General features: G+C 70.9%; 53 protein-coding genes (2 of these 53 only partly in view). 17 read left to right on the top strand and 36 right to left on the bottom strand.

The annotated features are described in order from the left end of the window. Positions 1-731 carry the 3' portion of an MFS transporter gene (locus ACJJV7_RS06550; protein ID WP_405373296.1) on the top strand. The gene continues 721 nt to the left of window position 1, outside the view, so only the last 731 of its 1452 coding nucleotides appear in the window; its start codon lies beyond the left edge, outside the window; its stop codon occupies positions 729-731. 19 nt (positions 732-750) lie between these two features. On the opposite strand, the gene ACJJV7_RS06545 is transcribed toward ACJJV7_RS06550, so the two are convergent. After that, entirely contained in the window at positions 751-1536 is a 786-nt protein-coding gene (locus ACJJV7_RS06545) for an SDR family oxidoreductase (protein WP_405373294.1), read from the bottom strand. A gap of 156 nt (positions 1537-1692) precedes the next feature. Between ACJJV7_RS06545 and ACJJV7_RS06540 the strand changes: the two genes are divergently transcribed. Both ACJJV7_RS06540 and ACJJV7_RS06535 read left to right on the top strand, forming a co-directional pair. Continuing rightward, positions 1693-3015 (top strand): bifunctional o-acetylhomoserine/o-acetylserine sulfhydrylase, encoded by a 1323-nt coding sequence (locus ACJJV7_RS06540; RefSeq protein WP_405373292.1) that lies wholly within the window; start codon positions 1693-1695, stop codon positions 3013-3015. Positions 3016-3121: 106 nt separating this feature from the next. Then, a complete protein-coding gene (locus tag ACJJV7_RS06535; RefSeq protein WP_405373290.1) occupies positions 3122-4324 on the top strand; it encodes a homoserine O-acetyltransferase in 1203 nt (400 codons plus the stop codon). 78 nt (positions 4325-4402) lie between these two features. On the opposite strand, the gene ACJJV7_RS06530 is transcribed toward ACJJV7_RS06535, so the two are convergent. From ACJJV7_RS06530 to ACJJV7_RS06505, 6 genes are all read right to left on the bottom strand, one after another. Then, complete coding sequence (locus tag ACJJV7_RS06530; RefSeq protein ID WP_405373288.1) at positions 4403-5854, bottom strand: phytoene desaturase family protein; 1452 nt, start codon at positions 5852-5854, stop codon at positions 4403-4405. Then, positions 5851-6333, bottom strand: coding sequence for an SRPBCC family protein (locus tag ACJJV7_RS06525; protein ID WP_405373286.1), 483 nt, complete (start codon positions 6331-6333; stop codon positions 5851-5853). The genes ACJJV7_RS06530 and ACJJV7_RS06525 overlap by 4 nt, the downstream gene beginning before the upstream one ends. 62 nt (positions 6334-6395) lie before the next feature. Further along, positions 6396-7631 (bottom strand): MFS transporter, encoded by a 1236-nt coding sequence (locus tag ACJJV7_RS06520; RefSeq protein WP_405373284.1) that lies wholly within the window; start codon positions 7629-7631, stop codon positions 6396-6398. Further along, positions 7628-7969, bottom strand: coding sequence for an MTH1187 family thiamine-binding protein (locus tag ACJJV7_RS06515; RefSeq protein ID WP_405373283.1), 342 nt, complete (start codon positions 7967-7969; stop codon positions 7628-7630). The genes ACJJV7_RS06520 and ACJJV7_RS06515 overlap by 4 nt, the downstream gene beginning before the upstream one ends. Positions 7970-7988: 19 nt before the next feature. Continuing rightward, a complete protein-coding gene (locus tag ACJJV7_RS06510; RefSeq protein WP_405373281.1) occupies positions 7989-9200 on the bottom strand; it encodes a hypothetical protein in 1212 nt (403 codons plus the stop codon). Positions 9201-9222: 22 nt separating this feature from the next. Beyond that, complete coding sequence (locus ACJJV7_RS06505; RefSeq protein WP_405373279.1) at positions 9223-10032, bottom strand: NAD(P)H-hydrate dehydratase; 810 nt, start codon at positions 10030-10032, stop codon at positions 9223-9225. Positions 10033-10072: 40 nt separating this feature from the next. Here ACJJV7_RS06505 and ACJJV7_RS06500 point away from each other — a divergent pair, with 40 nt between their 5' ends. Further along, positions 10073-11146 carry an NADH:flavin oxidoreductase/NADH oxidase gene (locus ACJJV7_RS06500; protein ID WP_405373277.1) on the top strand — a complete coding sequence of 358 codons (1074 nt, stop codon included), beginning with the start codon at positions 10073-10075 and terminating at the stop codon, positions 11144-11146. Between the two features lie 65 nt (positions 11147-11211). Here ACJJV7_RS06500 and ACJJV7_RS06495 read toward each other — a convergent pair whose 3' ends face one another. The 3 genes from ACJJV7_RS06495 to ACJJV7_RS06485 form a co-directional block, all read right to left on the bottom strand. After that, complete coding sequence (locus tag ACJJV7_RS06495) at positions 11212-12267, bottom strand: hemolysin family protein (RefSeq protein WP_405373275.1); 1056 nt, start codon at positions 12265-12267, stop codon at positions 11212-11214. Further along, entirely contained in the window at positions 12264-13592 is a 1329-nt protein-coding gene (locus ACJJV7_RS06490) for a hemolysin family protein (protein ID WP_405373273.1), read from the bottom strand. The genes ACJJV7_RS06495 and ACJJV7_RS06490 overlap by 4 nt, the downstream gene beginning before the upstream one ends. A 110-nt stretch (positions 13593-13702) precedes the next feature. Beyond that, on the bottom strand, positions 13703-15157 hold the full coding sequence (locus ACJJV7_RS06485; protein WP_405373271.1) for a GuaB1 family IMP dehydrogenase-related protein: 1455 nt from the start codon (positions 15155-15157) through the stop codon (positions 13703-13705). A gap of 189 nt (positions 15158-15346) precedes the next feature. Between ACJJV7_RS06485 and ACJJV7_RS06480 the strand changes: the two genes are divergently transcribed. After that, positions 15347-19063, top strand: coding sequence for a multifunctional oxoglutarate decarboxylase/oxoglutarate dehydrogenase thiamine pyrophosphate-binding subunit/dihydrolipoyllysine-residue succinyltransferase subunit (locus ACJJV7_RS06480; RefSeq protein ID WP_405373270.1), 3717 nt, complete (start codon positions 15347-15349; stop codon positions 19061-19063). Positions 19064-19133: 70 nt separating this feature from the next. Here the strand turns inward: ACJJV7_RS06480 and ACJJV7_RS06475 are convergent, their stop codons facing one another. From ACJJV7_RS06475 to ACJJV7_RS06455, 5 genes are read right to left on the bottom strand one after another with little or no spacing between them, the layout of a single operon-like run. Further along, a complete protein-coding gene (locus ACJJV7_RS06475) occupies positions 19134-19379 on the bottom strand; it encodes a zf-HC2 domain-containing protein (RefSeq protein WP_405373268.1) in 246 nt (81 codons plus the stop codon). Continuing rightward, positions 19376-20029: a sigma-70 family RNA polymerase sigma factor gene (locus ACJJV7_RS06470; protein ID WP_405373267.1), complete on the bottom strand. Its 654-nt coding sequence runs from the start codon at positions 20027-20029 to the stop codon at positions 19376-19378. The genes ACJJV7_RS06475 and ACJJV7_RS06470 overlap by 4 nt, the downstream gene beginning before the upstream one ends. A gap of 52 nt (positions 20030-20081) precedes the next feature. After that, positions 20082-20963 carry a sensor histidine kinase gene (locus ACJJV7_RS06465; protein ID WP_405373265.1) on the bottom strand — a complete coding sequence of 294 codons (882 nt, stop codon included), beginning with the start codon at positions 20961-20963 and terminating at the stop codon, positions 20082-20084. Next, positions 20960-21679 carry a response regulator transcription factor gene (locus ACJJV7_RS06460; RefSeq protein WP_405373263.1) on the bottom strand — a complete coding sequence of 240 codons (720 nt, stop codon included), beginning with the start codon at positions 21677-21679 and terminating at the stop codon, positions 20960-20962. The genes ACJJV7_RS06465 and ACJJV7_RS06460 overlap by 4 nt, the downstream gene beginning before the upstream one ends. A gap of 16 nt (positions 21680-21695) precedes the next feature. After that, the gene (locus ACJJV7_RS06455) at positions 21696-22265 is read right to left on the bottom strand and encodes a hypothetical protein (RefSeq protein ID WP_405373262.1); all 570 of its coding nucleotides are present in this window, start codon (positions 22263-22265) and stop codon (positions 21696-21698) included. 144 nt (positions 22266-22409) lie between these two features. On the opposite strand from ACJJV7_RS06455, the gene aroA reads away from it, so the two are divergent. Genes aroA through bcp form a run of 3 tightly spaced genes read left to right on the top strand, consistent with a single transcriptional unit; the run spans position 22410 to position 25251 of the window. After that, the gene (gene aroA / locus ACJJV7_RS06450) at positions 22410-23726 is read left to right on the top strand and encodes a 3-phosphoshikimate 1-carboxyvinyltransferase (RefSeq protein WP_405373260.1); all 1317 of its coding nucleotides are present in this window, start codon (positions 22410-22412) and stop codon (positions 23724-23726) included. Continuing rightward, positions 23723-24757, top strand: coding sequence for a ribosome small subunit-dependent GTPase A (gene rsgA, locus ACJJV7_RS06445; RefSeq protein WP_405373259.1), 1035 nt, complete (start codon positions 23723-23725; stop codon positions 24755-24757). Before aroA ends, rsgA begins: the two co-directional genes overlap by 4 nt. A 29-nt stretch (positions 24758-24786) precedes the next feature. Beyond that, the gene (gene bcp, locus ACJJV7_RS06440) at positions 24787-25251 is read left to right on the top strand and encodes a thioredoxin-dependent thiol peroxidase (RefSeq protein ID WP_405373257.1); all 465 of its coding nucleotides are present in this window, start codon (positions 24787-24789) and stop codon (positions 25249-25251) included. 6 nt (positions 25252-25257) lie between these two features. Here the strand turns inward: bcp and ACJJV7_RS06435 are convergent, their stop codons facing one another. Then, positions 25258-25656: a histidine kinase gene (locus tag ACJJV7_RS06435; RefSeq protein WP_405373255.1), complete on the bottom strand. Its 399-nt coding sequence runs from the start codon at positions 25654-25656 to the stop codon at positions 25258-25260. Positions 25657-25853: 197 nt separating this feature from the next. Between ACJJV7_RS06435 and ACJJV7_RS06430 the strand changes: the two genes are divergently transcribed. Then, positions 25854-26102 (top strand): WhiB family transcriptional regulator, encoded by a 249-nt coding sequence (locus tag ACJJV7_RS06430; RefSeq protein ID WP_248172050.1) that lies wholly within the window; start codon positions 25854-25856, stop codon positions 26100-26102. Positions 26103-26120: 18 nt separating this feature from the next. Here ACJJV7_RS06430 and ACJJV7_RS06425 read toward each other — a convergent pair whose 3' ends face one another. Genes ACJJV7_RS06425 through ACJJV7_RS06415 form a run of 3 tightly spaced genes read right to left on the bottom strand, consistent with a single transcriptional unit; the run spans position 26121 to position 29504 of the window. After that, complete coding sequence (locus tag ACJJV7_RS06425) at positions 26121-27614, bottom strand: sensor histidine kinase (protein WP_405373253.1); 1494 nt, start codon at positions 27612-27614, stop codon at positions 26121-26123. A 22-nt stretch (positions 27615-27636) separates the two neighbouring features. Further along, positions 27637-28878, bottom strand: coding sequence for a CpaE family protein (locus ACJJV7_RS06420; protein ID WP_405373251.1), 1242 nt, complete (start codon positions 28876-28878; stop codon positions 27637-27639). Then, positions 28875-29504, bottom strand: a complete 630-nt coding sequence (locus ACJJV7_RS06415) for an SAF domain-containing protein (protein WP_405373249.1) — start codon at positions 29502-29504, stop codon at positions 28875-28877. The genes ACJJV7_RS06420 and ACJJV7_RS06415 overlap by 4 nt, the downstream gene beginning before the upstream one ends. Before the next feature lie 97 nt (positions 29505-29601). Between ACJJV7_RS06415 and ACJJV7_RS06410 the strand changes: the two genes are divergently transcribed. The 3 genes from ACJJV7_RS06410 (at position 29602) to ACJJV7_RS06400 (ending at position 31657) form a co-directional block, all read left to right on the top strand. After that, positions 29602-29874, top strand: coding sequence for a helix-turn-helix domain-containing protein (locus ACJJV7_RS06410; protein WP_405373247.1), 273 nt, complete (start codon positions 29602-29604; stop codon positions 29872-29874). Between the two features lie 65 nt (positions 29875-29939). Next, entirely contained in the window at positions 29940-31274 is a 1335-nt protein-coding gene (locus ACJJV7_RS06405) for a D-alanyl-D-alanine carboxypeptidase family protein (protein ID WP_405373246.1), read from the top strand. A gap of 38 nt (positions 31275-31312) precedes the next feature. Continuing rightward, positions 31313-31657, top strand: a complete 345-nt coding sequence (locus tag ACJJV7_RS06400; RefSeq protein ID WP_405373244.1) for a LysR family transcriptional regulator — start codon at positions 31313-31315, stop codon at positions 31655-31657. A gap of 25 nt (positions 31658-31682) precedes the next feature. On the opposite strand, the gene ACJJV7_RS06395 is transcribed toward ACJJV7_RS06400, so the two are convergent. Then, positions 31683-32276 (bottom strand): hypothetical protein, encoded by a 594-nt coding sequence (locus tag ACJJV7_RS06395; protein ID WP_405373242.1) that lies wholly within the window; start codon positions 32274-32276, stop codon positions 31683-31685. A 142-nt stretch (positions 32277-32418) separates the two neighbouring features. Between ACJJV7_RS06395 and ACJJV7_RS06390 the strand changes: the two genes are divergently transcribed. Further along, entirely contained in the window at positions 32419-32856 is a 438-nt protein-coding gene (locus ACJJV7_RS06390) for an Rv3235 family protein (protein ID WP_405373241.1), read from the top strand. 12 nt (positions 32857-32868) lie between these two features. Here the strand turns inward: ACJJV7_RS06390 and ACJJV7_RS06385 are convergent, their stop codons facing one another. Both ACJJV7_RS06385 and secA read right to left on the bottom strand, forming a co-directional pair. Further along, entirely contained in the window at positions 32869-34092 is a 1224-nt protein-coding gene (locus ACJJV7_RS06385) for a pyridoxal phosphate-dependent aminotransferase (protein WP_405373240.1), read from the bottom strand. Between the two features lie 74 nt (positions 34093-34166). Beyond that, positions 34167-36971 (bottom strand): preprotein translocase subunit SecA, encoded by a 2805-nt coding sequence (secA, locus tag ACJJV7_RS06380; RefSeq protein ID WP_405373238.1) that lies wholly within the window; start codon positions 36969-36971, stop codon positions 34167-34169. Positions 36972-37187: 216 nt separating this feature from the next. On the opposite strand from secA, the gene ACJJV7_RS06375 reads away from it, so the two are divergent. Both ACJJV7_RS06375 and ACJJV7_RS06370 read left to right on the top strand, forming a co-directional pair. Then, positions 37188-38513 (top strand): hypothetical protein, encoded by a 1326-nt coding sequence (locus tag ACJJV7_RS06375; RefSeq protein ID WP_405373237.1) that lies wholly within the window; start codon positions 37188-37190, stop codon positions 38511-38513. Beyond that, positions 38513-39337: a serine hydrolase domain-containing protein gene (locus ACJJV7_RS06370; protein ID WP_405373235.1), complete on the top strand. Its 825-nt coding sequence runs from the start codon at positions 38513-38515 to the stop codon at positions 39335-39337. The genes ACJJV7_RS06375 and ACJJV7_RS06370 overlap by 1 nt, the downstream gene beginning before the upstream one ends. Before the next feature lie 64 nt (positions 39338-39401). Here ACJJV7_RS06370 and hpf read toward each other — a convergent pair whose 3' ends face one another. From hpf to ACJJV7_RS06310, 12 genes are all read right to left on the bottom strand, one after another. Next, on the bottom strand, positions 39402-40064 hold the full coding sequence (hpf, locus tag ACJJV7_RS06365; RefSeq protein ID WP_405373233.1) for a ribosome hibernation-promoting factor, HPF/YfiA family: 663 nt from the start codon (positions 40062-40064) through the stop codon (positions 39402-39404). Between the two features lie 98 nt (positions 40065-40162). After that, complete coding sequence (locus tag ACJJV7_RS06360) at positions 40163-40810, bottom strand: ComF family protein (protein ID WP_405373231.1); 648 nt, start codon at positions 40808-40810, stop codon at positions 40163-40165. Between the two features lie 89 nt (positions 40811-40899). Next, positions 40900-42576, bottom strand: coding sequence for an LpqB family beta-propeller domain-containing protein (locus ACJJV7_RS06355; protein WP_405373230.1), 1677 nt, complete (start codon positions 42574-42576; stop codon positions 40900-40902). Next, a complete protein-coding gene (gene mtrB / locus ACJJV7_RS06350; RefSeq protein WP_405373228.1) occupies positions 42573-44276 on the bottom strand; it encodes an MtrAB system histidine kinase MtrB in 1704 nt (567 codons plus the stop codon). Before mtrB ends, ACJJV7_RS06355 begins: the two co-directional genes overlap by 4 nt. A 22-nt stretch (positions 44277-44298) precedes the next feature. Further along, a complete protein-coding gene (gene mtrA / locus ACJJV7_RS06345; RefSeq protein ID WP_405373226.1) occupies positions 44299-44979 on the bottom strand; it encodes an MtrAB system response regulator MtrA in 681 nt (226 codons plus the stop codon). A 136-nt stretch (positions 44980-45115) separates the two neighbouring features. Further along, positions 45116-47455, bottom strand: coding sequence for a catalase/peroxidase HPI (gene katG / locus ACJJV7_RS06340; protein WP_405373224.1), 2340 nt, complete (start codon positions 47453-47455; stop codon positions 45116-45118). Positions 47456-47509: 54 nt separating this feature from the next. Then, positions 47510-47944, bottom strand: a complete 435-nt coding sequence (locus tag ACJJV7_RS06335; protein ID WP_405373222.1) for a Fur family transcriptional regulator — start codon at positions 47942-47944, stop codon at positions 47510-47512. A 58-nt stretch (positions 47945-48002) separates the two neighbouring features. Beyond that, complete coding sequence (gene ahcY, locus ACJJV7_RS06330) at positions 48003-49460, bottom strand: adenosylhomocysteinase (RefSeq protein WP_405373221.1); 1458 nt, start codon at positions 49458-49460, stop codon at positions 48003-48005. 22 nt (positions 49461-49482) lie between these two features. Continuing rightward, positions 49483-49689 (bottom strand): DUF3499 family protein, encoded by a 207-nt coding sequence (locus ACJJV7_RS06325; protein WP_405373219.1) that lies wholly within the window; start codon positions 49687-49689, stop codon positions 49483-49485. A gap of 72 nt (positions 49690-49761) precedes the next feature. Continuing rightward, complete coding sequence (locus ACJJV7_RS06320) at positions 49762-50358, bottom strand: energy-coupling factor transporter transmembrane component T family protein (protein ID WP_405373217.1); 597 nt, start codon at positions 50356-50358, stop codon at positions 49762-49764. Next, positions 50352-51038: an energy-coupling factor ABC transporter ATP-binding protein gene (locus tag ACJJV7_RS06315; protein ID WP_405373215.1), complete on the bottom strand. Its 687-nt coding sequence runs from the start codon at positions 51036-51038 to the stop codon at positions 50352-50354. The genes ACJJV7_RS06320 and ACJJV7_RS06315 overlap by 7 nt, the downstream gene beginning before the upstream one ends. Continuing rightward, a complete protein-coding gene (locus ACJJV7_RS06310) occupies positions 51035-51667 on the bottom strand; it encodes a biotin transporter BioY (protein WP_405373213.1) in 633 nt (210 codons plus the stop codon). Before ACJJV7_RS06310 ends, ACJJV7_RS06315 begins: the two co-directional genes overlap by 4 nt. 52 nt (positions 51668-51719) lie before the next feature. Here ACJJV7_RS06310 and ACJJV7_RS06305 point away from each other — a divergent pair, with 52 nt between their 5' ends. Together ACJJV7_RS06305 and ACJJV7_RS06300 are read left to right on the top strand one after the other, a co-directional pair. Beyond that, on the top strand, positions 51720-52337 hold the full coding sequence (locus ACJJV7_RS06305) for a TetR family transcriptional regulator (protein ID WP_405373211.1): 618 nt from the start codon (positions 51720-51722) through the stop codon (positions 52335-52337). A gap of 46 nt (positions 52338-52383) precedes the next feature. Continuing rightward, on the top strand, positions 52384-52806 hold the full coding sequence (locus ACJJV7_RS06300) for a metallopeptidase family protein (protein ID WP_405373209.1): 423 nt from the start codon (positions 52384-52386) through the stop codon (positions 52804-52806). A gap of 13 nt (positions 52807-52819) precedes the next feature. Here the strand turns inward: ACJJV7_RS06300 and ACJJV7_RS06295 are convergent, their stop codons facing one another. Together ACJJV7_RS06295 and ACJJV7_RS06290 are read right to left on the bottom strand one after the other, a co-directional pair. Next, positions 52820-54205 (bottom strand): DUF5719 family protein, encoded by a 1386-nt coding sequence (locus ACJJV7_RS06295; RefSeq protein WP_405373207.1) that lies wholly within the window; start codon positions 54203-54205, stop codon positions 52820-52822. Then, a protein-coding gene (locus tag ACJJV7_RS06290) for a glycosyltransferase family 2 protein (protein ID WP_405373205.1) crosses the window boundary here: on the bottom strand, positions 54202-56944 show its 3' portion. The gene runs 119 nt beyond the window's last position; 2743 of the gene's 2862 nt are visible here — the last part of the coding sequence; its start codon lies off the right edge, out of view; the stop codon is at positions 54202-54204. The genes ACJJV7_RS06295 and ACJJV7_RS06290 overlap by 4 nt, the downstream gene beginning before the upstream one ends.

Below are 56944 nucleotides of genomic sequence, written 5' to 3'. Positions count from 1 at the left end.
GGTGGGGCGTCGCCGGGCTTCTCGTGATCGGCATCCTGCTGCTGGTGGGCTTCGTCCGGTACGAGCTCGGGCACACGAACCCGATCATCGACATGCGCGTGCTCGCGCAGCCCACGATGTGGCCGGTGCAGGCGACCGCCTTCCTCATCGGCATCAGCCTGCTCGGCGGGCAGATCCCCCTGTCGACCTATGCCGGCACCGACCCGGCGCTGGGCTACGGCCTCGGACTGGATGCCGAGCAGCGGTCGTATGTGACCGGGATCTACCTGGTGTCGCTCATCGTGGGAGCGGTGATCTTCTCGGTCACCTCGCGGCGCATCAGTCCTCGCCTCACCCTCATCGGGGCCGCCCTGCTCGTCGGGATCGGGTACCTGCTCTTCCTGCCGTTCCACCTCGAGCTGTGGCAGGTGCTCCTGAACCTCTCGATCGCCGGGATCGGTTGCGGGGCGCTCGTCGGCGCGATGCCGGCCGCGGCCGCTGCGGCCGCTCCCCTCGGGCACACGGGCGAGGCCTCGGGGATGACCAACACGACCAAGACGATCGGCGGGGCGTTCTCGTCGGCGATCTTCGGCGTCGTGCTCGCCGGCGGCGCCGGGGCGGTCGCCGGGCAGACGGCCGCGTCGCTCGGGGGCTACCTGACCGTATGGTCGATCTGCGCTGCCGGCGGGTTCATCGCGGCTGCACTGCTCCTGGTCGTCCCGAAGGTCGCCTTCGCCGACACGGAGGCGTGAGAGGGTCGCTCCCGCGCGCTCACTCGAGGTCGGAGCGGACGCGCAGCGGCCCGCGTGCCAGCAGGTGCTGCGCCGACTGGGCGACGGGGCGCATCGTCACCAGATCGAGATTGACGTGCGCGGGCGCCATCAGGGCGTAGGCGACGACGTCGGCCACGTCACCGGCCGTCAGTGGGTTGTCGATGCCGTCGTAGACCTTCTCGGCCGCCGAGCGATCGCCGCCGAGGCGATTGAGCGAGAACTCCTCGGTGAACACCATTCCGGGCGCCACCTCGACGACGCGGATCGGCTCCCCGTTGAGCTCCAGTCGGAGCGCGTGCACGAGCATCGATTCGCCGGCCTTCGCCGCGTTGTAGCCCGCACCGCCCGGATAGGCCGTCTGCGCGGCGGTCGACGTGACGATGACGGTGTCGGCGTGGCCATCGGCCTCCGCCGCGCGGCGCAGGAGCGGGAGGATCGCGGCGGTCACCCGCTGCGCGGACAGCACGTTGACCTCGAACATCCAGGTCCAGTCGGCGGGGTCGCCGTGCTCGACCCGATCGGTCCCCCGCGCTCCGCCGGCGATGTGGACGAGCGCGTGCACGGGGCCGGTCTCGGCCAGGTGGGCGGCGAGCGCGTCGACGTCGGCGGCGCTCGTCAGGTCCGCCGCGAACGACTCCGACCCGACCTCGGCATCGAGCGCCTCGAGGCGCGCCGCGCGGCGGGCCACCCCGACGACGTCCCAGCCTCGCGCGCGGAGGGCGCGCACGGCCGCCTCGCCGATCCCCGAGCTCGCACCGGTCACCACTGCACGTCGATTAGCCATGTCTTCACGCTATCGAGTCGGCAGGCCCCTCCGAGCCATCCTGGAGGTTACGCCGCGTGTCCCAGCCGTTGCCCCGCGAGCGGCACCCTCGTAACGTCGGAGGGAGTCCGCGGCATCCGTCGCATCACCCGACTCGACAATCTTCAGGAGTTCGTCATGTCCGCATCTGAGAACTGGCGCTTCGAGACGAAGCAGATCCACACCGGCGCCGCTCCGGACCCGGTCACGAACGCCCGGGCGACCCCGATCTACCAGACCACCTCGTACGTCTTCGACAACGCCGACCACGCGGCGAACCTCTTCGCGCTCGCCGAGTTCGGCAACATCTACACGCGCATCCAGAACCCGACGCAGGACGTGCTCGAGAAGCGCCTCGCGGGCCTCGAAGGTGGCACCGGCGCCCTCGTGCTCGCCAGCGGTCAGGCCGCCTCGACGTTCGCCGTCCTCAACATCGCTCAGGCGGGCGATCACATCGTCTCGTCGAGCTCGATCTACGGTGGCACGTACAACCTCTTCAAGTACACGCTCGCCAAGCTCGGCATCGAGACGACCTTCGTCGAGAACCAGGACGACGCCGACGAATGGCGCGCCGCTGTCCGCCCCAACACGAAGCTGTTCTTCGGCGAGACGATCGGCAACCCGCAGATCAACGTCCTCGACATCCGTGCGGTCGCCGATGTCGCCCACACCGCCGGCGTGCCGCTGATCGTCGACAACACGATCGCGACCCCGTACCTGATCCGCCCGTTCGAGCACGGCGCCGACATCGTCGTGCATTCCGTGACGAAGTTCCTCGGCGGTCACGGCACGACCATCGGCGGCGCGATCATCGACGGCGGCTCGTTCCCCTGGACCGAGCACGCAGACCGCTTCCCCGGACTCACCACGCCCGACGAGTCGTACCACGGGGCCGTCTACACCGCCGCCGTCGGCGACGGGCTGGCGTACATCATCAAGGCCCGCGTGCAGCTGCTGCGCGACCTGGGCGCCGCGATCTCGCCGCAGAGCGCGTGGAACCTCATCCAGGGCATCGAGACGCTGTCCCTGCGCATCGAGCGTCACGTGCAGAACGCGCAGGAGATCGCGGAGTGGCTTGAGAACCACGACGACGTCGCCTCGGTCAACTACTCGGGCCTGCCCACGTCGCCCTGGTACGCCGCCGCGAACCACTACGCGCCGCGGGGTGTCGGCGCGGTGCTGTCGTTCGAGCTCAAGGGCGGCGTCGCCGCCGGTCGCGAGTTCGTCAACTCGCTGAGCCTGTTCAGCCACCTCGCCAACATCGGCGACGTCCGCTCCCTCGTGATCCACCCCGCCTCGACGACGCACTCGCAGCTCACCCCCGAGCAGCAGCTCACCGCCGGCGTCACGCCCGGCCTCGTGCGCCTCTCGGTCGGGCTCGAGAACATCGCCGACCTCATCGCAGACCTCGAGGAGGCCCTCGCCGCGGCGCGGCGCTTCTCGGAGGCCGCGCGCGCCTGACCTCCCCTCTCACGAGACCGACACCCCGCCCGGGACACCGCGGCGGGGTGTCGTGCGTTCGCGTAACAGTGGCCCCGCGCGCGGGAGCGACCGGGACAATGGAGTCATGGACTGGCAGACCTCGGAAGACACGGTGCCCTCGGCGCCCGTGACCGAGGCCGATGCACGGATGCTGCTGGGCCGCCCGCCGGCCACGGGCGCCTGGCGCGACGGCGACCAGGTCGGCGCGCGCCGGTTCGCACAGTTCGGGGAGTTCTCCACCGAGGGCGGGGCGAGCCTTCCCGGCATCCGGCTGGCATTCGAGACATGGGGCGAACTCTCCCCCGCGCGCGACAACGCGGTGCTCATCCTCCACGCGCTCACCGGCGACAGCCATGTGCGCGGTGCGGCGATGCCCGGCCACGCGACCGACGGCTGGTGGAGCGACGTCGTCGGACCGGGAGCGGCCATCGACACCGACCGCTGGTTCGTGATCGCACCGAACATCCTGGGGGGATGCCAGGGCTCGACCGGCCCGGCCAGCATCGCGCCGGACGGGTACGAGTGGGGCTCGCGCTTCCCCTTCCTCACCATCCGCGACCAGGTGGCCGCGCAGGTGATGCTTGCGGACGCACTGGGCATCGACGTCTGGGCAGGCGTCATCGGCGGGTCGATGGGCGGGATGCATGCGCTCGAGTGGGCGGTCACCCACCCGGAGCGGGTCGCGCGTCTGGGCGTGCTGTGCTCGCCTCCGACGACCACTGCCGATCAGGTCGCCCTCAACTCGGTGCAGCTCGCCGCCGTCCAGATCGATCCCCGGTTCGCCGGCGGGCACTATTACGACGCCGCCGACGGCGACGGCCCGCACCGGGGCCTTGCCCTCGCCCGCCGGATGGCGCTGCTCAACTACCGCACGCCGACGGAACTGAACCAGAGGTTCCAGCGCTCGTGGCAGTCGGAGAAGAGCCCGTTCGGCGAGGGCGGCCGGTACGCCGTCGAGAGCTACCTCGACTTCCACGGCAACCGCTTCACCCGCCGCTTCGACGCGAACTCCTACCTCACCCTCGTCGAGGCGATGAACTCGCACGACGTCGGCCGAGACCGCGGCGGCGTCGAGGAGGCCCTCGCCCGAGTGACCGCCCGCACCCTCGTCCTGGGCATCGACAGCGATCGCCTGTTCCCCGTCGAGGGCCAGCACCGCATCTCCCGCGGCATCCGGAGCACCATCGACGACGAGACGGTCGTGCTTGCCAGCGATTTCGGGCACGACGGCTTCCTGATCGAGACCCCGGCCGTCGGCCGCCACCTGCGCCGGCTCCTCGAGGACTGACGCCGGCTCAGCCGCCCCGCGCGAGCCGAACGCACTCTTCGCGATGCGCCCGAGAAGTGGCGTAGAAGCGCTTCTCCGTCAGCGGGGGGAGAGATCGGGCGAGATGCTCGTCCCGAACGTGTGGCGGAGGGCACTGCGTGCCGCATGCCAGCCGGCGAGCCCGTGGACGCCCGGCCCGGGGCTCGTCGACGCGGAGCAGAGGTACACGCCGTCGAGGGGTGTCCGCCAGGGCTCGGTCGAGACCACGGGGCGTTTGAGGAGCTGCCACAGCGCAGGCGATCCCGCCGCGATGTCGCCGCCGGGGTAGTTCGGGTTCTCGGCGGCGACCTCTACGGCGTTGCGCGAGTTCACCGCGACGATGACGTCGCGGAAGCCCGGCGCGAACCTCTCGATCTGGCGAATCACCGCCTCGGCCCGATCGGCGGTGCTGCCGGCCGGGACGTGCGTGTAGGTCCAGAGCGTGTGTCCGCCGTCGGGCGTGCGCGACTCGTCGAACGCCGACGGCTGCGCGAGCAGCACGTACGGGGCGTCGGGGAGGCCGCCGCGGGAGATCAGGTTCTCGGAGGCGGCGATCTCTGCTCGGGTACCGCCGACATGCACAGTGCCCGCGGACGCGACCTCGGCATTGCGCCACGGCACCGGTCCCGACAGCGCGAAGTCGATCTTCGCGACCGCGCCGCCGTAGCGGAATCGCTCGAGTGCGCCGCGGTAGCGGGGTGACACGGTGTCGCCGGCGATGCGGAGGAAGTCCGACGGCACGACGTCGAGGAGGACCGCGCGCGCCGGCGGCAGCTCGCGGAGCGAACGGACCTCGTGCTCCAGGACGATCTCTCCCCCGTGCGCGCGGATGTCGTCTGCCATCGCATCGACGATGCGCTGGCTGCCGCCGACCGGGATCGGCCAGCCGAGCGCATGCCCGTAGGTCGACAGCGCGAGTCCGGCGCCCGCGGCGGCGAGGCTCGGCAGCGGCAGGATGGTGTGCGCGGCCACGCCCGTGAGGAGCGCTGGCGCGGCATCCTCCCGAAAGCGGGTGTTCCACGCCACGCTCCCCTGTTCGAGCGCGCGCGCTCCGAACCACGCGGCGGCCACGGGGTCGGCCGGCAGCCGCAGCAGCGGGTGTCCCGTGAAGTCGGCGACCCCCGACGCCCGGTCGACGAGCGGACGCATGAGGCGCGCGTACGCGTCGCCGTCACGGCCCAGCGTGTCGGCGGTCCGCGCGAGGTCGCGGTAGGCGATCGCCGCCTGGCCGCGGTCGAGCGGCTGAGCGAACGAGGCGTCGGGAACGACGAAGTCGACCCGGCGCGTGAGCCCGAACTCTCGAAAGAAGCGCGACTCGAAGGCGAGCGGGTGCACCGCGGAGCAGACGTCGTGCAGGTACCCCGGAACGGTCATCTCGGCCGTCCGCGCACCGCCGCCGAGCTGCGTTCCCTTCTCGTAGACCCGCACGGCGAGTCCGGCGCGTGCGAGCGTCACGGCTGCGGCGAGACCATTGGGCCCCGAGCCGACGACGATCGCATCGAGATCGCTCATTCGGCTGCGCCTTCCTCCTCGGCGCTCGTCTCATCGGTCGGCCTCGACGAACGCCCTTCGGCGAGGTAGGCGAGTCGGTGCAGGGTCTCTGCATTGCGCAGTTGGAGCGGGATGTCGAGGATCACCTGCGGGATCAGCCGTCCCGGACCCGCGACGGCCTCCTCCTGGATCCGCACCAGGGCCCCGTCCGGGTGCGGCTTGACCTGCAGGTCCACGCGAGCTTCCCCGATCGGCCAGCCACGCGCCTTCAGAACGATGTGGCGGGGCGGGTCGTACTCGAGCACCTCGGTGGTGTCGTCGATCAGGACGGGCCAGACGCCGAACGAATGGTGCAGGTGCGATCCCTTCTGCGGCCAGGAGTCGGCGACCTCCCGCATCCGAGAAGCGCCCACGACCCAGGAGGGGAAGAGCCAGCCGTCGGCCAGGACGGCGAAGACATCGTCAGGGGTGCACGCGAAGAGCCGGGTATTACGAGACATGTCGTGAGGCTACCGACCTCGCCCGCCTCCCCGGACGGGGTTGCGCGCAGGGACCAGGCGTGTCAGGCGTCGGCGTGCTCGCGGGCAGCCGCCGCCGTCTGCTTCCGCTCGATGCCGATGCTCGCCACGGCGATCGCGACGCCCCCGGCCGCGAGGACGAGCCCGACCCACACGGGAGCGACGAAGCCGAGGCCGGCCGCGATGACGGCGCCGCCGAGCGCGGCCCCGAGCGCGTTGCCCGTGTTGAGTGCGGAGTGATTGAGCGCTGCGGCGATCGACTGGTTGTCGCCCGCCACGTCCATGAGGCGCGTCTGGATCGTCGGGCTCACGGCCGAGGAGGCGAAGGCCACGAGGAACACGAACACGACGAGGGTGACGATCCACCCCGCCGTCAGGGCGAGCAGCAGCTGGGAGAGCACGAGCAGCCCCAGAAGGCCGAACAGGGCGCGGATGAGGTTGACGTCGGCGAGGTGACCGCCGACCAGGTTGCCCACCGTCATCCCGATGCCTAGGATCACGAGCACGATCGGCACCGTCCACGCGGGCGATCCGGCGACCTCGGTCACAAGCGGCGACACGTAGGAGTAGACGGCGAAGAACCCGCCGAACCCGATCGCGCCGATTCCGAGGGCGAACCAGACCTGTCCGATGCGGAAGACGCCGAGCTCGGCGCGGAGGGTGCGCGACGGCTCTCCCGCGTGCGCGGGCACCGTCATCGCGATGGCCGCGGTTGCAGCGGCGAAGATGACGACGACGAGCAGGAAGGCCCACCGCCAGCCGAGGTTCTGCCCGAGGAACGTCCCGAGCGGAACGCCGACGACGTTCGCGACGGTGAGGCCGGTGAGGACGAATGCGACACCCTTCGCCCGGTTGCCCGGCCCCATGACGTCGGCGGCCACCAGCGCGCCAATGCCGAAGTACGCGCCGTGCGGAAGACCCGCCAGCAAGCGGGACGCCGCCACCAGCTCGAAGGTCGGGAGAACGAGGGTGAGCGCGTTGAAGAGCGTGAGCGCGAGGGCCAGCACGATCATCACGCGGTGACGCGGGTACTTGGCCACCGACCCGGCGATCGTCGGGGCGCCGATCACGACGCCGAGCGCATAGAAGGTGATGAGCCAGCCCGCCTGGGCGATGGCATCCTCCGACGAGACCGCCCAGACCGAGGGCAGCAGCTCCTGCGCCATCTCGGGCAGGAGCCCCATCACGACGAACTCGGTCATCCCGATGCCGAAGCTGCCGATGGCGAGCGCGAACAGCGCACCGGAGAAGGCGCGGCGGGAGGAGGGGACGGAAGTCACTCCGGGATCGTACGCCCCCCGGCGTCCGTCTCACGAATCGATTCGATCGCGCTCTCCAGCCGATCGAGCTTGGCGTCGAGCTCACCCGTGTATCCCGGTCGGATGTCGGCCTTCAGAACGAGGGAGACCCGCGAACCGAACGGCTGGACGGCGTCGACGGCGCCCTTCACGACCGCCATCACCTCGTCCCACTCCCCCTCGACCTCGGTGAACATGCTGGAGGTGCGGTGCGGCAGGCCCGACGCACGCACGACGGCGACGGCCGCCGCGACGGCGTCGTGCACCGACCCGTCGGATCGGCCGGTGCCACTCGGGGCGACGGAGAAGGCGATGAGCATGGGAGACCTCCGGGTCGGATCAGGGATGGAGAACGCGAACGCGTCCGGGCGCCGGGAGCCGCACGAGGCGGACCACCATCCAGACGAGCAGCGCGACGAGCACGAAGTTCCGGGCGGTCAGCGCCGTGACCGCGAGCGGTTCCGGCGACAGCACGCCCATGTAGAGGATCGGGTAGACGAGCTGGGTCAGCGCAGCGGCGGCCAGCACGAGGATGCCGGGGCGCCACCATCGGCGACGGTCGACCACCAGCCCGAAGACGATGAGGGGGAACAGCCAGGTCTGGAACTGCGGCGAGCCGACCTTGTTGAACACGATGAGCACGGTGACCAGCGCCAGCCCCAGCACCGGGAACAGGCGCACGAACGTGACGCCGTGCCAGGACTTCCACGCACCGAGGGCGACCACCGCGAACGCCGCGATCGCGAGGAGCGGCGTCATGGCGGCGATGACGAGGTCGACCTGCGACCCGGTGACCTGGAAGGTCAGCAGCTCCTGGTCGTAGAACACCCAGAACCCGTCGACGTGAAGCAGCGCACCCCAGAGGTAGACCGCGCTGACGGGCGCCTCGACCTGCAGGCCTCGCCCGGTCTGCCCGGCGACGAAACCGAGCAGGTGCGTCGCTCCGCCCGCCGCGACGACCGCGAGTGCGACCATCGCGGTGACGGCCACGGCGCCACCGACGATCGCTCCCCGCCGGCGCACGGCCACGAATGCGGCGGCCAGGAGTCCCGCGGGCCAGACCTTCATCCACGTCGCCGCCGCGAGGAGGATCGAGGCCAGCCACGGTCGCCCGACGAGCCAGAGAGTCGCGATGATCGCGAGCGGGACGGTCACCCCGTCGATGCGGTACATGCCGACCGGGCCGAGACACGCGATCGCCGCGAGCCAGAACCAGGCGGCGACCACGCGACCGTGCGAGACGCTGCGTCCGATCAGAACGGCGAACGCGATCGCGTCGACGATCGTGACGAGCACGGCCCATCCGAGGGTGTAGCTGCCGAGGACGACGCCCGGGGCCTGTGCGAGCAGCATGGGCAGCAGGGCGAGCTGGGGGTACACCCACGGTTCGGTGACGCCGACGACGCCCCGCCCTTCCCACGCTGCGGCCGACCAGGGCTCGTAGACGCGGTACACGTCGCCCATGGGCTCGTTCGGAAAGACGAAGCCGAGGACGCCGACGACGAGGTGGACCACGATGAAGGCCGTCCACAGCGCCGTCCGGTTCTTCACCGTCCCATCCTAGGTTCGGCGTTCAGGCGTGCAGAGCGTCGCCGACGACGGCCGGGATGTGCCCGGCCACGTCGAGCGCCGCGATCGGACCGCCCCCGTGGGAGGCGACCGCGCGCGCCGCCGCACGGCCGTGCACCCACACCGCCGACGCCGCGACCCGCTGAAGGGCGACGAGGTCGTGCTCCTGCGCTCCGGCCACCATCGCCCCGAGGATCCCGGCGAGGACGTCTCCCGTCCCCGCAGTCGCAAGCCAGGGCGTCGGGGAGTCGATCGCGATCGTGTCGTGGCCGGGCGCGGCGATCAGGGTGCGCGCGCCCTTCCGCACGACGACGGCGCCGAGCGCCTCCGCCGTCTCGCGGACGGCGTCGGCGTCGTCCGCGAGTCCGAGCCTCTTCCGCAGCGCCGCATGCTCGCGGCCGTGCGGTGTCACCAGGAGCGGAGCGGCCGCGGCCGGGGCGAGATCGAGGGCACCGGCATCGACGACGACCGGCTCACCGCCCGCCAGGATCTCCCGCAGCGCGCCGGTCTCATCGGCCGACCGCGATTCGGCATCCGTTCCCGACCCGATCAGCCAGGCCTGCACGCGCCCCGGCGCGGTCACCGTCTCCGGCCGGCGCGCGAGCACCAGATCGGCCGCGCGGTCCGGGCCGAGGTAGCGCACCATCCCCACGCCCGTGCGCCACGCCGCCTCGACTCCCAGGACCGCGGCGCCGGGGAACCGGGTCGACCCGGTTCGGATCCCCACCACGCCCCGGGAATACTTGTCATCGGATGCCGTTGGCTCCGACAGCACGGCGGCGACGTCCGCCCTCGACCATCCGCGACCAGCCATGGCGCCACCCTACTGCGGGCGCCCTTCGTGACGGAGAACCATGAGTCTGTTGTTCACCCCCCTCGACCTCGCCGGACTCTCCGTGCGCAACCGCCTGTGGGTCTCGCCCATGTGCCAGTACTCCTCCGTCGACGGAATGCCCGCCGACTGGCACCACGTGCACCTCGCGCAGTTCGCGAGCGGCGGCGCGGGCCTGGTCATCGCGGAGGCGGCGGCCGTCGTCCCCGAGGGCCGCATCACGCCGCAGGACGCCGGCATCTGGAACGACGCGCAGCGCGACGCCTGGGCCCCGATCGTCGCCGCCGTCCACGCGCGCGGCGCGGCAGCCGGCATCCAGCTCGGTCACGCCGGCCGCAAGGCGTCGACGCGGTCACCCTTCGACACGGCCCGCGGATCCGTTGCCCTGTCAGACGGAGGGTGGCAGACGGTCGCGCCGTCGGCGGTGGCCTTCGACGGCTACGCCGAGCCCGTCGCGCTCGATGAGGCCGGCATCGACGCGGTCGTCTCCGGGTTCGGCGACGCGGCGCGCCGATCGGACGAGGCCGGCTTCGACGTCATCGAGGTGCATGCGGCCCACGGTTACCTGCTGCACCAGTTCCTCTCGCCGCTGTCCAACCGGCGCACCGACGATTACGGCGGGTCGCTCGAGAACCGGGCGCGCCTCCTGCTCCGCGCCGTCGAGGCGGTGACGGCCGCCGCCCCCGAACGGGTCATCGCGGTCCGCTTCTCGGCGACCGACTGGGCCGAGGGCGGCTGGAACGTCGAGGAGACCGCGATCGTGGCCGGCTGGGTCGCCGAGCGCGGCGCGCACATCATCGACATCTCCACCGGCGGGCTGGTGGCGCACCAGCGCATCACGACCGGTCCCGGCTACCAGGTGCCGTTCGCGGCCGAGATCCGTGAGCGCACCGGGCTGTTCGTCACCGCCGTGGGCGAGATCGTCTCGGGCCCGCAGGCCGAAGCGGTGCTGGCGGGCGGTCTCGCCGACGCCGTGATGGTCGGTCGCGAATGGCTCCGCGACCCGCACTTCGGGCTCCGCGCGGTGGGCGAGCTCGGCGACACGGATGCCGCCGCACTCTGGCCTCCGCAGTACGAGCGCGCACGCCGGCACTGACCCCCGACCGGTGACAAGCCGCCCTCCCTGCCGCATCTGCGGGAGGGAGGGCGGCTTCGTCCGTGTCAGAGGCGGCGTCGCGTGGCGTCGTGCACTTCGCCGACGAGCTCCTCGATGATGTCCTCGAGGAACAGCACCGCAGTAGTCTCTCCGGCGGCGTTCCGCACCTGAGCGAGGTGACGGCTCGAGCGCCGCATCAGCGCGAGAGCGTCCTCGAGGTCGGTGGTCTCCGTGATCGGCAGCATGTGGTGGATGCGCTTCGGCTTGATCGGGCGACCGACGTGGGCGTCGGCGTCGGTTCCCTCGGTGGCCCGCAGCACGTCCTTGAGGTGGACGTAGCCCAGCGGCATCCCCTCGTCATCGACGATGACGTAGCGCGAGAACCCGTGCCGGGCCACGGCCCGCTCGATCTCGTCGGGCGTCGTCGACTCGGGGAGGGTGATCAGCTCCGACAGCGGGACCGCGACATCCTTGGCCTTCTTGTCGGTGAACTCCACGACCGCGGCGACCGCGCCCGACGAGTCGTCGAGCAGGCCCTCGCGCCGCGACTGGTTGACGATCGTCGCGACCTCCTCGAGCGTGAACGTCGAGGCGGCCTCGTCCTTCGGCTCCACCCGGAACAGCCGCACGATGTGATTGGCGATCCAGTTGAGCGCGACGATGATCGGGTGGAAGACCCGCGACACCCACACGAGCGGCGGCGCGAGCATCAGCACGGCGCGGTCCGGCACCGAGAACGCGAGGTTCTTCGGCACCATCTCGCCGAAGACGACGTGCAGGTACGAGACCAGCAGCAGCGCGACGACGAAGGCGACGACGTCGACGACGGCGTAGGGGATCCCCCATGCCTCCAGCGGGACGGCGAGGAGGTGATGGATCGCCGGCTCGGAGACGTTCAGGATCAGCAGGGAGCAGATCGTGATGCCGAGCTGACAGGTCGCCAGCATGAGCGTCGCGTGCTCCATCGCCCAGAGCGCGGTCTTCGCGGCGCGCGACCCCTTCTCGGCGAGGGGCTCGATCTGCGAGCGGCGGGCGGAGATGACGGCGAACTCGGCGCCGACGAAGAAGGCGTTGGCGATCAGGAGGACCACCAGCCAGGCGATACCGGCCCAGTCGTTCATCGGCGATCACCCCCGTCCGTCTCGGCCCCTGCCGGGACGGGACTGGGGACGAACTTCACCCGGTCGACGCGGCGACCGTCCATGCGCTGCACGGCGATGGTGCCGTCCTCGATCTCGATCTCGTCGCCGACCGCGGGGATGCGCTCGAGCGTGGCCATGATGAATCCGCCGACGGTGTCGTAGACGTCGCCTTCGGGCACGCGGATGCCGGTGCGGTCGAGCACCTCGTCGGGGCGGAGGTCGCCGGGGAAGATGATCGAGCCGGCCGCGCGGACGACGCCGGCGCGGCTGCGGTCGTGCTCGTCGAGCACCTCGCCGACGATCTCCTCGACGAGGTCCTCGAGCGTCACGACGCCCGCCGTGCCGCCGTACTCGTCGACGACGACGGCCATCTGGTAGCCACGGGAACGGAGCTCGGACATGAGGCCGTCGAGGTGCACGGCTTCGGGCACCCGCAGCGGCTCCTCGGCGATCGCGGCCGCGGGAACGTCCGCGCGGCGCTCGCGCGGCACGGAGACGGCCTGCTTGAGGTGGACGATGCCGGTGATGTCGTCCATCGACTCGGTGAACACCGGGAAGCGGCTGTGGCCCGTACGACGTGCGAGCTGGATGACGTCCTCCACGCTGTCGTCCGCCGCGAGGGCGTGGACGCTCGGGCGCGGGGTCATCACATCGGCGGTGGTCAGGCGAGAGAAGGTCAGCGTGCGATCGAGCAGCGACGCCGTGTCCTCCTCGAGCACGCCCGCGCTCGCCGAGCGCCGCACGAGGCTCGACAGCTCCTCGGCGGTGCGCGCACCCGAGAGCTCCTCCTTCGGCTCGATGCCCATCGACCGGAGCACGCCGTTCGCACTGCCGTTGAGGACCACGATCGCCGGACGGAAGACCGTCGTGAAGACGGTCTGGAAGCCGATCACGAGCTTGGCGGTCTGGCGGGGAACGGCCAGCGCGAAGTTCTTGGGGACGAGCTCGCCGATGATCATCGAGAAGACCGTGGCGATCGTGATGGCCACGACCGTCGAGATGGGCCGGGCCGCCTCGTCGGGGATCCCCACGGCGGTGAACAGCGGGCTCATCAGATTCGAGAGCGCGGGCTCCATCGTGTAACCGGTGAGGAGCGTCGTCAGGGTGATGCCCAGCTGCGCACTCGACAGATGCGTCGAGGTGATCCGCAGGGCATTGATCGTCAGCGACAGACGGGTCTCACCCGCAGCCTGGCGGGCTTCGAGGTCGGCGCGGTCGAGATTGACCAGCGCGAACTCGCTCGCGACGAAGAGTCCGGTGCCGACCGTGAGCAGGAGCCCCACGCCCAACATGACGTAATCCATCAGACGTCACCCCCGCTCAGCGGGAAGAAGGATCGGTGGGGCGAGGGTCTACTGGGAGGGTCGTCCATTGTGCGCTCGATCTTACGGCACGCGGGGCCCTCCGCGGCAGCTCACCAGCTGACGGGAAGGGCCTTGCCTTCTTCGTACCCCGCCGCCGACTGCAGGCCGACCGTTGCGCGCTCGTGGAACTCGGGAACGGTCGATGCCCCGGCGTAGGTGAACGAGGACCGCACGCCCGACGTGATCATGTCGACGAGGTCCTCGACGCTCGGCCGGAGCGGATCGAGGTAGATGCGCGATGACGAGATCCCCTCGGCGAAGAGCTCCTTGCGGGCTCGCTCGTAGGCGTCGAGGCGCTCGAAGCGCCCTTGCACGGCCTTGGTCGACGCCATTCCCCACGACTCCTTGAAGATGCGCCCCTCGGCATCCGAGCGCAGCTGTCCGGGCGCCTCGATCGTCCCCGCGAACCACGACCCGATCATGACGGATGCCGCGCCGGCGGCGAGGGCGAGCGCGACATCCCTCGGGTAGCGCACGCCGCCGTCGGCCCAGACGTGGGCGCCCGTGGCGTGCGCGGCCTCCGCCGTCTCGAGGACGGCGGAGAACTGCGGCCGGCCGACCGCGGTCATCATGCGGGTGGTGCACATCGCACCCGGTCCGACGCCGACCTTCACGATGGTAGCGCCCGCCTCGACGAGATCGACGACGCCCTCGGCGGTGACGATGTTGCCGGCGACGATCGGCAGTTCGAGCTTCAGCGCCGAGACCGTCTTCAGGGCGCGGATCATGCTCTCCTGGTGCCCGTGGGCGGTGTCGACCACGAGGACGTCGACACCCGCGGCGGCGAGCGCGGCCGCTTTCGCGCCCACGTCGCCGTTGATCCCGACGGCCGCCGCGACGACCAGCCTGCCGTTCGCGTCGACCGATGGGCGGTAGAGCGACCCGCGCAGCGCCGTGCGCTGCGAGAGGGTGCCGACAAGGTATCCGTGGTGCAGGACGGTGGCGATCTCGGCATCCGCTGAGACCAGCAGGTCGAAGGCCGCGCGGGCGGAGTCGACGTCGTCTGCGTCGATCGACACCGCGCGCCCGCGGACGAGGTCGCCGAGCCGCGCGTCGGGAAGCGCGGTCGCGAGCCGCTCGGCCGTCACCACGCCCAGGATGTCGTCGCTGTGCACGCGAGGGCCGCCCGGTGCGACCACGATGCCGTGCCCGACCGCCGGGGGAAGGAGCGCGGCTGCATCGGCCACCGATGCCTCGGGCGGAAGGATGAGCGGGGTGTCCCACGCGACCGGCTGGTCCTTCACCCATCGGATCGCCGCATCGACGTCCTGCAGGGGCATGTCCTGCGGCAGCACGGCCAGCCCGCCGCGACGGGCGAGGGATGCCGCCAGGCGCGGCCCGGTCACGGAGTTCATGTTCGAGGCGACGAGCGGCAGGGTCGCAGTCGTGCCGTCGCGCGGGGAGAGGTCGACGTCCAGGCGGCTCGAGATGGCCGACCGTCGCGGAACGAGGAACACGTCCGAATAGGTCAGATCGACGGCGGGACGCTCTCCGGAGAATCGCATGCTCCCACGCTACCCACCGCGCCCTGCCCGTGGCGCCCGCTCCCCCGCCGCCCATCCGGCCGGGGAAGCCGCCCGCCACCCATAGTGGGCGGACAGGAGCCACCCAACCTGGGATACCCTTGATCTCTGTGCGCAACGCCGCGCGGGCAGCGCACATTCTGAACGTCAACGACGAAAGCAGGCGCATCCGTGTCCAGTCAGGCGACCGGCGTGGGAACGACGAACGATGGGGAATTCGGAGCCAATGAATGGCTCGTCGCCGAGCTGTACGACCAGTACAGCCGCGACAAGAACTCCGTCGACAAGGAATGGTGGCCGATCCTCGAGGCGTACACGCCCGAAGGCGACGCCCCCGCAGCATCCGCTCCCCCTGCCGCTGCCCCGTCCGCCCCCGCTCCCGCAGCGGATGAGCCCAGCGCGCCGGCGCCCGCCGCACCGGCTCCGCAGGCCGAGGGCACCGGCCAGCCCGTGGCGCGCACCACGGCCCGCCCTGCCGCGCCGCAGCCGATCCCGGCCGACGCACCGAAGGCCTCGCCCGCTGCGGCCGAGGCGGCCGGCGAAGACGTCGTCACCCCGCTCCGCGGACTGCCGAAGACCCTCGCCGCGAACATGGACGAGTCGCTGACCGTCCCCACCGCGACCAGCGTCCGCACCATCCCGGCGAAGCTGATGATCGACAACCGCATCGTCATCAACAACCACATGTCCCGCACCCGCGGCGGCAAGGTCAGCTTCACCCACCTGATCGGCTGGGCGCTCATCCAGGCTCTCAAGGCCTTCCCGACGCAGAACGTGTTCTACGCCGAGGTCGACGGCAAGCCGTCGGTCGTCGCCCCCGCGCACATCAACCTGGGCATCGCGATCGACCTGCCGAAGCCCGACGGCACGCGCGCGCTCATGGTCCCGTCGATCAAGCGCGCCGAATCGCTGTCGTTCGGCGAGTACCTCTCCGCCTACGAGGACCTCGTCCAGCGTGCCCGCAAGAACAAGCTCACCGCCGCCGACTTCCAGGGGACGACGGTCTCGCTGACCAACCCCGGCGGCATCGGGACCGTCCACTCCGTCCCGCGCCTCATGAAGGGCCAGGGCTGCATCATCGGCGCCGGCGCGCTGGACTACCCCGCGGAGTTCCAGGGGTCGAGCGAGAAGACCCTCGGCGAGCTCGGCATCGGCAAGACGATCACCCTCACGAGCACCTACGACCACCGTGTCATCCAGGGTGCCGGCTCGGGCGAGTTCCTGAAGATCGTGCACCAGCTGCTCATCGGTCAGTCGGGCTTCTACGAGGGCATCTTCTCCGCCCTCCGCATCCCGTACTCCCCCATCCGCTGGTCGAGCGACATCAAGGTCGACATCGCCGAGCGCGTCGACAAGACCGCTCGCGTGCAGGAGCTCATCAACTCCTTCCGCGTCCGCGGCCACATGATGGCCGACATCGATCCGCTCGAGTACGTCCAGCGCACCCACCCCGACCTCGAGATCGAGAACCACGGCCTCACCTTCTGGGACCTCGACCGCGAATTCGTCACGAACGGCTTCGGCGGCAAGCGCACCATGAAGCTCCGCGACATCCTCGGGATCCTCCGCGACTCCTACTGCCGCACCGTCGGCATCGAGTACATGCACATCCAGGACCCCGAGCAGCGCAAGTGGTTCCAGGACAACCTCGAGGTCAAGTACCAGAAGCCCGGTCACGACGAGCAGCTCCGCGTCCTCGGCAAGCTCAACGAGGCCGAGGCCTTCGAGACCTTCCTGCAGACCAAGTACGTCGGGCAGAAGCGCTTCAGCCTCGAAGGCGGCGAGTCGCTCGTCCCCCTCCTCGACCAGATCCTGCAGGGCGCGGCCACCGAGGGCCTCGACGGCGCGGCGATCGCCATGGCCCACCGCGGCCGCCTCAACGTGCTCACCAACGTCGCCGGCAAGACCTACAGCCAGATCTTCCGCGAGTTCGAAGGCTCCGTCGCGATCGGCTCGAAGAGCGGGTCCGGCGATGTGAAGTACCACCTCGGCACGAAGGGCACCTTCGTCGCCGACGGCGGCGAAGAGCTGCCGGTCTACCTGGCCGCCAACCCGTCGCACCTCGAGACCGTCGACGGCGTGCTCGAGGGCATCGTCCGCGCGAAGCAGGACCGCCTCCCCATCGGCTCGTTCTCGTGGCTGCCGATCCTCGTCCACGGCGACGCCGCCTTCGCCGGCCAGGGCGTCGTCATGGAGACGCTGCAGATGTCCCGCCTGCGCGGCTACCGCACCGGTGGCACCGTGCACGTCGTGGTCAACAACCAGCTCGGGTTCACCACGCTGCCGCTCGATGCGCGCACCTCGATCTACGCCACCGACGTCGCCAAGACGATCCAGGCGCCGATCTTCCATGTGAACGGTGACGACCCCGAGGCCGTCGTGCACGTGGCCGAGCTCGCGTTCCGGTACCGCCAGAAGTTCAACCGCGACGTGGTCATCGACCTCGTCTGCTACCGCCGACGCGGTCACAACGAGGGCGATGACCCCTCGATGACTCAGCCGCTGATGACGAACCTGATCGAGGCGAAGCGCTCGGTCCGCAAGCTCTACACCGAATCGCTCGTCGGACGAGGTGACATCACCGAGGAGGAGTACGACAAGGCGAAGCAGGACTTCCAGAACCGCCTCGAGATCGCCTTCGCCGAGACGCACGCCGCCGAGACGGGCACGTCGCCGGTCGTGTCGGCCGCCGATGCGGCCGAGGTCGAGGCTCCCGCCTCGGGCCAGCCCGAGACGACCGGCGTCAGCCGTGAGCTGATCGAGCGGATCGGCGACGCGTTCATCAACAAGCCCGAGGGCTTCACCGTGCACGCCAAGCTCCAGCAGCTGCTCGAGAAGCGCCGCGACATGAGCCGCACCGGCAAGATCGACTGGAGCTTCGGCGAGCTGCTCGCCTTCGGCTCGGTGCTCGCGGAGGGCTCGAACGTCCGCCTCGCCGGTCAGGACGTCCGCCGCGGCACCTTCGTGCAGCGCCACTCGGTGCTCCACGACCGGTCGAACGGCCAGGAGTGGCTGCCGCTGGCCAACCTCAGCGACAACCAGGGCAAGTTCTACGTCTACGACTCGCTCCTCAGCGAGTACGCGGCGATGGCCTTCGAGTACGGCTACTCGGTCGAACGCGCCGACACGCTGACCCTCTGGGAGGCGCAGTTCGGCGACTTCGCCAACGGCGCCCAGTCCGTGATCGACGAGTTCATCTCGTCGGCCGAGCAGAAGTGGGGTCAGCAGTCCGGCGTCGTCCTCCTGCTCCCCCACGGCTACGAGGGCCAGGGACCCGACCACTCGTCGGCGCGCATCGAGCGCTACCTGCAGATGTGCGCGCAGGACAACATGACGGTCGCCCGTCCCTCCACCCCCGCGTCGTACTTCCACCTGCTGCGCCGCCAGGCCTACGCGCGGCCCCGTCGCCCGCTGATCGTCTTCACCCCGAAGGCGATGCTGCGGCTGCGGAGCGCGACCAGCCCGGTGGAGGACTTCCTCGAGGGACGCTTCGAGCCGATCATCGACGATGCCCGCGAGCTCGACCGCTCCGCCGTGAAGCGCGTGCTGCTCCACGCCGGCAAGATCCACTGGGACCTCCGGGCGGAGCTCGACAAGAACCCGAACGACCAGGTCGCGCTGGTGCGGATGGAGCAGTACTACCCGGCTCCGGTCGACGAGCTCAACGCGGTCCTCGACAGCTACCCGAACGCGGAGCTGGTGTGGGTCCAGGAGGAGCCGGAGAACCAGGGCGCATGGCCCTTCATCGCCCTCGAGACGGTCAAGCACCTCCACGGGCGCACGGTCCGTCGCATCTCGCGCGCCGCAGCGGCGTCGACGGCGACCGGCTCGCCCAAGGTGCACGCCCGCGAGCAGGCCGCGATCGTCGAAGAGTCGTTCGCGCTCTGATCCGACACGCAGAAGCGGCGCGGGGCTTTCGCCTCGCGCCGCTTCTGCGTGTACCGGTCGTCCTCGCGCGCTAGTGGTGCGTCGCCTGCTCGGCGCGCAGACGCGCGAGGACCTGGTCGCGCAGCTCCTCGGGCGCCGTCTCCTTGCACGCTCGAGCGACGACGCTCGTCAGCGTGGTGGCGACGAGCGCCTCATCGCGGCACGCGGGGCAGTTCTTGAGGTGCTCGGCGATGTCGGAGTGCTGGGTTTTGCACACTTCGTTCCGGAGGTACTCCTCCAGGTCTTTGCGGGCCTTGCTGCAGCCGCAGTCGGTCATTTCGCGCTCCTTGTGGCGGGCACGTCGATGCCACGCTCTTTCGCATAGTCGGACAGCAGGTCACGAAGCTGTCGTCTGCCACGGTGCAGACGGCTCATGACGGTGCCGATGGGGGTTTTCATGATGTCCGCGATCTCTTGATACGCGAACCCTTCGACGTCCGCGAGGTACACGGCGAGTCGGAAGTCTTCAGGGAGGCTCTGCAGCGCGTCTTTCACGACGGATGCCGGCATGTGATCGATCGCCTCGGCCTCGGCCGATCGGGCCGATGACGCGGTGGTCGACTCGGCACCGCCGAGCTGCCAGTCCTCGAGGTCGTCGATCGTGCCCTGGTAGGGCTCACGCTGCTTCTTGCGATACGTGTTGATGTACGTGTTCGTCAGGATGCGGTAGAGCCACGCCTTGAGATTGGTCCCCTGGGTGAAGGAGGCCCAGGCGGCGAACGCCTTGACGAACGTCTCCTGAACCAGGTCCGCTGCATCCGCGGGATTGCGCGTCATGCGCATCCCCGCCGCATAGAGCTGGTCCATGAAGGGGAGCGCCTGCTCCTCGAATTGGGTACGCGGGTCGTCTGCCGCTCGATCGTTCATCGTGCGCCAGTCTACGTCCGCCCACTCTGCGAGATCAGGTGGGTCCATCGTCGCGATCATCGAGCTCCTTCCCTGTCGCTGTCTCACAGTCAGAACACAGGGTCGCTCCCGGCTATTCCCGTGACCGGGGCAGCTCCAGCGTGACGCGGGTGCCTCTGCCCTCCTGCGACACGACACCGACCGCTCCCCCGTGCCGGTCGACGATGGTGCGGACGAGGGCGAGACCGAGACCGCTCCCGGGCCGGTCGCGTGCGTTGCCGGCGCGCGTGAGTTCGTCGAACACGCCCGCCAGGTCGGCATCCGGGATCCCTCGTCCGGTGTCGGCGACGTCGATGACGACGCGGCCGCCGCGCTCCGACCCGCGCACCTCGATCGCGTCGCCCGGCTCGGAGTACTTGACGGAATTCGACACGACGTTGAAGACCGCGACGAACAGGAGATCGGGATCGCCTGAGACGACCGGGAGAGGCCAGGGCGCCTGCGGCAGCACGACGGAGACCGTCCGGCCGTGGGCGTCTTCGATCGCGTCGGCGACCTCCGCCACGAGGGCGGACACGTCGACCGCCACGCGTTCGATCGGCGCCGTCTGGAGCTCGGACAGCTTCCGGAGGTCGGCCACGAGGTGGGATAGACGCGCGGTCTGCGCATCGATCGTCGCCAGGTGGGGCGTCGCGTCCGCGCTCATCGCGACGGCGGCCCGGATCGCGGTCACGGGGTTCTTCAGCTCGTGGTCGAGGCGGTCGAGGAAGCGGCGGTGCTCCCCGGCGGCCCGGTCGCGGGATGCCGCCGCGGCAGCGGCAGCGCGGCGGCGGCCATGCACCCGCCACGCGATGAGGAAAGCGGCCGCAAGAGCGGCGGCGGCGCCCGCAGCGAGCACCAGCGCGCCGAGCCGGGTCGTGATCACGACGTCGCGCCGGTCGAGGGCGAGCAGCACGCCGGATGCCGCGACGAGGACGATCGCGGGCGCGAACGCGGCGATCTCGCGCGCCCTCATGCCCGGCGCACCGAAGGCAGGAAGCGGTAGCCGACGCCCGAGACGGTCTCGATGTAGCGCGGCGCACCGGCGTCGTCGCCCAGGGCGGCGCGGATCTCCGCGATGCGATGATCGACCGCCCGGGTGTGCGCGGCGAAGTCGAATCCCCAGACGGCTGCGAGCAGACGCTCGCGCGAGTGGACCTCGGCCGGGCGCGACATGAGGAACTCGAGCAGCTGGAACGCCTTCGGCGTCAGAGCGACCTCCGCCCGGCCGATCCACACGCGCCGCGAGGGGCGGTCGATCCGCATCTGGTCGGCGGCGAGCGACTCGGCGGTCACCAGGTCCGCCGCTCCCGCGGCCACCCTCCGGAGCACGGCGCGCGCCCGTGCGACGAGCTCCTGCGGATCGAAGGGCTTGTTGAGGTAGTCGTCGGCCCCCTCCTCGAGGGCTGCGGACCGCTCCCCCGACTCCCCGACGCGCGTGAGGAGGATCGCCGGTGTCGCATCGCCCGCCCGACGCAGGCGCCGGATGAACTCGCGCCCGTCCAGCACGGGCATCATGACATCGCTCACGATGATGTCGGGATGCCACCTCGAGACCTCGTCCAGGCCGGCCGCGCCGTCCGGCGCGATGCGGACGTCGAAGCCGCTGCGGCTGAGGAAGGGACCGAGGCTGTCGGTGATGGATGCCTCGTCGTCGACGAGCAGCAGCTTCGGCGAGGGTGCGGAGGACATGGCGGGATCGTATCCGTCAGCCGATGGGGGTCGTGACGTTGGAGACGCCACCGTCGGTCACGACCGGGGTCCCGCTCTCCCAGCCCACCAGGTTGATGTCGGCATCGGGGGTCAGCGTCACGGTGTCGGCGGAGGCGACGACCACGACCGCGCCGTCACCTTCGATCACGAGGTCCGAGACGGCGGGCAGAAGCACCGCACCCGCATCGGCCTGCACGACGACGCGGGAGCAGTCGCCGCTGACGTTGACGATCATGCCGTCGGCGTTGTCACCGACGACGAACTCGCCGCCCTCGCAGGTGAGGTTCTGCGACACCGACGCTTCGAGCACACCGCGGTTCAACCGCTCGCGGATGGCCTCGTCGACCGGTGCCGGCGAGCCGCCATCGGTGGGGTCGTTCGTCTCGACCGGGTCGGACGCGGACCCCGTCGCGGCCGGAGCCGGGACGCCCGCGCCGGACGAAGACGCCGCCGGGGTGGGGTCGGTGACCGCGACGCTGCAGCCGCCCAGGGCGATGATGCCGGCGGCCACCGCGGCGACGAGGGTGAGACGGCGACCGGTGAGGAAGGGCGATGTCGTGTTCATGACACTCACGTTAGGGGGCGGATGTCGCGGGATCGTCGCGGGGCTGTCGCAACTTCGCGACACCGTCGGATCGGCGCACGACATCCGCCGTCCGCGAGAGGGATCGAGGGGCGAAGACCCGCCTATTCGTTAGTGTTGTGGTTGATGACCAGCGACTCCGCTTCCCTGCCCGCACCCGGCGCTCGATGGGCCGCGCCGACCCCCGACGTGCCCGTCACCGCCACCGTCTCCGTGCCGGGGTCGAAGTCGCTGACCAATCGCGAACTCGTGCTCTCCGCACTCGCCGACGGACCGAGCCTGCTGACCGGAGCCCTGCACTCCGACGACTCGGCCCGAATGGTCGACGCGCTCGCGGTCCTCGGGGTCACCGTGGAGCGGATCCCCGGTGACGGACCGTTCGGTCCCGACCTCGAAGTCACCCCTCCCTCGCGCTTCTCGGGCGGGGTGACCATCGACTGCGGCCAGGCGGGCACCGTGATGCGATTCATCGCGCCCCTCGCCGGACTCGCGGTCGGCGACGTCCACGTCACGGCGCACGAGACCGCCCTCCACCGCCCCATGGGCGCGATGATCCACGCGCTCCGCGAGGTCGGCGCCGACATCGACGACGGCGGCAGCTGGTCGCTCCCCTTCGACGTGCGCGGCCACGGCCACGTGCGCGGCGGCGAGGTCACGATCGACGCAAGCCAGTCGAGCCAGTTCGTCTCCGGCCTGCTGCTCGCGGCGGCGCGTTTCGATGTGGGGCTGCGCCTCGTCCACGCGGGCGAGAAGCTGCCGAGCCTGCCCCACATCGAGATGACCGTCGACGCGCTCGCCCGCCGGGGCGTGCACGTCGAGCACCCGAACCCGAACGAGTGGCTCGTGCCCGCCGGCCCCCTCCGGGGCAAGGAGGTGGCGATCGAGCCGGACCTGTCCAACGCGGCGCCCTTCCTCGTCGCCGCGATGCTGACCGGCGGATCGGTCACCATCCCCGGCTGGCCCGCGCACTCCACGCAGCCCGGGGCACTTCTGGCCGACATCCTTCCCGTGATGGGCGCCCGCGTCAGTCGCCGCGGGGGCGCACTTACCGTCGCGGCCGGCGACGGCATCATGGGCGTCGACCTCGACCTCTCCGCCGCCAGCGAGCTGACGCCCACCCTCTTCGCCCTCGCCGCCTTCGCGGACACTCCCTCGACCTTCCACGGCATCGGTCACATCCGAGGCCACGAGACCGATCGCATCGCTGCCCTCGTCGGCAATCTGCGCGCGCTCGGCGGCGAAGCGGAGGAGCAGCCCGACGGCATCCGCGTCGTGCCCCGGCCGCTCGCGGGCGGCCTGTGGCGCGCGCATCACGATCACCGCATCGCGACCGCCGGAGCCGTCATCGGCCTGCGCGTGCCCGGCGTGGAGATCGACGACATCGGCACCACCGCGAAGACCATGCCCGAGTTCCCGCGCCTCTGGTCGGACATGCTCGCGTGAGCTGGCTCGGCGACGACGACGATGACGACGTCGACTACGAGGCGGGCTTCCGGGCTCGCCCGAACCCGAAGGCGAACCGTCCGCGGACCAAGCGTCGCCCCGCACACGCGGACGCGCAGATCGCGCGCGTCCTGGGCGTCGACCGGGGCAGGTACACGGTCCTGATCGACGAGGACGGGCCGAACGAGCATCAGATCCTCGCCTCGCGGGCCCGCGAGCTGCGCAAGCAGCCGATCGTCAACGGCGATCGCGCGCGCGTCGTGGGCGACACGACGGGCGAGGACGGAACTCTGGGCCGCATCGTCGGCATCCTCGAACGCACGTCGATCCTGCGCCGCAGCGCCGACGACACCGATCACGTCGAGCGGAGCATCGTGGCGAACGCCGACCAGATGCTGGTCGTGGTCGCCGCCGCCGATCCCGAGCCTCGCCCCCGACTGGTCGACCGCTACCTCATCGCGGCGCTCGACGCCGGCATGCATCCGATGCTCGTGGTGACCAAGACCGACTTGGCCGACCCGACCGCCTTCCTGCGGCACTTCGAGGGGCTCGATGACCTCGAGGTGTTCACGAGCGGCCGCGAGACCATGCCCGTCGAACTGATCGGCGAGCGTCTCGCGGGTCACTCCACCGTCTTCGTGGGCCATTCGGGCGTGGGCAAATCCACGCTCGTGAACGCCCTGGTCCCCCACGCGCTGCGCGCGACGGGACACGTCAACGAGGTCACCGGTCGCGGCCGGCACACGTCGAGCTCCGCCGTGTCGCTCCGCTACGTCGGCCCCTCGGGCAAGGGCTGGGTCATCGACACTCCGGGCGTGCGCTCGTTCGGTCTCGGTCACGTGGATCCCGCGAACATCCTCCGGGCCTACACCGATCTTGCCGAGATCGCCCTGGAATGCCCTCGAGGCTGCACGCACCTTCCCGACGCACCCGACTGCGCTCTTATGGACGCAGTGGCCGAAGGACGCCTGGGCGAGCGCGGCGCCGCGCGTCTCGATTCGCTCCAGCGCCTCCTCACGACCTTCGCCTGACGCATAACGGAGCGCCCTACAATCGACGGATGCCTCGCCTCGAATCCGGTTCCGCCGCACCCGCCTTCTCCCTCACGAATCAGGACGACGCTCCGGTCGCGCTGAGCGACTTCCGCGGTCGCCGTGTGATCGCGTTCTTCTACCCCGCCGCGATGACGCCCGGGTGCACGACCGAGGCCTGCGACTTCCGCGACAGTCTCGCGCCGCTGCAGAGCGCCGGGTACACCGTCATCGGCATCTCACGCGACGAGCCCTCGAAGCTGCGCGAGTTCCGGGAGCGCGACGGGCTGACGTACGACCTCCTGAGCGACCCCGATCACGCCGTCCACGAGGCCTACGGGGCGTGGGGCGAGAAGATGAACTACGGCAAGGTCGTCGAGGGCGTCATCCGCTCGACGGTGGTCATCGACGAAGACGGAGCGGTCAGCCACGCCCTCTACAACGTGAAGGCGACCGGACACGTCGCCCGCATCCGCAGCCTGCTCGGCGCCTGACGCGGATCAGTCCTCGCGGGGCTCGACCCGCTCCCGCCCCGCGGCGGCGCGGGCCGCGGCGATGAGCACGACGAATCCCACGAGCCCGGGGAGGGCGATCGCCGCCGCCGTGGCGGGGTCGCCGTCCGGGCCGGTCAGCGAGCCGCCGGCGACGGCGAGGATCAGCAGCTGCACGACGATCCCGCCCGAGCGGCCCCACGATCCGCCCCGCCATACGGCGACCGCGAAGGCCGTGACAGCGGCTGCGGCGACGGCGGTCAGCGCGAGAAGCGCCACCGAACTGGCGATCGAATCCGTGTCCCCGCTGACGAGCGCCACGAGCTGCCAAGCGGCCAGCGCGGCGACTCCGAGGGCCTCCAGCGCGAGGTAGGCCGCACCCGTCCGTTCGGTACCGGTCGTCTGCACGTTCGTCCTCCACGCGCGTTGCCGCGCGAAATACTCCGTTAACCCTTGATTCACATGCCGGAGCATGGGACTATAAGAGGGCAAATGTGCTCCCACAGCGCCGTGGGGCGAGCGTTCTGCTCGCACACCACTTCAGGGTAGTCGACGTCGCCCGGCGTCGCACATCCCGACATCTCATCCCCACAAGGAGCACCGCTATGGATTGGCGCGACAAAGCTGCCTGCCTGACCGTCGACCCCGAACTGTTCTTCCCCGTGGGGAACACCGGACCGGCGGTCGATCAGATCGAGAAGGCGAAGACTGTCTGCGCCCGGTGCACCGTCACCGAACTCTGCCTGCAATACGCCCTCGAGACCGGACAGGACTCGGGCGTCTGGGGCGGCCTCTCCGAAGACGAGCGCCGCGCCCTCAAGCGCCGCGCCGCCCGCGCCCGCCGCGCCTCCTGACGCGGCCGGCCCGCGTCGTCAGGCGCGGGCCCGCTCGATGTAGCGCATCGGGATCTCGATGGTCACCTCGGTGCCGCTGCCCATCAGCGTGTGCCAGTCGATCGTTCCGCTCAGCTCGCCCTGGATGAGCGTGCGGACGATCTGCGTCCCGAGACCGCGACCGACCTGCCCCTCGGGAAGGCCGACGCCGGTGTCACGCACGCGCACCGCGAGGCGCTCGTCGTCTCGGTCGGCGACGATCTCGACCTCGCCTTCCTTGTCAGCGAGGCCGTGCTCGACGGCGTTGGTGACGAGTTCGGTGAGGGCGAGTGCGAGCGGCGTGGCGTACTCGCTCGGCAGGGTGCCGAACGATCCCGTCTTCAACGTGCGCGCACGTGTGTTGGGCGCCGCCGCCACCTCGGCGACCAGCTTGAGCACGCGGTCGAAGACGTCATCGAAGTCGACGTTCTGCGCGAGCCCTTCGGACAGGGTGTCGTGGACCACGGCGATGGCCGAGACGCGGCGCATGGCCTGAGTCAGCGCGTCGCGCGCCTCATCCGAGTGGGTTCGCCGCGCCTGGATCCGCAGCAGCGAGGCGACGGTCTGCAGGTTGTTCTTCACCCGGTGATGGATCTCGCGAATGGTCGCGTCCTTAGTGATGAGCTCCTGCTCCTGGTGACGGATCTCACTGACGTCGCGGCACAGGACGATCGCGCCGATCCGGTTGCCGTTGTCACGGAGCGGGATGGTGCGCAGCGACACGGTGACGCCCCGCGCCTCCAGGTCGGCGCGCCAGGGGGCACGCCCGGCCATCACGATGGGGAGCGACTCGTCGAACTGACGGGATGCCGGCAGGATCGCCGTCGCGACCTCGATCAGCGCCTCTCCCTCGAGCTCATCGTCGAACCCGAGCCGGTTGAACGCCGAGAGCGCGTTCGGGCTCGCGAAGGTCGTCGTGCCGTCCATGTCGAGTCGGATCAGGCCGTCCGACGCCCGGGGGGCGCCGCGACGCGGCGAGGTCGGGGCGGCGAGATCGGGGAAGTCGGCCGAGGCCACCATGCCGAAGAGATCGTCCGCGCAGTCGTTGAAGGTGATCTGCTGGCGGGACGGTGTCCGCGCCTCACCGAGGTTGGTGTGCCGGGTGAGGACCCCGATGACGGTCGCGGGCCGGCCGTCGACCGCGCGCTCGCGCACGATGGGAACAGCGCGGACGCGTGTGGGGGTCTCCTCGAACCAGTCGGGAGATGCCGAATCGACCATGCGGGCCTGGGTGAAGGCGTCTTTGACCTGCGTGCGCCACTGCGGGCGGACCTGGTCGCCGACGATGTCCCGGTAGAACAGTGTCGCCGCTCCACCCGGACGCGTGTGAGCCACGGCGATGAACGAGTCGTCGGCTGTCGGGACCCAGATGACGATGTCCGCGAAGGCGAGGTCGGCGAGCAGCTGACCGTCGCCCGCCAGGCGATGAAGCCATTCGACATCGGCCGCGGTGGATCGGCCCTGGGCATAGACGAGGTCACTGAGGGTGGACACGCCTCCACCTTAGATCGCCCGGTCATGCGGTCCGTGTGAGACGCCGCCGAACCGCCGCACGACTGATGGGCGCCTCCCGCACCCCGGCACTCGTGAGCACCTCGGCGGCCAGCCGCCGGACGGCAGCGGCGAGCGCCGCCCGCGGCGCCACGTGCGCCAGCGGACGGGCGGCGAGCATCGCGGCATCCGCTCCCCTGGCATCCCAGGGGACGAAGGACACATCGCTGACCCCGGTGAAGCGCTCCAGCGTGCGGCGCACCTGACCGCGCGCGTCGACCCCCAGCGCGCCGGCGCGCGTCTTGTTCACGAGCACCTTGACCGGGGTGGTGCCGGTGGCCGCGCGAAGCTCCGGCCAGTCCCGGACGAACCGTGCGATCCCGACGGGGTCGGCGGCGGCGACCGCGACGACGAGGTCCGCCGACTCGAGGGTGGCGAGGGTCGCGGCGTTGCGCCGCGGCCCGTCGATGATGTCGCTCACGATCTCCTCGTCTCGCTCGAGGGATGCCGCGACGTCGACCACCGTGTCGTCCACCCATGTCCGGCAGGCTTCGAGAGCGTCCCGCACCCGGGTGTGGCTGAGCTCGGGCCACCGGCCGGGACGGTTCAGCCCGGTGAGCACGTCGACCTCGCCGAGCGTCGAGGCGATGCGTGTCAGCTCGGCGATCGTGAGCAGTCCGCGTTCGGCCTGCCGGCAGGCCGCCGCGAAGCCCGGGCCCTCGTCGGCGAGCCCGGTCGCCAGCGCCACGGACGGCGCGTGGGTGTCCGCATCGACGAGCGCGACGCGGCGCTCACCGGTCGCGAGAGCGCAGGCCAGCTCGATCGCCAGCGTGGTGCGACCCGGTGCCCCGTGGGGACCCCAGACAGCGATCACCCGGCCCCGGCCGGGAGGAGCGGCCTCGCGGGGCGGCGGAGCGCCGAGAAGGTCGGCCACCCGGTCGTCGATCCCCCGCGGCGCCAGCCCGAGAGATGCGGCGAGCCGCCGGTCGCCGCCTCGCTCGCACAGCGGGACGATCCGGACCGCGAACCGGTCGCACGCATCCACCAGCTCGGAGGTCAACGACCCGCCCGACACCTGCAGGATCAGGATGTCGGCGCGCGACAGCTCGGCGAGCGTCTCCGCGGCATCCGGCCTCGACAGCGCGTCGATGACGGCCGCGGCGGGCCTCCCCGCCGGCACGACCGCGACGACCTCCGCATCCTCGTCCCGCAGATCGTCGGCCAGCTGTTCTGCGCGACGGCCGTCCACCGCGACCACGACCCTCACGGCGTCGCTCCGGCGACGGGGACGACCGAGAGGCTCGAGCCGTCGCCGACAGCGGCGAGTGTGGCGGCGACGTCCGCTCGTGCGATGACGAGCTCGATCGAGACCTGGGAACCCGACACGACAGCGTCGTCGCGCTCCACGGAGACGACTGTCGCCGACGGCACCAGAATGCTCGGCGCGTCGAAATCCCCCGCCTCTCCCGGTGACGCCGCCCATACCTCCACGACGCTGCCCGTATCGACCGCCGCCGAGACGTCACCGGTCGTCCGGATGACGACCGAGGTCGTGGCCACCGCAGCGGCGTCGCCGACGGCGAGCCGAGGAACGAGTTCCCCCTCTTCGATCGTGCGCGTCGCGACTCCCCCGGGCGTCAGGGACGCGGGCGAGGCGTAGACGTCGCCGGCGGGCCCGAGAGCCACGTCGACGACGCGGAGATCATCGGCGGACACGGTCTCACCGGGCACGATGGTGCGCGCTGCCGCGAACACGGGCTCGGTCTGACGTGCGCTCGCGACGACGAGCCACACACCGGCGACGGAGGCGAGGATGAGGGCGATCCCGAGCAGGAAGCGGGCATCGGCCCAGAAGGCCCGCGGCCGTGGGCGAACCGTGTCAGGAGTGGTCATGACGACATCGTGACCGAGGCTCGGAAGGAGCGCGCCGATTATCCACAGCCGCGGCGGGCCCCATTGCGGCACCCTCGGCCCGGCCGATAATGGCATCATGCCCGCGAACTCCCCAGCGCGACTGCTCACGCCCGCCCAGGTGGCGGAGCTGCTGCAGCTCGACGTCGACGAGATCGTCGCGCTGGTGATGGACGGTCGCCTTCGAGGGATGAAAGTCGGCCGGCCAGGAAGCTGGCGTATCGAGTCCGACAGCGTCGAGGGCTACCTCGACGACCAGGCCGAGGACGCACGTCGTCACGCGCTGTGGCGCGAGTCCAACGCGGCGAGCTTCCCCGAACTGTGGGGACGAGGGCCGCTCCGGCACCAGTAGTCACCTCGGTGGACTTCCCTCGTCGGGCATGATGGGGGAAGACCATGTCACACGGGGGGCCGTACATGACGACATCGGAGAACTCGCTTTCGGCGTTCTCAGACCTGCTCGAGGATGCCGAGACGGTGCCGCAACCATCACCTCGGCGGACGCGCCGCACGCGCATCGCGACGATCTCGGCGATCACGGCGGTCGCCCTGATACTGGGCCTCGCCGGCGCCTATGTGATGTGGGCGCTGGAGGCGCCACCGCCGGCGCCGACGCTCACGGCCCATACTCCTCCCGCCCCCGAGCTCGAGGCGACCGTCATCGAGCTGCCGAGCAGCGGTGCGGCGGCGATCACCGTCCGGGGCGGTCGGGACTTCCTGGGAGAGAACGGCCTGCAAGCCGCTCACGGCGAGACCGAGAAGCGGTCGATCGCGAGCATCACCAAGCTGATCACCGCGCTCGTGGTCCTCGACGCCTATCCGATCGACGGCGATGGTGAGGGGCGCCGACTCACCTTCGACCGCGCCGATCACGCCCTGTACGACGAGTACTACCTGCGCGGAGCGACGATCGCGCGCATGCCCGCGGGCAGCTCGATGTCGCTTCGCGACGCGCTGTCGATGCTCCTCGTCCCGTCCGCCAGCAACTACGCCGATGCCGTGTCGACCTGGGCGTTCGGGTCACGCAGCGGGTTCGTCGCGGCCACGCGCGCGTGGCTCGCCGAGCACGGGCTGGGCGACACGACGATCGTCGAGCCGACCGGGCTCGATCCGGACAACACCAGCACTCCGCGCGATCTCCTCGCCCTGGCGGAGATCGCCGCTGCCGACCCCGTGATCGCGTCCATCGCCGCCATGGAGTCGATCTCGCTCCCGGCGCCGGGGCTCATGTACTCCACGAACGGGCTGCTCGGCATCGAGGGGATCACCGGGCTCAAGACGGGGAACCTCGGTCGGGACTCCTACAACCTGCTCTACACCGCGTCGGTCGACGTCGGCACCGGCGAGCCACTGGAGGTCACGGGCGTCGTGCTCGGCGGGTACTCCCGCGACACGGTCGACAGCTCCGTCCTGGAGACCATCCGCAGCATCCGTTCCGGGTTCCGCACCGTGCCGGTCGCCGAACCCGGCGACCGCGTCGGGGTGGCCGAGACCGCGTGGGGTGCGTCGACCCCGCTCGTGGTGAGCGAGCCGGCATCCCTCTTCGTCTGGTCCGACACGGCGGTGTCCGCCTCGATCGCTGTCACGGATGCCGCTCGAGTGGGCGACACGGCGGGCGCACCGGCCGGAACGGTAACCTGGGAGGCGGGCCCCCGCACCGCCACCGCACCGGTGACGCTCGAAGGGGACCTCGAACCGCCGTCGACCTGGTGGCGACTGACACACCCTTTTGAGCTCCTCGAAGCCCAGTGACAGGCGTCCGCGGCATCGCCGACGACGAAAGGCTCTCCGTGAACACCACCCTGCTCGAGCGGTTCATCGTCGTCGCGGAGGAACTCCACTTCCCTCGCGCAGCCGAGACGCTCGGCATCCCGCTCGCCTCCCTCTACACCTCGATGGACAAGCTCGAAGCCCAGGTGGGGTCGATCCTCGTCACGCGCGACAAGCCGACGACGCTCACTCCGGCAGGCCAGCTGCTCCTTGCCGACGCCCGGTCGCTGATCGCGGCCGCACCCGCCCCCGAGCCCCCGCCGCGCGTCCCCGCGGGCGGCAAGGCGAAGGCCTCGAAGGGCAAGGGCCGCGCACCCGTCGTCAAGGGGCAGCCGAAGCCGTACAAGAAGCGCCAAGGCCGGTGACGACGGCGGCGGACGCCGCGGGGACTCAGAGAGCGGGAACAGCCGCCTCCACGCGGATGGACGCCACCGACCCGAGGGGGACCATGCGGTGACCGGTGACGAGCTCCCGTCGCCGCGGCGCGTCCCGGTCGTGGAGCGCCAGATCGAGATGATCGGATGCCGCTCTGTCCACCGTTCCGGTGAGCTCTCTCCCGCCGAGGCTCCGGATCGTGACGGGCGCGCGCCTGCGGACGAGGTCGCGCATCACGAATCCGAGCGTCATCCGTTCCTGGATCCGTCCGGGCGTCGACCCTCTCGCGCTGAGGAGGAGGTCGGCCTGCGCGAGAGCGACGGAGGCGACCGCCGCGAACGGGATGAGCACTGCTCCCCGAGCCGCCGCCGTGCCGTCGAGCGCCACCCAGTCGGGCCCGCAGGCGGCCGGCGTTCCGCGCAGCGTCGAACCGTCGATGACGTCGACCGTGACGTCTGCCGCTGCGGCCACGAGCGCGCTGACCCGCTCCTGGAGCGTCAACCGGGCGAGCCGCAGGCGCTCAGCCTCGGTGTCGAGGGCGGCCCGCTCGGCCTCCCATTCGGAGTCGAGCTGGTCCTCGAGGTCTTCGAAGAAGCGATCCCAGCGCACGCCGACGACCGTAGAGCATCCCGGCCCGGTGCCCGCAGCGCTATCCACAGGTTGGAGGATTCTCATCCATCCGGCTTTGCCGCTGTGTTGTACTCGGTCCACTCATCGCTCCGCCCTGATCTTGTCGACGAGAGGAACCGACATGTCTCTGCCCGCACTCGACGACTCCCCTGCCGCGCGGCCCCGAAGCTCCCTCGACGTCGCGGAGTACTTCGCCCCGCAACGCACGTCATCCCGGGACCTGCCCGATGTGGCGCCGCTCGTCACGAACCTGACCATCGGCGTTCTGGAGGTCCTCGCCGGCGTCCGGGAGGTGGATCAGCTGGCGCGGTGGCTCGGTGAGGACGCCTACCGGGCGCTCGTCACCCGGGCCAACCTTTCGACGCGCGCCCGGAGCGCGCGCGGGATCGTCGCCGCCCGGCCCGTGCACCAGATCCTCCGCACGCGACGGTGCGAGCCGGCCGACGGTGTCGTCGAAGCGGTCGTCATCGTCGCCGGCCCCGCGCGCACCCGGGCGGTCGCGATGCGATTCGAGGGATGGGACGGACGCTGGCGCGCCACCTCTCTCGCGCTGCTCTGAGCCGAGTTCAGCTCACTGGCGATACGACGCCAAGAAGTTGCCGAGCCGCTCGATGGCCTCCGAGAGCACTCGCGCCTCGGGGAGCGTGACGATGCGGAAGTGGTCGGGGGTGGGCCAGTTGAAGCCCGTGCCCTGGACGAGCAGCACGTGCTCCGCGACGAGGAAGTCGTAGACGAACTTGGCGTCGTCCCGGATCTCGTGCACGTTCGGGTCCAGCCGGGGGAACGCGTAGAGCGCTCCCTGGGGTTTGACGCAGGTTACGCCCGGGATCGCCGTGAGGCCTTCCCACGCGGCATCCCGCTGCTCGTGGAGCCGCCCCGTCGGAGCAATGAGCGCATCGATGGACTGCACCCCCGATAGCGCCGCCTGCACGGCGAACTGCGCGGGCACATTCGGGCAGAGGCGCGTCGAGGCCAGGAGCTGAATGCCCTCGAGGAAACCTGCCGCGTGCTTCTTCGGGCCGGTGATGACCATCCAGCCCGACCGGTATCCCGCGACGCGGTAGGTCTTGGAGAGCCCGTTGTACGTCAAGCACAGCAGGTCGGGAGCAAGGGTCGCGAGCGGAATGTGCTCGGCCTCGTCGAAGAGGATCCGGTCGTAGATCTCGTCGGAGAGGAGGAGGAGGTCCCGCTCACGGGCGATCTGGACGATCCCCTCGAGCACCTCGCGCGAGTAGACGGCTCCCGTGGGGTTGTTCGGGTTGATCACGACGATCGCCTTCGTGCGATCGGTCACCTTCGCGCGGATGTCGTCGAGGTCGGGCTGCCAGTCGCCCTCATCGTCGCAGCGGTAGTGCACGGGTGTGCCGCCGGCGAGGCTCGTCATCGCCGTCCACAGCGGGTAGTCGGGCGCGGGGATCAGCACCTCGTCGCCCTCGTCGAGCAGCGCCTGCATCGTCATCGTGATCAGCTCGGACACGCCGTTGCCGAGGTAGACGTCGTTCGGATCGAACTTCGGGAAACCCGGGGTCTCCTCGTAGCGGGAGACGACCGCGCGACGCGCGGACATGATGCCGCGCGAGTCGGAGTAGCCGTGCGCCTGCGGGATCGCCTCGATCATGTCGCGGACGATCTGAAAGGGGGCCTGGAAGCCGAAGACGGCCGGATTCCCCGTGTTGAGCTTGAGGATCGTGTGGCCCTCGTCTTCGAGACGGTCGGCCTCGATGAGGGCGGCCCCGCGGATCTCGTAGAGGACGTCTTTGAGCTTGGACGACTGGTCGAGGATGCGGGGTGTCATCGGATCAGAATATCCCCGCGGCCGCGGGCCAATCGGCGACCGGTGGCCCGGTCGCCGATCGGCCCGCGGATGCGTTACTTCTTCTTGCCGTTCGCGCGACGGTCCGCGCGGTTCTGCGGAGCGGCCTCGGGGGCCTCGGTCCGCTGACCGAACGCGCCGCGCGCGCCGCCCTCGGCAGCGTCGACGACCGGAGCCTGGGCCTGGGCCGCCGCCTGGCGGACCTTGCTCGTCGCGGCCTGCTGGACCTGGCCGCGGTCGTTGCGCACCTCGACTTCGCCGGCATCGTTCGCCGCCGTGTACTGCAGCTTCTGCGGCTCGAGGGTCGGCGTGGCGAGGCCCTTCGCCTCGACCTGGGCATCGATGTCGACACCCTCGGCCTGACGCACCTCGACCTCGAGGTTGTAGAGGAATCCGACCGACTCCTCCTTGATCTGCGCCATCATCGACTGGAACATCTGGTAGCCCTCGCGCTGGTACTCGATGAGCGGGTCGCGCTGGGCCATCGCCCGCAGGCCGATGCCGTCCTTCAGGTAGTCCATCTCGTAGAGGTGGTCGCGCCAGCGGCGGTCGAGCACCTGCAGGACGACTCGGCGCTCGAGTTCGCGCATCGCCGGGCTGCCGAGCTTCTCCTCGCGGGCGGCATACGCGATGCGGGCGTCGGAGAGCAGCTCGCGCTTGAGGAGCTCGGGCGTGATCTTGCCCTTCGCCCCGCTCTCGGCGACGACCTCGTCGATCGTGACGCCGACGGGGTAGAGCGTCTTCAGCTCGGTCCACATCGCGTCGAAGTCCCAGCTCTCGTTGTGTCCAGAGCCGGTGTGGTCGTCGATGATCGCGCCGATGGCGTCCTCGATGAAGTGCTCGACGCGGGACGACAGGTCGTCGCCCTCGAGCATCTGACGGCGGTCGGCATAGATGGCCTCGCGCTGTCGGTTCAGGACGTCGTCGTACTTGAGGACGTTCTTGCGGATCTCGGCGTTGCGGGACTCCACCTGCCCCTGGGCGCTGCGGATCGCCCGGGTGACCATGGAGGACTCGATGGCGACGTCATCGGGGAAGTTCGTGCGCGCCAGGATCGCCTCGGCGGCACCCGACTGGAACAGTCGCATCAGATCGTCGGTGAGCGAGAGGTAGAACCGGCTCTCGCCGGGGTCGCCCTGACGGCCCGAACGCCCGCGGAGCTGGTTGTCGATACGGCGCGACTCGTGGCGCTCGGTGCCGAGCACGTACAGCCCGCCCGCCGCCACGACCTTGGCCGCCTCCTCGGCGACCGTCTCCTTGACGGCCGCGTAGACGGCATCCCACTCCGCCTCGTACTCGTCGGGCGTCTCGACCGGGTCGAGACCCTTCGCCTTCATCTCCTGCACGGCGAGGAACTCCGCGTTGCCGCCGAGCATGATGTCGGTGCCACGACCGGCCATGTTGGTCGCGACGGTCACTCCGCCGTACCGGCCGGCGCGGGCGACGATCTCCGCCTCACGCGCGTGGTTCTTCGCGTTGAGGACCTCGTGCTTGATGCCCTTCTTCGACAGCAGCTTCGAGAGGTACTCGCTCTTCTCGACGCTGACCGTGCCGACGAGGACGGGCTGCCCCGCCTCGTGGCGCTCGGCGATGTCCTCCACGACCTGCCCGAACTTCGCCTCCTCGTTCTTGTAGACGAGGTCGGACTGGTCCTTGCGCACCATCGGGCGGTTGGTCGGGATCGGCACGACGCCCAGCTGATACGTCGACATGAACTCGGCAGCCTCGGTCTCGGCGGTACCGGTCATGCCCGAGAGCTTGTCGTACAGGCGGAAGTAGTTCTGGAGCGTGACCGTGGCGAGGGTCTGGTTCTCGGCCTTGACGGCGACGCCCTCCTTGGCCTCGATGGCCTGGTGGATGCCCTCGTTGTAGCGGCGCCCCACGAGGATGCGGCCGGTGTGCTCGTCGACGATCATGACCTCGCCGTTCATGACGACGTAGTCGGTGTCGCGCTTGAACAGGGCGAGCGCCTTGATCGAGTTGTTGAGGAACGAGATGAGGGGCGTGTTCGCCGACTCGTAGAGGTTGTCGATGCCGAGGTAGTCCTCGACCTTCTCGATGCCGGGCTCGAGCACGCCGACGGTGCGCTTCTTCTCGTCGACCTCGAAGTCGACGCCGGCTTCGAGGGTCCGGGCGATCTTGGCGAACTCGAGGAACCACCGGTTCGCCTCCCCCGACGAGGGGCCGGAGATGATGAGGGGCGTGCGGGCCTCGTCGATGAGGATCGAGTCGACCTCGTCGACGATGCAGAAGAAGTGGCCCCGCTGGACGAGGTCGTCCTGACGCCAGGCCATGTTGTCGCGCAGGTAGTCGAAGCCGAACTCGTTGTTCGTGCCATAGGTGATGTCCGCCTCGTACTGCTCGCGCCGGACAGCGGGATTCTGGCCCGACACCACGGTGCCGGTCGTCATGCCGAGGGCGCGGTAGACGCGACCCATGAGCTCGGACTGGTACGACGCGAGGAAGTCGTTGACCGTGATGACGTGGACGCCCTTGCCTGCGATCGCGTTGAGGTAGGCGGGGAGGGCCGCGGTCAGGGTCTTTCCTTCACCGGTCTTCATCTCGGCGATGTTGCCGAGGTGGAGGGCAGCGCCGCCCATGACCTGCACGTCGTACGGCCGCTGGCCGAGCGTGCGCTTGGCCGCCTCGCGGACGGCGGCGAAGGCCTCGGGCATCAGCTTGTCGAGCGATTCGCCGTCGGCGTAACGCGAGCGAAGCTCGGCCGTCTCGCCGCGCAGCTCCTCGTCGGTGAGGTGCGCGTAGTCCTCTTCGAGGGCGGCGACGGCTTTCACGACCTGCTGAAGGCGGCGCAGAACACGGCCCTCACCGGCGCGAAGCAGTTTCTCGAGTGGGTTGGCCACGGAGGATCTCCATCTGTCAGGTCCCCCCGACGCACAGTGTCGACGGGAGCCGGAGCGCAGACCACGCGGGACGCGCAGACATACACACGCCATGTTATCGGTCCGTGACCTTCGAGGGTGCTGGGCGAGGCGGCGGGTGTCGCGGTCGTGCTCGAGGCCCGACCCCGGCGCGCGCCCACCCGCCACGGACGCCGAACCGCCACGTAGGATCGGGCCATGGCGGGATTCTGGGGCAGACGCAAGCGCGACGACGCGGAGATGCAGGCGCAGGACGCCGAACTGACACGGAAGGCCGGGGCCGCGCTCGTCGCCGCCGATGAGCGGATCCGCGTCACGGAGGACGAACTGGCCTACGCCGAGATCGAACTCGGCCGCGAGCCGACCAACGATCTGCGCGAGGCGCTGGCAGCGGTGCGGCAGCACCTGGGCGAGGCGTTCCACCTCAATCAGCTGAACTTCGATGAGATCCCCGACACCCCCGAAGAGCTCCGCACCCGCAATGCGCGCATCGTGCAGCTGTGCGAGTGGGCCGAGGATCTCCTGTCCGACCGCATGGAGACGCTCGGCGAGGCGATCGCCCGGGCGCGCCGGGCACCGGAGATCATCGCCGGCATCCGCACCGATGTGGAACGCCTGCGGGAGCGGCTTCCGGCGCTCACCTCGACCCTGGAACGACTCGGCACGCGCTATTCGGATGCCGCGATGCGCACCGTCCGTGGCAACGCGACCGAGGCCGCGCAGCTCCTCGACTTCGCCGAGCACAGCGCCGCCGTCTCCGAGCGACGCCGCGACGCCGGGCAGCGCGAGCAGGCCAACCTCGCGCTCGAGACCGCGATCGAGGCCTCTCGCCGGGCCGCCACACTCGTCGAGGCGGTGGACACCTTCGAGATCGAGGCGCTCCGCGCCGAATCGACGCTGTCGGCGATCGTCGAGGACTCGCGCGGTGACCTCGTGACAGCGCAGCCCCTGCGCGGGACTCCCGCCGTCGGTGCCGCGGCCCTGGAGCTGGAGAATGCGCTCGAATCGCTCACCCCCGCCGGCTCCAAGCCCGACCCCTTCGCCGAGCTCAGCCGTCTGCGCACGGCGAACGCCGCTCTCGACGTCGCCGTCGACACCGCCCGCGCCCGGGCGGAGCGACCGGTGCTCCCCGAGGCGCAGGTGCGGCACGCGATCGACGACGCCGACCGTCAGATCGGCGTCGCCCGGAGCGTCATCTCCGGTCATCGCGGTTGGATCGGCGCGGACGCGCGCACGCGGCTCGCCGAAGCCGAGCGCATCCGCTCCGACCTCATGGTCTTCGCCGGCCCCATCGACGAGGACGACCGCGAGCGCGCACTCAACCTCGCGCGCCGGGCGGGAGAGCTTGCCGGACAGGCCCTCGAACTCGCCCAGAACGACATCGACTCCTCGCGTCCCGACGACTGGAACCGCCGCGGCGGGCCCGGTGGCGGGATGGGCGGGGGCATGGGCGGCGGCAACATGGTCGGGGGTCTCCTCGGCGGCCTCATGATCGGCGGGCTCCTCGACGGCATGTTCGACTGATGTCCGCTCTCGACACCGCGGTCTCGGCCGCGGCGGAATGGCCCGCGCCCCACGCATCGGTCGCCGTGATCTCGGCAGATGGCGCCGTGGCGGCATCCTTCGGCGAGCAGGACCGCCGGTACCGGCTCGCGTCGGTCACCAAGCCGCTCAGCGCCTACGCCTTCCTCGTCGGGATCGAGGAGGGCGCCCTCCAGCTCGATCAGCCCGCGGGCCCTCCCGGGGCCACCGTCGCCCACCTTCTCGCGCACACGGCGGGATACGACTTCGCCTCCGACGCGGTCCGAGCCGCTCCCGGAGAGCGCAGGCTGTATTCGAACACCGGGTTCGACACGCTCGGCGAACTGCTCGAGTCCGAGACCGGCATCTCGTTCGGCGACTACGCCCGCGAGGCCGTCTTCGAACCCCTCGGCATGCACACCACCGAGATCGGCGACTCCCCCGCCGCCGGCGGCTGGTCGACGGCGGCCGATCTCTCCCGTTTCGCCGCCGAGCTCCAAAAGCCCCGCTTGCTCGCCGCCGAGACCGTCGCGAAGGCCACGTCCGTCGCCTTCGAGGGACGCCGCGGGGTCCTCCCGGGCTTCGGGAGCCAGAGCCCGAACGACTGGGGCCTCGGGTTCGAGATCAGGGGCGAGAAGTCACCCCACTGGACCGGCGCCCTCAACTCCCCGCGCACCTTCGGCCATTTCGGCCAGTCGGGGACGTTCCTCTGGGTCGACCCGGACCTCGGAGCAGGCGTCGTCGCATTGACCGATCGCCCCTTCGGCGAGTGGGCGGCCACCGCCTGGCCCGGTTTCAGCGACGGCATCATCCGCGCGCTGCGCTGACCCCGCCGCACGGTCACGACGAAGGGGCGGATGCCGCAGCATCCGCCCCTTCGTCGTGGTCAGATCAGGATGCCAGTTCTGCGGCGGGCGCCGCGACCGTCGACAGCGAGATCACGCCGTAGTCCCAGCCCTTGCGGCGGTAGACGACGCTCGGCTGGTCGGTGCGCGCGTTGATGAAGAGGAAGAAGTCGTGGCCGACCAGCTCCATCCGGTCGACGGCTTCTTCGACTGTCATCCACTCCGCGCCGAACTCCTTGGTCCGGATGACGACGGGCGTGTAGTCGTCCTCGTCCTCCGGTCCGGTGACGACGGGGACTGCTCCGGTGGCCACCGCGCGGAGGACCTCGACCGAGGCAGGCTCCACATCGATGCCCTGCAGGGTGCCGCTCTCCTTCTCGAGCTTCGCGCCGCGAGGGTGGTTACGCGAGTCGACGCGCTTCTCCTTCGCCCGGCGGATCTGCTCGGCGAGCTTCGTGACGGCCACGTCGAGCGCGGCGAACTTGTCGGCGTCCACGGCCTCGGCGCGCACGATCGGGCCTTTGCCGGTGAGCGTGATCTCGACCGTCTCGTCCTCGCGCGCCCCGTTGTGATAGGCGCGGTGCGTGACCTTGATGTCGAGTCGCTGGGCGCGGGGGGCCAGGTGTTCGATGCGGGCCGACTTCTCTTCGGCAACTGTCCGGAAGCGGTCGCTCACGCTTACTCCCACGCCGACGATACTGATCTCCATCGTGACCTCCTTGTTCCGGTCCACCCGGTCAAGGGCGGACCTGGGTTCGCCATCTGTCCCCCCACGGTAGTGGCCCCGCTCTCCGATGTCACCTTCCGTCAACCGGGAGTATTCGATGTGGACACCCGCAGCGGGGTGGACGCCGCCGTGAGGGCGCCGTGGACGACGGCGCCGGCCTCACGAAGAGCGCGCGCCGCTTCGGACAGCGTCGCTCCCGTGGTCGCCACGTCGTCGATCACGACCACGTGCAGGCCCCGGCACGGTGCCGCCGCCATCGTTCCTGCGACGTTCCGAGCCCGCTCGAGACGGCCAAGTCCCCGCTGATCGTCGGCCGGGCGCTGCGCTCGGAGCAACCGCACGGGACGATGACCGGCCCGCCGCACCAGGAGGTCGGGCACCGCGAAGCCCCGCGTGCGCATCGACGCCCGCGAGGTCGGGATCGGCACGGCGACGAGGTCCGTGCCGGGCCAGATCTCCGCGAGCGCCCGACCGAACGGTCGCGCGAGCGCCGTGCGCCCCTCCTCCTTCAGCGCCCGCATGACCCGCGCCGGCACGCCCTCGAAGCGGATGGCGCTGCGCACCTCCAGCCCGCAGGGCAGCGTCCGCCGGGTCGGCGCCGGAGCGAGCTCCGCCCGGCAGGCTTCGCAGAGGACGGCGTCGGGTGCATCGCACCCCGCGCACGAGAGCGGGAACAGCACGCCGAGCGCCTCGGCGAGGGCGCGGGAGACGGCGGGGGGAACCGGCATCCGTCCAGCGTCGCGTTAAACCGGAGGGCGCCGAGGGACCTGCTCGACCCTGGTGGACGCGCGCGTTCCGGACTGCCTGGGGAGGAAGCTCAGCCCGGCGAGCCCTGCTGCACCGCCAGCACCTCGACCTCGGACGCGAGGAACTGCCACGATCCGCGCTGCACGAACAGCGCGCCGTCGGAGGTCCGCAGGCGCACGCTGCCGGACTGATTGCCGCCGGCGATCGAGACGACGCCGTCCGGGGCGCGGACATCGCTGCCCTCACCGCCGACGGGCTGCTCACGCATCACGTCCTGTTCGCCGTCGCTCCAGATGAGGGCGAGGGTGGCATCGTCGAGCCAGGTGAGCTCGATCCCCTCGCCCGGCAGGAGAGCGACCACGTGAGGCTCGCTCATTCCGGTGGGGGTGCCGTCGACGTCGCGGACGATGCCCGCCACCCATACGGCCGGCTGAGCACCGTCGCGCACGAGCGCCGCGATGCGCGTGCCGTCGCGGGAGACGCGCATGGAGGCGACGCTCGTCGCTCCCGGCCACCCACCCGGAATCAGCTGCGCCGATCCGTCCGGCCCGTAGGCGACGACGTCGGTGGGAACGGCGCCGGGCACGGTCCAGATGTAGTCGAACGGATCGATCGACGGCGCGGTCATCCCGGCTCGCGTATCGAGTTCGGCGATGCCCGCGTCGGTCGTGACCCGGAGCACCGCGCCGGAACCGGTCCGGACCGCGGCGGTCGTCCGACCCGCGTTCGTCTCGATCGACTCGAGGTCGACGCCGCGGAGCGCGGCGGTGAGCCCGGCGACCTCCTCGAGTTCGGCGCCCGACAAGAAACCCAGCCGATCCTCGAGGTAGACGAGCGGTCGCACGTCGACGCGGTTCTCCGTGAGAGGCACGGCCGACACATCGAGCACCTCGTCGCCGATGAGGAGCTGCACGTCGATGATGCCGGCGCCCGCGAGGCTCTGCTGCAACTGCGTCCGCATCCGAGAGATGGTCTCGCGGCTGAGGTCGCGCGCGCCCGCATCGAGCGACACGCGGGCCACTCCGGCGTCGACCGGGACGGCCGGCTGCGTGAGGGCGACTCCCCCGGTGAAAGACGAGCGCACCGACCCGGCGAGCCACGGGCTCGGCGTCCCCGTGACGAGCGCATCGGCGATCCGGGTCGCCGGATTCGTCGCCGGGAACCAGCGGACGTCGGGCACGATCGCGCTCCAGTCCTGATCGAAGTAGGCGAGCTCGTAGCTGCGGAAGACGGTGCTGAAGCGGTTGGCGTCGAGGACGACGCCGTTGGGTGCCTGCGAGATGCGCCACTGCCCGTCCTGCTGGGTGAGCTGGTAGCGCAGCGCGATGTCGCCCTCCCCGCCGGGCTCATAGGCGCCGGTGCCGTCGACCGTCGCCACCGGCTGGACCGTGACGACGATCTCCTGGTCGCTCAGGACGTCGACCGTGCGATTGCCGGCGGCGTAGATCGTCACGCCGGCCTGCGGCTTCCACACGTCGCGGAAACCGGGGGTCAGATACTGCTGCGCCACGCCCCAGTTCCCCCGCGGGCCGGATCCGGCCGCGATGAACCCTTCGACGATCTGCTGGGGCGTGGAATCGGCGACCGGCCCGTCGGGCACGAAGGCGAATTCGGGCAGACCCTCGACCTCGTCGATGGAGCGCCCGACGTGGACGGGGCCGTCGACTGGCAGGCCGGCGCACGCGACGAGCGCCAGGGCCAGCAGGCCCGCGAGGGCGCCCAGACCGAACATCCGACGTCGTCTCATCGCGTTCCCTCCGCGTCCGTGCTCTCCGCCGACCTGTCGGGAAGGGTGATCGGCTGGGTGAGCCCGAGATCTTCGAACGTCAACGATCCGTCGCGCGGCTCGAGGTCGAGCGGTGACGACGTGCCGATGTGATCGCCGAGACGGCGGGGCAGGGTGAGCACGAAGTTCGTGCCGCCGCCGGTCTCCGACCAGACCGCCAGAGTGCCGCCGTGGAGGCGGGCATCGCCGAGCGCGATCGACAGACCGAGGCCCGTGCCGCCGATGGTGCGCCGGCGAGAGGGGTCGGCGCGCCAGAACCGGTCGAACACCCGCTCGGCGTCGGCCGCGCTCATCCCCAGACCGAAATCGCGGACTCCGAGAGCCACCGCTCGCTGATCGCTGTCGACGGTGATCACGATGGGTCTGCCCTCGCCGTGCTCGATCGCGTTGCCGAGGAGGTTCCGGACCACGCGCCGGATGCGGCGCGGATCCATCTCGACGGGCGAATAGCCGCCCGGCGCGACGAGGCGCACGTGGGTGCCGTGCTGATCCGCCAGCTGCTGCATCGACTCGATGACGTCCTCGGCGAGGTGCGCCAAGCTCGTCGGCTCGATCTCGAGCTGCACCGATCCGGCGTCGTAGCGGCTGATCTCGAGGAGGTCGGCGAGGAGCACCTCGAACCGCTGCACCTGCGCGTGCAGGAGTTCGGCAGCGCGCGCCGTCGTCGGCTCGAACTCGCCGCGCTGGTCGTTGATCATGTCAGCGGCCAGGCGGATCGTGGTGAGGGGCGTGCGGAGCTCGTGGGAGACGTCGGAGACGAACCGCTGCTGCACCAGCGAGAGCTCGGCGAGCTCCTTGATCTGACTCTCGATGCTGTCGGCCATCGCGTTGAACGACCGGCCGAGCGTCGCGAACTCGTCCTCTCCGCGCACCGGCAGGCGAACGCCGAGGTCGCCCGCCGCGAGTTTCGCACTCGTCTCGGCTGCTTGGGCGATCGGCACGGTGACGGAGCGGAGGACGAACAGCGAGATGGCCCCGATCAGGACGAGGAGCGAGATGCCCACCACCCACAGGGTGACCTGGACGAACTGCAGCGTCTGCGCCTCGGATGTCAGGTCATAGGCGAAGTACAACTCGTATGCGCCCGCCTCGGGGAGCAGGAGCTGCTGGCCGACGATGATGCCGGGATCCTCCGCGCCGTCGCCGTCCGGCAGACCGATCGACTGCCACCACTGCCGGTCACCGGTCAGCTTCACACTCTCGCGAAGGGCCGGCTGGATCATCGCCGCCGTGAGCCCGCCGCCCTCGAACCCCTGGGGCGCGATCGCGGACGGCTCCTGGTCGATCCGGAAGACCGCGACCATGGTCGTCCCACCCTGCCGGGAGAGGATCTCTCGTCGGACCTCGTCCATCAGCACCTGGAGCGCGACGACGTCGCCCTCGATCACGGCCGCGTCGAAGGTCGTCTGAGCCGCCTGGGTGGCGCGCTTGGCGGCATCCTGCACCTGATCGGAGCGCGACTCGTACAGGTCGTTCTGAATCGCGAGCGCCATCCACACGAGGGCGACGAGGATCGTGAGAGCGGTCAGCCCGAGCGTGACCGCGAGGGTCCGGAATCGGAGCGATCGGCGCCAGGTGTATCCCACCCGGCGCGCCCAGCTGCGCCAGTCTCGCCACGTCGGGACGATCGTCCGCGTGCCGGTCCGAGTGCTCACGGACATCGACGGACCCCGATCGGAGCGGTCACACGGCAGCGCCGGCGCGGTAGCCGACGCCGCGCACGGTGGTGACGATCTGGGGGTTGTCCGGGTCGCGCTCGACCTTGGCCCGGAGCCGCTGGACATGCACGTTCACGAGGCGCGTGTCGGCCTTGTAGTGGTAGCCCCACACCTGCTCGAGGAGCATCTCGCGGGTGAAGACCTGCTGCGGCTTCGAGGCGAGCGCCACGAGGAGTTCGAACTCCAGCGGCGTCAGTGCGATCGAGCCGCCGTCGCGGCGCACCTCGTGGGCTGCGACATCGACGCTGAGGTCGCCGATGCGGAGGACCTCGGAGGGCGGGGCCGCAGCCGGGCGCAGCCGCGTGCGGACCCGCGCCACCATCTCCTTGGGGTTGAACGGCTTGACGATGTAGTCGTCGGCGCCGGATTCGAGACCACGGACGACGTCGGCGGTGTCGGTGCGCGCCGTGAGCATGATGATCGGGATGCCGGACTCGGCCCGCACACGCGTGCACACCTCGATGCCGTCGAGGCCCGGCAGCATCAGATCGAGGAGGATCAGGTCGGGCCTGCTGTCGCGCCAGGTCTCGGCGGCCGTCGTCCCGTCGCTGCAGAAGGCGACCTCGAACCCCTCGGTGCGCAGCACGATTCCGATCATCTCGGCGAGAGCGGTGTCGTCGTCGACAACCAGGATGCGCGATGTCATAGCGGGCGGTTTCGTCCTTCGGGTCGGGCGAGGTTCTGATCCTCGCCGCGGGTGACTCCACAGTAACCGACACGCGGACGAGCCGGGTGGGAAGCGGCACGGCCCGCCCCCGAAGGGACGGGCCGTGCCGGATGCCTCAGCGGTGCAGGTCGAACCGGTCGAGCTCGGTGACCTTCGTCCACGCCGAGACGAAGTCTCGGACGAACGCGTCCGCACCGTCGTCGGAGGCGTAGACCTCGGCGATGGCGCGCAGCTCCGAGTTGGAGCTGAAGAGCAGGTCGACGCGCGTGCCGATGCCGATCTCCGAGCCGTCGGCGGCGACACCCCGGAACGCGTGCGAACCCGGGTCCACCGCCTTCCACGTCGCGCCGAGGTCGAGCAGCTGCACGAACACGTCGTTCGTGAGCGCACCCGGACGATCCGTGAACACGCCGTAGGGCGAGCCGTCCCAGTTCGCGCCGATCGCGCGGAGTCCGCCGACGAGGACGGTCATCTCCGGGGCGCTCAGCGTCAGCAGGTTCGCCTTGTCGACCAGGTGGTGCTCCGCAGGCAGCACGGCGTTCGGGCCGTAGTAGTTGCGGAAGCCGTCGGCGACGGGCTCGAGGTAGTCGAACGACCGCTCGTCGGTCTGCTCCTGCGTGGCATCCGTCCGACCGGGACGGAACGGCACGGTCACCGAGGCGCCCGCAGCGTGCGCTGCCTGCTCCACGCCGGCGTTGCCCGCCAGCACGATCAGGTCGGCGAGGGACACCTTCTTGCCGTCGGTGCGTCCCTCGGCGAAACGCGCCTGCACGCCTTCGAGCGCGGTGAGGACCTTCGTCAGCTGAGCCGGGTTGTTGACCTCCCAGTCCTTCTGCGGCGACAGACGGATGCGGGCGCCGTTGACGCCGCCTCGCTTGTCGCTGCCGCGGAAGGTGGATGCCGCGGCCCAGGCGGTCGACACGAGCTCGGCGCTGCTCAGGCCGGTGGCGAGGAGCTGCTCCTTGAGCGACGCCGCGTCGGCGTCGTCGATGAGGGCGTGGTCGACGGCGGGCACCGGGTCCTGCCAGATGAGCTCCTCCTGCGGCACCTCGGGTCCGAGGTAGCGCGCGATGGGGCCCATGTCGCGGTGGGTCAGCTTGAACCATGCGCGGGCGAACGCGTCGCCGAAGGCTTCGGGGTCGGCCTTGAAGCGCCGTGAGACCTCGTCGTAGGCGGGGTCCATCCGCAGCGCCAGGTCGCTCGTGAGCATGCGCGGCTCGCGGCGGCCGTTCGAGTGGGCGAGCGGGACCATGTCCGCTCCCCCGCCGTTGATCGGGCGCCACTGGTGGCCGCCACCGGGGCTCTTCATGAGCTCCCAGTCGTAGGCGTAGAGGATGTGGAAGAACTCGTTGTCCCAGCGCGTGGGGTGGTAGGTCCAGGTGACCTCGAGGCCCGACGTGATGGTGTCGTCGCCATGACCGGTCGCGTGGTTGTTCTTCCAGCCGAGACCCTGCTGCTCGACGCCGGCCGCCTCGGGGTTGGCCTCGAGGTTGGTGTCGGTCGCGGCGCCGTGGGTCTTGCCGAAGGTGTGACCGCCGGCGATCAGCGCGACGGTCTCCTCGTCGTTCATCCCCATGCGGCCGAAGGTCTCGCGGATGTCGCGGGCCGACTTGAGCGGGTCGGGCTCGCCGTTCGGGCCCTCGGGATTGACGTAGATGAGACCCATCTGCACCGCGGCGAGCGGCTTCTCGAGGTTGCGGTCACCGCTGTAGCGCTCGTCGGCGAGCCAGGTCGTCTCGGGGCCCCAGTACACGTCGTCGTCGGGCTCCCAGACGTCGGGGCGTCCGCCGCCGAAGCCGAAGGTCGAGAACCCCATGGTCTCGAGCGCGACGTTGCCGGCGAGGATCATCAGGTCGCCCCACGACAGCGACTGGCCGTACTTCTTCTTGACGGGCCAGAGGAGACGGCGCGCCTTGTCGAGGTTGACGTTGTCGGGCCAGCTGTTGAGCGGCGCGAAGCGCTGCTGACCGGTGCCGCCGCCGCCGCGGCCGTCGGTCGCGCGGTAGGTGCCGGCCGAGTGCCACGCCATGCGGATCATGAGCGGGCCGTAGTTGCCGAAGTCGGCCGGCCACCAGTCCTGCGAGGTGGTGAGGACGGCGGCGATGTCGGCCTTGACGGCGGCGAGGTCGAGGGTCCCGAACGCCGCGGCGTAGTCGAAGTCCTCGCCGACGGGGTTCGCCACGGCGGGGTTCTTCTTGAGGATCCGGAGGTTCAGCTGGTTGGGCCACCACACCTGGTTGGCGTTGCCGACCGTGGGGTGCGGCTGGCCGCCGTGGTTCTGGCGCTCGGCGCCGGGGGCGCCGTGCAGGACGGGGCAGGAGTCGGCGTCGTTGGAGCGGGGACGCTCCTCGCCGTCGGCGCGCTCGTCCTCCGGGGTGTCGATCGGGGTGACGGCCTGGTCGACATCAGAGACGTCGGCTCCGATGGGCTCGGCCTGCGGGTCACGGTCACTCATGGTGATCCTTCCGGTTGAGGGTCGTGAGGGGATTCGGGTGGAGAAGAGATGTGGTCAGGAGCGTGCGGATGCCGCGCAGTCGCCGCACAGGCCCCAGTAGGTCACTTCGGCGGAGGCGATCCGGAAGCCCTGCGCGTCGGACGGGTGCAGGCAGGGCGCGCTGCCTACGGCGCAGTCGACGTCTTTCACCGCACCGCAGCCGGTGCAGATGAGGTGATGGTGGTTGTCGTCGACGCGCAGCTCGAAGAGCATCGGCTGACCTGCCGGCTCGATCCGGCGCACCAGGCCCGCGTCGACGAAATCGCCGAGCGCGTTGTAGACCGACTGGCGGCTCGCCCGCGGAAGTGCGGGCGAGACCTCGGCGAACACCGCGTCGGCGCTCGCGTGCGGCCGGGCGGCGAGCGCGTCGAAGACGGCGACCCGCGATTCCGTCACCCGGAGACCGGCGTCGCGAAGAGCGGCGGCGGAGTCGAGGACGGGTGCGGACATACCCTCAGCCTACCTCTTTTTTGATCTGATCAAAAGAAGCCAGAGGTCGCCGGTGTGCTCAGTACCGGTAGTGGTCGAGCTTGTACGGCCCGTCGACGGGGACGCCGATGTACGACGCCTGCTCATCGGTGAGCGTCGTCAGCTGCACCCCGAGCGCGGGCAGATGGAGGCGCGCGACCTTCTCATCGAGCGCCTTGGGCAGCACGTAGACGCCGACGGGGTACTCCTCGGTGCGCAGGAACAGCTCGATCTGCGCGAGGACCTGGTTGGTGAACGACGCGCTCATGACGAACGACGGGTGCCCCGTCGCGTTCCCGAGGTTCAGCAGGCGCCCCTCGGAGAGGACGAGGATGCTGCGCCCCGTCGGCAGGCGGTACTCGTGCACCTGCGGCTTGATCTCGATCTTCTCGACGCCCGGCAGCGCCTCGAGCGCGGCCATGTCGATCTCGTCGTCGAAGTGACCGACGTTGCCGACGATCGCGAGGTGCTTGAGCGCGAGGAGGTGATCGACCGTGACGACGCGGGTGTTCCCGGTACCCGTGATGACGATGTCCACCTGGTCGGCGACGTCGTCGAACCGGGCGACCTGATAGCCGTCCATCGCCGCCTGCAGCGCGCAGATCGGGTCGACCTCGCTGACGATGACGCGTGCGCCCTGCCCGCGGAGTGCCTCGGCAGCGCCCTTACCCACGTCGCCGTAGCCGACGATGAAGGCGACCTTGCCGCCGATGAGAACGTCGGTGGCACGGTTGATGCCGTCGGGGAGCGAGTGCCGGATGCCGTACTTGTTGTCGAACTTCGACTTGGTGACCGAGTCGTTGACATTGATCCCGGGGAAAAGGAGCTTTCCGGCCGCGTGCAGTTCGTACAGGCGGTGGACGCCCGTCGTCGTCTCCTCGGTGACACCGATGAGCCCAGCCACCATCCGGGTGAAGCGCTGCGGATCGCGCGCGAGGCTCGTGCGGAGGGTGTCGAGCACGATGCGGTATTCGGCCGAGTCGGTGTGCGCGGCATCCGGCACCGCACCGGCGGCCTCGAACTCGACGCCCTTGTGGACGAGCAGGGTCGCGTCGCCGCCGTCGTCGAGGATCAGGTTCGGGCCGTCGAAGCCCTCGGCCGACCAGTCGAAGATCCGGTCGGCGAGCTCCCAGTACTCGGCGAGCGTCTCGCCCTTGAACGCGAAGACGGGTACCCCGGCCGGGGCGTCGACCGTACCGGTCGGTCCGACGACGATGGCGGCAGCGGCCTCGTCCTGCGTCGAGAAGATGTTGCAGCTGGCCCAGCGCACCTGCGCGCCGAGGGCGACGAGCGTCTCGATGAGGACCGCCGTCTGCACGGTCATGTGGAGTGAGCCGGCGATGCGCGCACCGGCGAGGGGCTGCGTTGCGCCGTACTCCTCGCGGAGCGCCATGAGACCCGGCATCTCGTTCTCGGCGAGGCGGATCTGGTGGCGACCGGCTTCCGCGAGGGAGATGTCGGCGACGACGTGGTCGAAGGTCTTCACGGGTGTGGGCACGCGCCCATCCTCCCATGTCGGCTCAGGCGCGGAGGGTCTCGTGACGGACGACGACCCAGCCTTTGGGGACGGACATCCGACCCGTGTGGATCGCGCACAGATCGTGCGCGTGCGGGTCGTTGCCGGCGCCGAGCGGACCGAGCACGGCCATCTGATCGCCGTAGTCGTAGGTCAGGGTCGTGACAGCCTCGCGGGCACAGCCCACCTTGGAACAGAGTCGGTCATCCATCGTCGTCCACGCTAACGACGGGATGCACCGGCATCCGGATGCCGCGCCGAAAACCACGATCCGTGATCGCCGTCACTCGACTCCCCGCGCGGTGAGGGCGTCGCCCAGATCGTCGGCGTGACGGAGCGCCAGGATCAGGAAGGGCACGACGAAGAAGCGGATGCCGCGGGGTCCTCCCCGGGCGCGCTGCGCGTCCCGGACGTCTCCCGCGAGGCGGACGAGGGTGGGCACCGTACCCAGGGCGACGACGAGCAGCAGCGCGGCCCGGGCCGGATCGACGCCGACGACGCGGGCAGGGCCGAGTGCCCGCTCGAACGAGCTGAGGAGCACGGAGACCGGCGTGGTCACCGCCAGCAGCGAGGCGAGGGTCACGGCCGCGATGATCCGGAGGGTCCCGACGACAGCGGGTTCGGCGCCGAGGAAGATCGCCTGACCGAGCAGGCTGACCGCGATCAGCCAGCGGAGGCTCCACACCTGTCGCCCGAGCTCGCCGAGTCCGACGCCGGGCAGCGCGTAGGCGGCGATGCAGGCGGCGACCGGAACCACGGCGAACCCCCAGGTCGCCGGGAGCACGGACACGCCGAGCACGAGAACGGCGAGCAGCACGGTCTTCGGGCCCGTCGGCATCCGGTGCCACGGTCCCGCGCCGGGCCGGAACAGGGTCAGCACGCCCAGGACGCCTCGTAGGCGGCGACGACGTCGGCCGCAGGGCCGAGAGCCGCGATCCGTCCGCGGTCGACGTGCAGGGCGAGCTCGCACCGGCGGGCGAGCGCGAGATCGTGCGTGACGAGCATCAGCCGATGCCCGTCGGTCTGCAAAAGGTGATCGGCGATCTTGCGGGCGTTCGGACCGTCGAGGTACGCCGTCGGCTCGTCGGCGATGACGAGGCCCGGCCGCCGGACGAAGGCCCCGCACAGCGCGAGGAGCTGCTTCTGCCCCCCGGACAGATCGTGCGCCGGGTGATCCGCGAGCGCGGTCAGGCCGAAGCGGTCGAGCGCGGCCGCGACCCGCTCGTCGCGTTCGCCGCGCGGGATGCGCTCCCCGCGGAGGGAGAACGCGACGTCCTCGGCCACGGTGGGCATCACGATCTGCGCGTCGGGGTTGCTGAAGACGATCGCGACACGGCGGCGGAGTTCGCGCGCGTCGGCCACGACGTCGAGGCCGAGAACCGCGACCTCGCCCGAGGTGGGACGCACCAGCCCGCCGACGACCCGTGCGAGCGTGGACTTCCCCGACCCGTTGCGCCCGACCACCGCGACGGTCCGCGCCGAGATGTCGACGGAGACGTCGCTCAGGGCCTCGCTGTCTCCCAGCCGCACCGCCAAGCGCTCGGCGCGGAGCAGGCTCATCCCCCGACCGGAGCGGTGGTCGGCGTCGCGGCGGGCACCGCAGCCCGGGAACACCACGTGCGGCGGAAGGCCCTCGGGTACCCCCGGACCAGAGCGCCGACGATCACCGTGGCGATGACCGCTTTGGCCAGGTCGCCGGGCAGGAAGGCCAGGCTCGCCCAGACGGCCTGGTCGATCGCGAGCCGGAGGACGAGACTCTGCACCGGGATACCGATCGCGTAGATGACCACGACCCCGCCGACGAGCATGGCGAGGAAGGTGCGCCACCACACCGGTCGCCGTCCGCCGGCATGCACGAGGGCGCCGACGACGACCGCGCCCACGAGCCACCCGCCGAGGTATCCGGCGGTCGGCCCGACGAACACGCCGAGGCCTCCACGCCCGCCGGCGAGGAGGGGCAGCCCGAGCGCGACGAGAGCCAGGAGGGTCGAGACGGACAGCGCCGCGACGGCCGGTCCGAGGATCGCGCCGGCGAGCATGACGCCGAGGGTCTGAACGGTGATCGGCACACCGCCGAACACGCTGATCGACCCGGGCAGGCCGAGGACGGCGATAACGGCCGCGAACACCCCCGCCCGGGCGAGGTCGGTCGTGTCGAAGCGGCGACGCGCGGTAGCGGGCTGGGTCATGGCATCCTCCTGAACGGCGTTCAGGTGAACACCGTTCAGGTACAGTACCGAGATGACCCCGTCGGAGCAAAACCCCTCCCCCCGGGCTCCGCGGCGCTCACGCGACGACATCGTCGATGCGGCCCTCCACCTGCTCGACGAGCTCGGCCTGCCCGATCTCTCGATGCGCCGGCTCGCCGATGCTCTCGGCGTCCAGCCGAGCGCCCTGTACTGGCACGTCGCGAGCAAGCAGGAGCTCTTGGCCGCCGTCAGCGAGCGGATCCTCGCCCCCCTCCGAATGATGGACGCGTCGCCGGGGGGCAGCATCGCGGGCAGCGCACGCCTGCTCGGGGACCGCCTGCGCGAGCGCCTGCTCACCTACCGCGACGGCGCCGAGGTCGTGTCGAGCTCTCTCGCGCTCGGCCTCGTGACCTCCCCGGTGCACGCCGAGCTGGCACGGCTCGCGGAGCCCGGCGTGCCGGTCCGTGCGATCGCGGATGCCGTCACCCACTTCGTCGTGGGCTACACCTTCCACGAGCAGCAGCGGCGCGCCGCCGACGGATGGGGGGCGACAGCGGATGCCGCGACGCTCACTCCCGCGCACCTCACCCGCACCGGCGACGACTTCCGCGCCGCCCTCGATCTCATCGCCGCGGGCATCGACGCCGGCTCGCGGAGCACCGGCCGCTGAGCGCGCACGCCGCCTAGGATGGCGTCATGCCCTGCAAGGTCGACTCATGAGGCGCCGCACCCGTGCAGCCGTCCGCCCCGACCGGCACGGACGCCACGGACGCCTCGACCGCAGCTCCGTCGTGCGGCCGCCGCTGCCCGCGATCGAGACACGTGCCGAGAAGTTCGACCTCACGGTGACGACGGCTGTCGAGTTCCTGCGGAGCGCGTGGCCGGAACTGCGTGACGTGCGGTTCGACATCGGCTGGATGCCTCCCGCGGCAGACGCCGACGGCATCCCGCGATGGTCCATCCTCCCCGACCAGCAGCGGATCATCCTGTTCCGACTGCCGATCGAGCGGCTCGCACACCTGCATCGCAACGACGACCTGCACCGCCGCATGATGATCGAGAGCTGCGTGTTCCGCGCGGCGGCGGAGTACCTCGACCGCGACCCGTGGGACCTCGGCCCTGACCGCTTCCGGTTCTGACGCCGCGCCGCGCTCAGCGGGGGCGGACCACCACCGGCGACGCAGCGGCATCCGCCGGCACCACCGGGTACCCGGCCACGGCGCCGTCACCGGCATAGACGACGTTCGCCCGGATCGTCTCCTCGCCCGCATCGATCCGGTAGACGGATCCCGGCTCGACGGCGATGGAGACGGCGCCGCCTGCCGGCACCTCGACTTCCCGCGCGTCGCCCTCACCGGCATCCGAGGTCACCGTCACCGTCGCGTCGTCCGCTCCCGCCGCGATGGCAAGCCGAGGCGAGGGTCCCGCCGCGACCGCGAAAAGGCTCGGCACCGAGAGGGGATCCGCCGCGGCGAACCAGCCGAAGTCCGAGCCTGCCCCGACGCCCGTGGCCGTCCAGAGCGAGGCCACCACGGGAGCCTCGGCCTCGACGTCGACGCGGTAGCGCCCGGCGGCGAGCGATTCGACGTCGACCTCCAGGGGCGTGCCGGCGACGAGCTCGAGGTCGCGCGCGGCGAATGTCGGAGCCGACGCACCGACCTCCGTGACCGTGACGCTCGCGGTCGTGTCGTCGGAGGGCGCCAGAACCCGGACGATCGTGTCGGCTCCCGGCCCACCCGCGGCCGCGATGCCGGGGATGACCTGCTGCGTGGCCGGCCGCGACGTGGCGTCGCTCTGGTCGATGCCGCCCGGTACGAGGGTCCGGGTGAGCGAGGACTGGAGGGTCGCCTGGACGGGCGCCTGCGCGGCCGTCACGCGGACGACCGGGTTCGCCTCGCCGAGGGCGAGGGACGCCAGCGGCACGACGCGCTGAGATCCCGCGGGGACGAGGATGTCGGCGCCCGCCTCGGGCGCCACCGACCCCTCCGCCCCGAACACGGTGAGATCGACACGGGAGGCGACATCGCCCGGATTCGCGATGACGACGAGATCGGCCGCGCCCGTCAGGCCGCTGCCGGCGACGAGCCAGGACTCCATGGTGGGCGGGGTGCACGCGGCGGCGGCGAACCCCGCGAGGTCTTCGTCATCGGCCGTCGACGATCCGGCGGCGGCGAGATCGGTGCGGGCGCCGCCGGTGGGCTCCGCGGCGAAGGATGTGGCGGGCGGGCCCCCCGGCACGTCGGGCACGGCCATCTCGCCCGGGGCCGCCTCCGCAGCCGCGGGGCTGACCCCGACGGTGACGCGCTGCGTCGCGGCCGCGGCGAGGGACGACACGTTCTCGGGGTCGCGCCCGAGCACGAGGGTCGCTCCGCCGCATGCGAGCCGCGACGTGGACGCCTCGGGATCGGCGGTCACCGAGAGCACGTTCCGGTCGACCCGGGGCCACGAGGCCGGCACGGCGAGGGCGACACCGGCGACCGCAGCGACGGCGATGACACCGCCGACCAGGGCACGGATGCGGCGGGGGGCGGTGCTCATGATGCTCTCCTGACGCCGATCACACGGGAGTGGCGACGCGCTTCGCGGAGGCTCGAGCGCGTGGGGACGGCCAGGAGCAGCGCGATCGCGACGACTCCCAGCTGCAGCAGCGCGATCTGCCCGGTGAGCGGACCGGCGTCGTCGTCGGCTCGGCGCTCCGCGATCGGCCCGTCGACGCCCCACAGGATGCCGCGCGCCGTCGTCCCGACGCTGACGAGATCGGCGCGCTGATTGAGGACGGTCTGGGCTGCGAGACGGGTGGCGCGGGCCACATCGCTTTCGCCGCGCTCGGCTTCGAGCAGCACGTACGCGACGCCGTGCCCACCGAGCCGGTCGACGACGTCGCCGGTGCTCGAGGTGACCAGATCGGCGGTCACCCGGCCGAGTTCGGTGTCGCCGTCGGAGAGGTCGCGCCGGGTGGACTGCAGCGTCGTCTGAGCGCCGAGCGTCTCGCTCGCGCCCCACACCACGGATGCCGCGAAGCCCCCGTCAGGGCCGGCAGTGAGAACGAGCGTGGCGGTCTGCTCCCCCATCCGTTCCTCCTCGCTGCCGGCGGTCTTGACATAGGCGGGGAGAGTGCTGGCGGGTCCGTCCGTCAGGGCCGCTTCACCCCGCACGGGTGCGGTCAGCGCGGGGACGGCCCCCACCGCCAGGAAGGCGATCACCACGACGGCCGAGACGGCGGGGACCACAGGCCCCGCCCCTCGGCTGCGCGCGCCCTCCGGCCCCGCGCCGTCGAGCCCGGCGACGACGGCGAGGAGGAGTCCCGCCCATGCGACGCTGAGCGCCGCACCCGGCCAGATGGTCACGGGCCCGCTCATCGACGTCGCCGCGGCGATGCCCGAGGCGACGAAGGCCGTCAGGATGCCCGAGACCGCCAGGAGGAGTCCGAGTGCCGCGGGCACGAGCCTGCCGAACACCGGAGCAGCGACGGCGAGGGCGACGACCGGGGCGCTCAGTGCGATCGCTGCCCAGCCGAGCGTGTCGATGCCGAGCATGTCGGACCATCCCGACGCATCGGCCGTGGGGAAGCCGAAGACCATGAGGAGACGGTCTACCCACTCCCCACCGAACGGCGCCCCGGCGAGCGGTCGCCCCGGATCGGCGAGGAGTCCGAGCGGATTGCCGTCGGCGAGCTGTCGCCAGACCAGCGGAGCGAACATCACCAGCGTCGGAACGATGAGCCAGGCCACGCGACCGATGCCTCGGCCGCGTCGCAGGGTGACGGTGAGCAGGAGCGCGACGATCCACATCGCGAGCGCGGCAGGGAAGACCGACGGTGCGCAGGCGATCACGACGGCGAACAGGAGGGAGGCCACGCCTGCGCTGCTCCACGACCGGCGCGCGGCCGCGGCCGTGTAGAGGAGCCACGGGAGCACCAGGTGGAGGATGACGGCGCTCGGGCGACCGTCGACGAGCGCCGCGAGGAAGGTCGGCGCCACGGCCCAGGCGAAGCCCGCAGCGGCCCGCACGATGGCCCGCTCGGTCACACGGGTGGCGGCGAACCAGCCGCCGAGCGCCGCGAGCGGCAGGGCCAGCACCCACAGGATCACCAGCGCCCGCGACGGCGCGGGAGGAAAGAGCGAGCCCACGAGGGCGATGACGGCAGCGAACGGATCGGCGGGACCGGACGTCTCCCACCCCAGCGCGCGGGCGCCGTACGCGGCATCCGACCACAGCGCCGCCACCTCGGTCCGCAGCGGCGCGAGTGCCCCGCCGCCGAGGACGGGCCACGCGAGAAGCGAGGCGAAGGCGAGCAGCGAGGTCGCGAGTGCCCCGAGCACGAGCCAGGCGCCGCCCCCACTGAAGAAGCGGGCACCGTCCGATGCCACGGCAGAGGGCGCGTGATCGTCGAGGCGCTGTTGCAGGTCGCGACGTCCGATGCGCAGCGGCGCGAGCTGAAGCCAGGACGCCTGGCGCGTTCGGCGGATCCGCCGTCGGGCGCGGACCAGGGATGGGATGCGCACCAGCACCGTCGCCGCGGCGGCCCACTCGGGGCCGATCCGTCCCGGCTGCTTCGCGACGAGGTGTCCGAGCGAGCGCCACAACGCCAGGGGCAGCAGCGACAGCCAGTGCAGGAGCACGGTCGCCGCGGGCGCGTAGGCGAGCCGCCGGTGCAGCTGAGCAGTGCGGGCGGCATAGGCACGGCGTCCCCGCGCGACGGGTGTGCGTCCGACCGGTGTGCCGGCGACGCCGTCGCCGGCGACGGCGACGAGCGCGGCGGGCGCGAGGGCGACGCGGCCGCCCGCCAACCGCGCCCGGATGCCGAGGTCGAGCCCCTCATCGGCGCCGGCGAGCGCGGGGTCGATGCCGGCGAGCGCCGTCCACACCTGCGAACGCACGAGGATGCCGCGGATGTCGGTGCCGAGGACGTCCTCGCCGGCGTCGTGCTGACCCTGATCGAGTTCGCCGTCCGCGAGCCCGACCGTGCGGCCTCCGACGGTCATCGTCACGCCGAGCGACACGATCTTCGTCGGGTCGTCCCACGAGACGAGCTTCGGTGCGGCCAGAGCGACGGACGGGGCGGTCTCGAGCGCAGCCGTCAGCCGGGCGAGGGCGTCCGGCGCCGGCGCGGTGTCCTGCGCGAGCAGCCAGACAGCGTCTCCGACCAGGCGGCGACTCGCGAGCGCCAGAGCGTCGGCGAAGCCGGTGCCCCGGGGGGCGACGATGACGGCTTCGGCGCCGGACTCGGAGGCGAGGGCGCGCAGACGGTCGTCGGGACCGCACAGGACGACCGTG

Source organism: Microbacterium sp. Ld4, assembly GCF_045066555.1.
In the GTDB taxonomy this organism is placed as follows: domain Bacteria; phylum Actinomycetota; class Actinomycetes; order Actinomycetales; family Microbacteriaceae; genus Microbacterium.
This window is presented reverse-complemented; position numbering and strand designations above follow the sequence as displayed.

Bases quoted from the DNA above. Each gene is read 5' to 3' on its own strand.
- ACJJV7_RS06300 (WP_405373209.1), top strand. From the start codon at position 52,384: ATGAGGCGCCGCACCCGTGCAGCCGTCCGCCCCGACCGGCACGGACGC.
- ACJJV7_RS06530 (WP_405373288.1), bottom strand. From the start codon at position 5,854: ATGAGCGATCTCGATGCGATCGTCGTCGGCTCGGGGCCCAATGGTCTC.
- ACJJV7_RS06310 (WP_405373213.1), bottom strand. From the start codon at position 51,667: ATGACCCAGCCCGCTACCGCGCGTCGCCGCTTCGACACGACCGACCTC.
- hpf (WP_405373233.1), bottom strand. From the start codon at position 40,064: ATGGAGATCAGTATCGTCGGCGTGGGAGTAAGCGTGAGCGACCGCTTC.
- ACJJV7_RS06460 (WP_405373263.1), bottom strand. From the start codon at position 21,679: ATGTCCTCCGCACCCTCGCCGAAGCTGCTGCTCGTCGACGACGAGGCA.
- ACJJV7_RS06525 (WP_405373286.1), bottom strand. From the start codon at position 6,333: ATGTCTCGTAATACCCGGCTCTTCGCGTGCACCCCTGACGATGTCTTC.
- ACJJV7_RS06470 (WP_405373267.1), bottom strand. From the start codon at position 20,029: ATGATCGCGACGATGGACCCACCTGATCTCGCAGAGTGGGCGGACGTA.
- ACJJV7_RS06500 (WP_405373277.1), top strand. From the start codon at position 10,073: ATGAGTCTGTTGTTCACCCCCCTCGACCTCGCCGGACTCTCCGTGCGC.
- ACJJV7_RS06370 (WP_405373235.1), top strand. From the start codon at position 38,513: ATGTCCGCTCTCGACACCGCGGTCTCGGCCGCGGCGGAATGGCCCGCG.
- ACJJV7_RS06410 (WP_405373247.1), top strand. From the start codon at position 29,602: ATGCCCGCGAACTCCCCAGCGCGACTGCTCACGCCCGCCCAGGTGGCG.
- ACJJV7_RS06295 (WP_405373207.1), bottom strand. From the start codon at position 54,205: ATGAGCACCGCCCCCCGCCGCATCCGTGCCCTGGTCGGCGGTGTCATC.
- ACJJV7_RS06465 (WP_405373265.1), bottom strand. From the start codon at position 20,963: ATGAGGGCGCGCGAGATCGCCGCGTTCGCGCCCGCGATCGTCCTCGTC.
- ACJJV7_RS06430 (WP_248172050.1), top strand. From the start codon at position 25,854: ATGGATTGGCGCGACAAAGCTGCCTGCCTGACCGTCGACCCCGAACTG.
- ACJJV7_RS06495 (WP_405373275.1), bottom strand. From the start codon at position 12,267: ATGAACGACTGGGCCGGTATCGCCTGGCTGGTGGTCCTCCTGATCGCC.
- ACJJV7_RS06325 (WP_405373219.1), bottom strand. From the start codon at position 49,689: ATGGATGACCGACTCTGTTCCAAGGTGGGCTGTGCCCGCGAGGCTGTC.
- ACJJV7_RS06315 (WP_405373215.1), bottom strand. From the start codon at position 51,038: ATGAGCCTGCTCCGCGCCGAGCGCTTGGCGGTGCGGCTGGGAGACAGC.
- aroA (WP_405373260.1), top strand. From the start codon at position 22,410: ATGACCAGCGACTCCGCTTCCCTGCCCGCACCCGGCGCTCGATGGGCC.
- ACJJV7_RS06490 (WP_405373273.1), bottom strand. From the start codon at position 13,592: ATGGATTACGTCATGTTGGGCGTGGGGCTCCTGCTCACGGTCGGCACC.
- ACJJV7_RS06475 (WP_405373268.1), bottom strand. From the start codon at position 19,379: ATGACCGACTGCGGCTGCAGCAAGGCCCGCAAAGACCTGGAGGAGTAC.
- ACJJV7_RS06375 (WP_405373237.1), top strand. From the start codon at position 37,188: ATGGCGGGATTCTGGGGCAGACGCAAGCGCGACGACGCGGAGATGCAG.
- ACJJV7_RS06405 (WP_405373246.1), top strand. From the start codon at position 29,940: ATGACGACATCGGAGAACTCGCTTTCGGCGTTCTCAGACCTGCTCGAG.
- ACJJV7_RS06305 (WP_405373211.1), top strand. From the start codon at position 51,720: ATGACCCCGTCGGAGCAAAACCCCTCCCCCCGGGCTCCGCGGCGCTCA.
- ACJJV7_RS06385 (WP_405373240.1), bottom strand. From the start codon at position 34,092: ATGACACCCCGCATCCTCGACCAGTCGTCCAAGCTCAAAGACGTCCTC.
- ACJJV7_RS06535 (WP_405373290.1), top strand. From the start codon at position 3,122: ATGGACTGGCAGACCTCGGAAGACACGGTGCCCTCGGCGCCCGTGACC.
- ACJJV7_RS06455 (WP_405373262.1), bottom strand. From the start codon at position 22,265: ATGAACACGACATCGCCCTTCCTCACCGGTCGCCGTCTCACCCTCGTC.
- ACJJV7_RS06360 (WP_405373231.1), bottom strand. From the start codon at position 40,810: ATGCCGGTTCCCCCCGCCGTCTCCCGCGCCCTCGCCGAGGCGCTCGGC.
- ACJJV7_RS06545 (WP_405373294.1), bottom strand. From the start codon at position 1,536: ATGGCTAATCGACGTGCAGTGGTGACCGGTGCGAGCTCGGGGATCGGC.
- mtrA (WP_405373226.1), bottom strand. From the start codon at position 44,979: ATGACATCGCGCATCCTGGTTGTCGACGACGACACCGCTCTCGCCGAG.
- ACJJV7_RS06515 (WP_405373283.1), bottom strand. From the start codon at position 7,969: ATGCTCATCGCCTTCTCCGTCGCCCCGAGTGGCACCGGCCGATCCGAC.
- katG (WP_405373224.1), bottom strand. From the start codon at position 47,455: ATGAGTGACCGTGACCCGCAGGCCGAGCCCATCGGAGCCGACGTCTCT.
- ACJJV7_RS06415 (WP_405373249.1), bottom strand. From the start codon at position 29,504: ATGACCACTCCTGACACGGTTCGCCCACGGCCGCGGGCCTTCTGGGCC.
- ACJJV7_RS06540 (WP_405373292.1), top strand. From the start codon at position 1,693: ATGTCCGCATCTGAGAACTGGCGCTTCGAGACGAAGCAGATCCACACC.
- ACJJV7_RS06505 (WP_405373279.1), bottom strand. From the start codon at position 10,032: ATGGCTGGTCGCGGATGGTCGAGGGCGGACGTCGCCGCCGTGCTGTCG.
- ACJJV7_RS06390 (WP_405373241.1), top strand. From the start codon at position 32,419: ATGTCTCTGCCCGCACTCGACGACTCCCCTGCCGCGCGGCCCCGAAGC.
- ACJJV7_RS06335 (WP_405373222.1), bottom strand. From the start codon at position 47,944: ATGTCCGCACCCGTCCTCGACTCCGCCGCCGCTCTTCGCGACGCCGGT.
- ACJJV7_RS06355 (WP_405373230.1), bottom strand. From the start codon at position 42,576: ATGAGACGACGTCGGATGTTCGGTCTGGGCGCCCTCGCGGGCCTGCTG.
- bcp (WP_405373257.1), top strand. From the start codon at position 24,787: ATGCCTCGCCTCGAATCCGGTTCCGCCGCACCCGCCTTCTCCCTCACG.
- mtrB (WP_405373228.1), bottom strand. From the start codon at position 44,276: ATGTCCGTGAGCACTCGGACCGGCACGCGGACGATCGTCCCGACGTGG.
- ACJJV7_RS06485 (WP_405373271.1), bottom strand. From the start codon at position 15,157: ATGCGATTCTCCGGAGAGCGTCCCGCCGTCGATCTGACCTATTCGGAC.